Source organism: Microbacterium sp. PF5 (assembly GCF_004794315.1).
GTDB classification, from domain to species: Bacteria; Actinomycetota; Actinomycetes; order Actinomycetales; family Microbacteriaceae; genus Microbacterium; species Microbacterium sufflavum.
On the sequence record NZ_SSDQ01000138.1, the window covers coordinates 1 to 47,266 of the forward strand.

General features: G+C 70.4%; 42 protein-coding genes and 4 tRNA genes. 26 read left to right on the forward strand and 20 right to left on the reverse strand.

What is annotated here, in order from left to right; genetic code table 11:
• The 3 genes from DW297_RS12885 to DW297_RS12895 form a co-directional block, all read right to left on the reverse strand.
• A partial coding sequence (locus DW297_RS12885) for a biotin/lipoyl-containing protein (protein WP_342589028.1) occupies window positions 1-681 on the reverse strand: 681 nt, incomplete at its 3' end.
• Between the two features lie 66 nt (window positions 682-747).
• Entirely contained in the window at window positions 748-2,121 is a 1,374-nt protein-coding gene (lpdA, locus tag DW297_RS12890) for a dihydrolipoyl dehydrogenase (RefSeq protein WP_136033003.1), read from the reverse strand.
• A 5-nt stretch (window positions 2,122-2,126) separates the two neighbouring features.
• Window positions 2,127-3,602 carry a leucyl aminopeptidase gene (locus tag DW297_RS12895; RefSeq protein ID WP_136033005.1) on the reverse strand — a complete coding sequence of 492 codons (1,476 nt, stop codon included), beginning with the start codon at window positions 3,600-3,602 and terminating at the stop codon, window positions 2,127-2,129.
• Between the two features lie 114 nt (window positions 3,603-3,716).
• Between DW297_RS12895 and DW297_RS12900 the strand changes: the two genes are divergently transcribed.
• The 3 genes from DW297_RS12900 to DW297_RS12910 all read left to right on the forward strand — a co-directional run bounded on the left by DW297_RS12900 (window position 3,717) and on the right by DW297_RS12910 (window position 6,757).
• On the forward strand, window positions 3,717-4,658 hold the full coding sequence (locus tag DW297_RS12900) for a proteasome assembly chaperone family protein (RefSeq protein WP_136033007.1): 942 nt from the start codon (window positions 3,717-3,719) through the stop codon (window positions 4,656-4,658).
• Window positions 4,659-4,826: 168 nt separating this feature from the next.
• On the forward strand, window positions 4,827-6,065 hold the full coding sequence (locus tag DW297_RS12905) for an RNA polymerase sigma factor (RefSeq protein ID WP_136033009.1): 1,239 nt from the start codon (window positions 4,827-4,829) through the stop codon (window positions 6,063-6,065).
• Window positions 6,065-6,757 (forward strand): coenzyme F420-0:L-glutamate ligase, encoded by a 693-nt coding sequence (locus DW297_RS12910; RefSeq protein ID WP_205814340.1) that lies wholly within the window; start codon window positions 6,065-6,067, stop codon window positions 6,755-6,757. The genes DW297_RS12905 and DW297_RS12910 overlap by 1 nt, the downstream gene beginning before the upstream one ends.
• 57 nt (window positions 6,758-6,814) lie before the next feature.
• Here the strand turns inward: DW297_RS12910 and DW297_RS12915 are convergent, their stop codons facing one another.
• Window positions 6,815-7,831: a sugar-transfer associated ATP-grasp domain-containing protein gene (locus tag DW297_RS12915; protein ID WP_136033014.1), complete on the reverse strand. Its 1,017-nt coding sequence runs from the start codon at window positions 7,829-7,831 to the stop codon at window positions 6,815-6,817.
• Between the two features lie 82 nt (window positions 7,832-7,913).
• Between DW297_RS12915 and DW297_RS12920 the strand changes: the two genes are divergently transcribed.
• Together DW297_RS12920 and DW297_RS12925 are read left to right on the forward strand one after the other, a co-directional pair.
• Window positions 7,914-8,612, forward strand: coding sequence for an alanine racemase (locus DW297_RS12920; protein WP_240744619.1), 699 nt, complete (start codon window positions 7,914-7,916; stop codon window positions 8,610-8,612).
• Window positions 8,609-9,649 (forward strand): alanine racemase, encoded by a 1,041-nt coding sequence (locus DW297_RS12925; RefSeq protein WP_136033019.1) that lies wholly within the window; start codon window positions 8,609-8,611, stop codon window positions 9,647-9,649. Before DW297_RS12920 ends, DW297_RS12925 begins: the two co-directional genes overlap by 4 nt.
• A 32-nt stretch (window positions 9,650-9,681) precedes the next feature.
• Here the strand turns inward: DW297_RS12925 and DW297_RS12930 are convergent, their stop codons facing one another.
• On the reverse strand, window positions 9,682-9,900 hold the full coding sequence (locus tag DW297_RS12930) for a DUF7455 domain-containing protein (protein WP_136033021.1): 219 nt from the start codon (window positions 9,898-9,900) through the stop codon (window positions 9,682-9,684).
• A 180-nt stretch (window positions 9,901-10,080) separates the two neighbouring features.
• Here DW297_RS12930 and DW297_RS12935 point away from each other — a divergent pair, with 180 nt between their 5' ends.
• The gene (locus DW297_RS12935) at window positions 10,081-12,192 is read left to right on the forward strand and encodes a DNA gyrase/topoisomerase IV subunit B (protein WP_446724373.1); all 2,112 of its coding nucleotides are present in this window, start codon (window positions 10,081-10,083) and stop codon (window positions 12,190-12,192) included.
• 54 nt (window positions 12,193-12,246) lie between these two features.
• Here the strand turns inward: DW297_RS12935 and DW297_RS12940 are convergent, their stop codons facing one another.
• On the reverse strand, window positions 12,247-14,688 hold the full coding sequence (locus tag DW297_RS12940; protein ID WP_136033023.1) for a DNA gyrase/topoisomerase IV subunit A: 2,442 nt from the start codon (window positions 14,686-14,688) through the stop codon (window positions 12,247-12,249).
• Window positions 14,689-14,732: 44 nt separating this feature from the next.
• Between DW297_RS12940 and DW297_RS12945 the strand changes: the two genes are divergently transcribed.
• A complete protein-coding gene (locus tag DW297_RS12945; RefSeq protein ID WP_136033026.1) occupies window positions 14,733-15,854 on the forward strand; it encodes an alkaline phosphatase family protein in 1,122 nt (373 codons plus the stop codon).
• A gap of 27 nt (window positions 15,855-15,881) precedes the next feature.
• Here DW297_RS12945 and sepH read toward each other — a convergent pair whose 3' ends face one another.
• Entirely contained in the window at window positions 15,882-16,925 is a 1,044-nt protein-coding gene (sepH, locus tag DW297_RS12950; RefSeq protein ID WP_136033028.1) for a septation protein SepH, read from the reverse strand.
• 199 nt (window positions 16,926-17,124) lie between these two features.
• Between sepH and DW297_RS12955 the strand changes: the two genes are divergently transcribed.
• Window positions 17,125-17,418 carry a DUF4193 domain-containing protein gene (locus tag DW297_RS12955; protein ID WP_025103572.1) on the forward strand — a complete coding sequence of 98 codons (294 nt, stop codon included), beginning with the start codon at window positions 17,125-17,127 and terminating at the stop codon, window positions 17,416-17,418.
• Window positions 17,419-17,489: 71 nt separating this feature from the next.
• Here DW297_RS12955 and DW297_RS12960 read toward each other — a convergent pair whose 3' ends face one another.
• Window positions 17,490-17,954, reverse strand: a complete 465-nt coding sequence (locus tag DW297_RS12960) for a DUF3093 domain-containing protein (protein WP_136033030.1) — start codon at window positions 17,952-17,954, stop codon at window positions 17,490-17,492.
• Between the two features lie 12 nt (window positions 17,955-17,966).
• On the opposite strand from DW297_RS12960, the gene dut reads away from it, so the two are divergent.
• From dut to dxs, 5 genes are all read left to right on the forward strand, one after another.
• Window positions 17,967-18,437, forward strand: a complete 471-nt coding sequence (gene dut / locus DW297_RS12965) for a dUTP diphosphatase (RefSeq protein WP_136033032.1) — start codon at window positions 17,967-17,969, stop codon at window positions 18,435-18,437.
• A complete protein-coding gene (locus DW297_RS12970) occupies window positions 18,434-19,021 on the forward strand; it encodes a DUF3710 domain-containing protein (RefSeq protein WP_136033035.1) in 588 nt (195 codons plus the stop codon). The genes dut and DW297_RS12970 overlap by 4 nt, the downstream gene beginning before the upstream one ends.
• A complete protein-coding gene (locus DW297_RS12975; protein ID WP_136033037.1) occupies window positions 19,018-19,755 on the forward strand; it encodes a DUF3159 domain-containing protein in 738 nt (245 codons plus the stop codon). Before DW297_RS12970 ends, DW297_RS12975 begins: the two co-directional genes overlap by 4 nt.
• Before the next feature lie 153 nt (window positions 19,756-19,908).
• A complete protein-coding gene (locus tag DW297_RS12980; protein ID WP_136033039.1) occupies window positions 19,909-22,743 on the forward strand; it encodes an aconitate hydratase in 2,835 nt (944 codons plus the stop codon).
• A gap of 156 nt (window positions 22,744-22,899) precedes the next feature.
• Window positions 22,900-24,840, forward strand: coding sequence for a 1-deoxy-D-xylulose-5-phosphate synthase (dxs, locus tag DW297_RS12985; protein ID WP_136033042.1), 1,941 nt, complete (start codon window positions 22,900-22,902; stop codon window positions 24,838-24,840).
• Between the two features lie 19 nt (window positions 24,841-24,859).
• On the opposite strand, the gene DW297_RS12990 is transcribed toward dxs, so the two are convergent.
• Together DW297_RS12990 and DW297_RS12995 are read right to left on the reverse strand one after the other, a co-directional pair.
• Window positions 24,860-26,317 carry a glycerol-3-phosphate dehydrogenase/oxidase gene (locus DW297_RS12990; RefSeq protein ID WP_136033044.1) on the reverse strand — a complete coding sequence of 486 codons (1,458 nt, stop codon included), beginning with the start codon at window positions 26,315-26,317 and terminating at the stop codon, window positions 24,860-24,862.
• Window positions 26,314-26,874: a TetR/AcrR family transcriptional regulator gene (locus DW297_RS12995; protein ID WP_206251198.1), complete on the reverse strand. Its 561-nt coding sequence runs from the start codon at window positions 26,872-26,874 to the stop codon at window positions 26,314-26,316. Before DW297_RS12995 ends, DW297_RS12990 begins: the two co-directional genes overlap by 4 nt.
• A 53-nt stretch (window positions 26,875-26,927) precedes the next feature.
• Between DW297_RS12995 and DW297_RS13000 the strand changes: the two genes are divergently transcribed.
• From DW297_RS13000 to DW297_RS13010, 3 genes are read left to right on the forward strand one after another with little or no spacing between them, the layout of a single operon-like run.
• Window positions 26,928-28,556 carry an FAD-binding oxidoreductase gene (locus tag DW297_RS13000; RefSeq protein WP_240744620.1) on the forward strand — a complete coding sequence of 543 codons (1,629 nt, stop codon included), beginning with the start codon at window positions 26,928-26,930 and terminating at the stop codon, window positions 28,554-28,556.
• Between the two features lies 1 nt (window position 28,557).
• Window positions 28,558-29,472 carry a YegS/Rv2252/BmrU family lipid kinase gene (locus DW297_RS13005; RefSeq protein ID WP_136033049.1) on the forward strand — a complete coding sequence of 305 codons (915 nt, stop codon included), beginning with the start codon at window positions 28,558-28,560 and terminating at the stop codon, window positions 29,470-29,472.
• A complete protein-coding gene (locus tag DW297_RS13010) occupies window positions 29,462-31,126 on the forward strand; it encodes a GMC oxidoreductase (RefSeq protein WP_136033052.1) in 1,665 nt (554 codons plus the stop codon). Before DW297_RS13005 ends, DW297_RS13010 begins: the two co-directional genes overlap by 11 nt.
• Here the strand turns inward: DW297_RS13010 and DW297_RS13015 are convergent, their stop codons facing one another.
• From DW297_RS13015 to DW297_RS13030, 4 genes are all read right to left on the reverse strand, one after another.
• Entirely contained in the window at window positions 31,127-33,268 is a 2,142-nt protein-coding gene (locus tag DW297_RS13015) for a 3-hydroxyacyl-CoA dehydrogenase NAD-binding domain-containing protein (RefSeq protein ID WP_136033054.1), read from the reverse strand.
• The gene (locus tag DW297_RS13020) at window positions 33,265-34,470 is read right to left on the reverse strand and encodes a thiolase family protein (RefSeq protein WP_136033056.1); all 1,206 of its coding nucleotides are present in this window, start codon (window positions 34,468-34,470) and stop codon (window positions 33,265-33,267) included. Before DW297_RS13020 ends, DW297_RS13015 begins: the two co-directional genes overlap by 4 nt.
• A gap of 75 nt (window positions 34,471-34,545) precedes the next feature.
• Window positions 34,546-35,739, reverse strand: a complete 1,194-nt coding sequence (locus DW297_RS13025) for a ribonuclease D (RefSeq protein ID WP_136033058.1) — start codon at window positions 35,737-35,739, stop codon at window positions 34,546-34,548.
• Window positions 35,732-36,313: a DUF3000 domain-containing protein gene (locus DW297_RS13030; protein WP_136033060.1), complete on the reverse strand. Its 582-nt coding sequence runs from the start codon at window positions 36,311-36,313 to the stop codon at window positions 35,732-35,734. The genes DW297_RS13025 and DW297_RS13030 overlap by 8 nt, the downstream gene beginning before the upstream one ends.
• Before the next feature lie 25 nt (window positions 36,314-36,338).
• Here DW297_RS13030 and DW297_RS13035 point away from each other — a divergent pair, with 25 nt between their 5' ends.
• Entirely contained in the window at window positions 36,339-37,493 is a 1,155-nt protein-coding gene (locus DW297_RS13035; RefSeq protein WP_136033062.1) for an alpha/beta hydrolase family protein, read from the forward strand.
• On the opposite strand, the gene DW297_RS13040 is transcribed toward DW297_RS13035, so the two are convergent.
• Together DW297_RS13040 and DW297_RS13045 are read right to left on the reverse strand one after the other, a co-directional pair.
• Entirely contained in the window at window positions 37,477-37,908 is a 432-nt protein-coding gene (locus DW297_RS13040; protein ID WP_136033064.1) for a SufE family protein, read from the reverse strand. The genes DW297_RS13035 and DW297_RS13040 overlap by 17 nt on opposite strands.
• A gap of 19 nt (window positions 37,909-37,927) precedes the next feature.
• Complete coding sequence (locus tag DW297_RS13045) at window positions 37,928-38,821, reverse strand: sulfurtransferase (protein ID WP_136033066.1); 894 nt, start codon at window positions 38,819-38,821, stop codon at window positions 37,928-37,930.
• 146 nt (window positions 38,822-38,967) lie between these two features.
• On the opposite strand from DW297_RS13045, the gene zapE reads away from it, so the two are divergent.
• The 4 genes from zapE to DW297_RS13065 all read left to right on the forward strand — a co-directional run bounded on the left by zapE (window position 38,968) and on the right by DW297_RS13065 (window position 42,473).
• Window positions 38,968-40,017: a cell division protein ZapE gene (gene zapE, locus DW297_RS13050; RefSeq protein WP_136033069.1), complete on the forward strand. Its 1,050-nt coding sequence runs from the start codon at window positions 38,968-38,970 to the stop codon at window positions 40,015-40,017.
• A gap of 117 nt (window positions 40,018-40,134) precedes the next feature.
• Window positions 40,135-41,373, forward strand: coding sequence for an ammonium transporter (locus DW297_RS13055; RefSeq protein WP_136033071.1), 1,239 nt, complete (start codon window positions 40,135-40,137; stop codon window positions 41,371-41,373).
• Window positions 41,374-41,392: 19 nt separating this feature from the next.
• Window positions 41,393-41,992: a type II toxin-antitoxin system PemK/MazF family toxin gene (locus tag DW297_RS13060; RefSeq protein WP_136033073.1), complete on the forward strand. Its 600-nt coding sequence runs from the start codon at window positions 41,393-41,395 to the stop codon at window positions 41,990-41,992.
• A 94-nt stretch (window positions 41,993-42,086) separates the two neighbouring features.
• Complete coding sequence (locus DW297_RS13065) at window positions 42,087-42,473, forward strand: SPW repeat domain-containing protein (RefSeq protein WP_136033075.1); 387 nt, start codon at window positions 42,087-42,089, stop codon at window positions 42,471-42,473.
• A gap of 74 nt (window positions 42,474-42,547) precedes the next feature.
• Here DW297_RS13065 and DW297_RS13070 read toward each other — a convergent pair whose 3' ends face one another.
• The 3 genes from DW297_RS13070 to DW297_RS13075 form a co-directional block, all read right to left on the reverse strand.
• Window positions 42,548-43,105 carry a dihydrofolate reductase family protein gene (locus DW297_RS13070; protein WP_136033077.1) on the reverse strand — a complete coding sequence of 186 codons (558 nt, stop codon included), beginning with the start codon at window positions 43,103-43,105 and terminating at the stop codon, window positions 42,548-42,550.
• Window positions 43,106-43,122: 17 nt separating this feature from the next.
• Window positions 43,123-43,296: a hypothetical protein gene (locus DW297_RS18960; protein ID WP_168387310.1), complete on the reverse strand. Its 174-nt coding sequence runs from the start codon at window positions 43,294-43,296 to the stop codon at window positions 43,123-43,125.
• Window positions 43,297-43,407: 111 nt separating this feature from the next.
• Entirely contained in the window at window positions 43,408-43,833 is a 426-nt protein-coding gene (locus DW297_RS13075) for a GIY-YIG nuclease family protein (protein WP_136033078.1), read from the reverse strand.
• 141 nt (window positions 43,834-43,974) lie between these two features.
• Between DW297_RS13075 and DW297_RS13080 the strand changes: the two genes are divergently transcribed.
• Entirely contained in the window at window positions 43,975-44,940 is a 966-nt protein-coding gene (locus tag DW297_RS13080) for a TIGR03885 family FMN-dependent LLM class oxidoreductase (protein WP_136033080.1), read from the forward strand.
• Window positions 44,937-46,601: an alpha-amylase family protein gene (locus tag DW297_RS13085; RefSeq protein ID WP_136033082.1), complete on the forward strand. Its 1,665-nt coding sequence runs from the start codon at window positions 44,937-44,939 to the stop codon at window positions 46,599-46,601. The genes DW297_RS13080 and DW297_RS13085 overlap by 4 nt, the downstream gene beginning before the upstream one ends.
• A gap of 27 nt (window positions 46,602-46,628) precedes the next feature.
• Here the strand turns inward: DW297_RS13085 and DW297_RS13090 are convergent.
• Window positions 46,629-46,704: transfer RNA gene (locus DW297_RS13090), tRNA-Val, on the reverse strand.
• A gap of 151 nt (window positions 46,705-46,855) precedes the next feature.
• Here DW297_RS13090 and DW297_RS13095 point away from each other — a divergent pair.
• The 3 genes from DW297_RS13095 to DW297_RS13105 all read left to right on the forward strand — a co-directional run bounded on the left by DW297_RS13095 (window position 46,856) and on the right by DW297_RS13105 (window position 47,152).
• Window positions 46,856-46,928, forward strand: a tRNA-Gly gene (locus DW297_RS13095).
• A gap of 52 nt (window positions 46,929-46,980) precedes the next feature.
• Window positions 46,981-47,051 (forward strand) — tRNA-Cys (locus tag DW297_RS13100).
• 26 nt (window positions 47,052-47,077) lie between these two features.
• Window positions 47,078-47,152, forward strand: a tRNA-Val gene (locus DW297_RS13105).
• Window positions 47,153-47,266 lie beyond the last annotated feature (114 nt).

A 47,266-nucleotide genomic window follows, 5' to 3' on the forward strand; every position in this document is an offset into this window, starting at 1 on the left:
GGGCGCGGCCTGCGGCGCGGTGGCGGCAGGCTGGGCAGCGCCGGAACCGACGCGGGCCAGGACGGCGCCGACCGCGATGGTCTCGTCCTCGGCCGCGACGATCTCCTGGAGCACGCCGGCGACGGGCGAGGGGATCTCCGTGTCGACCTTGTCCGTCGAGATCTCCAGAAGAGCCTCGTCGACCTCGACCGAGTCACCGACCTGCTTGAGCCAGCGGGTGACCGTTCCCTCGGTGACGCTCTCGCCGAGCTCGGGAAGCACAATGTCGGTGGCGTCACCGGACGGCGCAGCCTCGGCGGCGGGAGCGGGAGCCTCGGCCGCAGGAGCCTCGGCCGGAGCCGGCGCTTCAGCAGGAGTCTCGGTCGCGGCAGGGGCCTCGGCAGGGGCGGCCTCCGCTTCGGGGGCGGCCGCAGCGGGCGCGTCGCCCGCCGGGGCTGCGGCGCTGCCGTCGCCGATGCGAGCGAGCAGGGCACCGACCTCGACGGTCTCGTCCTCGGCGACGAGGATCTCCTCGATCACGCCGGTGACCGGGGAGGGGATCTCGGTGTCGACCTTGTCGGTCGAGATCTCGAGCAGGCCCTCGTCCGCCTGGACGGTGTCTCCCACCTGCTTGAGCCAGCGGGTGACCGTACCCTCTGTGACGCTCTCACCGAGAGCGGGGAGGACCACGGATGTGCTCATGACTGAGTCTCCTTCAGAAGTTGTATGACGCTTGTCTAGCTTAGTGACTCGGGCACCGGTTGGTGCTCAGAGGGCGTGCAGGGGCTTTCCGGCCAGCGCGAGGAAGGCCTCGCCGAGCGCTTCGCTCTGCGTGGGGTGCGCATGGATGAGCGGAGCGATGTCCTCGGGGTGCGCCTCCCAGGCCACAGCGAGCTGACCCTCGGTGATGAGCTCGCCGACGCGGTCACCGATCAGATGCACGCCGAGCACCGGGCCGTCCTTCTGGCGGACGACCTTGACGAGGCCGCCCGTTCCGATGATCTCGCTCTTGCCGTTGCCGGCGAGGTTGTACTCGTAGGACGACACCGCGTCGGCGCCGTGCGCGGCCACGGCCGCCTCCTCGGTCAGCCCGACCGAGGCGACCTCGGGGCTGGAGTATGTGACCTTCGGGATCTGCACGTCGGGGACCGTCGCGGGGGAGAGGCCGGCGATGCGCTCGGCCACCGCGATGCCCTGCTGGAAGCCCCGGTGGGCGAGCTGGAGCCCTGGGACGATGTCGCCGACGGCCCACACCCCGGGAACCCCGGTGCGCAGTTCCTCGTCGACCGTGACGAATCCGCGGTCGAGGACGACGCCCGCTTCCTCGAAGCCCAGATCGGCCGTGGCGGGACCGCGACCGACTGCGACGAGCAGGTAGTCCGCGGTGAGCTCCGTGCCGTCCTCGAGGGTCACGCTGACGGACGTGTCGTCCTGGGTGGCCTGCTGGAACCGCACTCCGAGCGAGTACTGGATGCCACGGCGCCGGAACGCGCGCTCGAGCCCCTTGCTCATCGCGATGTCCTCGTTCGGCACGAGGTGCGGCAGCGCCTCGACGATCGTGACCTCGACACCGAAGGAGCGCCAGACGCTCGCGAACTCCACGCCGATCACACCGCCGCCGAGCACGATGACACGCTCGGGGATCACATCGAGCGCGAGTGCCTGCTCGCTGGTCAGGATGCGGCCGCCGATGTCGAGCCCGGGAAGCGTGCGGCTGTACGAGCCGGTGGCGAGCACGACGTCCGTCCCGACGTACACGTCGTCGTCGACGCTGACGCTCCGGTCTGCGTTGAGCCGTCCCGTCCCGGTGACCGTGGTGATGCCACGCGCCTTGACGAGGCCCTCGAGCCCCTTGTACTTCTTCGCGACGATGCCCTCGCGGTATGCCCGCACGCCCGCCGCGTCGATGCCGTCGAGGGTGGCCGAGATCCCCACCGCTGCGGCGTCGCGCACATGCTCCGCCACCTCCGCCGCGTGCAGCAGCGCTTTGGTCGGGATGCAGCCGCGGTGCAGACAGGTGCCTCCGACCTTGTCCTTCTCGATCAGCGCGACCGACTTGCCGAGTTCGCTGGCGCGCAGCGCGGCCGCGTAGCCGCCGCTGCCACCGCCGAGCACGACGATGTCGAAGGTGTGGGTTGTCATCGGTGTTATGCCTCCGTGTGGGATGCTGCTTCGGCGAAAGCGACGATCGATCGGACCATCGCCCCCGTTGGACCCTTCTCCGTGAAGCCGTACGGCGCACCGGCGTGTTCGCCGGAGCCCGCGATGTCGAGGTGCACCCAGGGGATGCGGGCGGCGTCCTCGGCGTCCGAGACCGGTCCGACGAAGCGTCGCAGGAACAGACCGGCGAACGAGGCGCCGCCCATCCGGTCGCCCATGTTCGCGTTCTGCAGGTCGGCGATCGGCGACTCGAGGGACTCCTCCATGTACGAGGGCAGCGGCATGTGCCAGGCGGGCTCTCCGGTCTGCTCCGCCGCGGCGAGGAACCGCGTCACCGTCTCGTCGTCGCCGAACACGCCCGTGTGCCGGTGTCCGAGGGCGGCGACGATCGCACCGGTCAGCGTCGCGACGTCGATGATGACGTCGGGGTGCTCTCGGCTGGCGGCGACCAGGCCGTCGGCGAGGACCAGGCGCCCTTCGGCGTCGGTGTTCTGCACCTCGACCGTCGTGCCGTCGAGGATGCGGATGACATCACCGGGGCGCAGGGCCCGGCCGGACGGCATGTTGTCGGTGATGCAGAGCCAGGCGGTGACGCGCACCGGGAGCCCGAGTCGGGCGATGGCGCGAAGGGCGGCCAGGGACGTCGCGGCCCCGGCCATGTCGAACTTCATGCCCACCATCGAGGCGGCCGGCTTGAGGGAGAGGCCACCGGTGTCGAACGTGATGCCCTTGCCGACCAGGGCGAGGTGCCGCACGGCGTCTGCGGGGGAGTAGTCGAGGCGGACCAGACGCGGCGGCCGGTCGGACCCCTGCCCGACCCCGAGGATTCCGCCGAAGCCCTGCTCCGCCAGCGCGGCCTCGTCGAAGATGTCGACGGTGACATCGAGCTCGGCGACGCTGTCGGCCGCGCTCTGCGCGAGCTGCGCGGGGCTCTGCCACTCCGCGGGGACGTTCACCAGATCCTTGATCAGCGCGACGGCTTCGCCCAGGGTCTGCGCTCGGGTGATCGTCTCGTCGTCGAGGTCCGCGTGGACGGTGATCCGCTCGGCGCGCGCCTTGCCCTTCTCGGTGCGGTAGCCGTCGAAGCGGTGACCGCCGAGCACGGCCCCCTCGGCGGCGGCGGCGGCGTGGCCGTCGAGGCCGGAGGCGAGCCCGAGCGCGACGTGCGGGAACCCGGTCAGCGAGCGGAGGGCGACACCGGCGGCGCTGCGGACCGCGGCATCGTCGATGCTCTTCCCTGCACCGACGACGGCGAACGGCAGGGTGGAGACGTCGGGCGCGTACACGCGGGCGAACGATCCGGCGGCACCGGTGAACCCGATGCCTTCGAGGACCTCGGCGAGGCCGGGGTAGGCCCCCAGCGACTCGGCCGAATCCGAGAGATCGGGAACGACGAGCACTGCGGCATCAGCAGCGCTTCCGGGGAACTGATCGGTGGTGTGCGAGAGCACGGGAAGCGTCATGCTCTCCATCCTAGGAGGACCTCTGCGACCGGGCGGCCCCGCGTGCCCCCGCGTGTTCGCTCTCAGCGAGACGGCCCGGCGCCCCTCGTCGGGACCTGCTCGTAGCATGGAGTCATGCCCTTCTCCGGAGAGATCCACGAACGCGTCGCGAACGCGCCGACGGTGCCGCACGGACTGCCCCTCGTCGTGCTCCTGACCGGCTTCACGGATGCCGGGAGCGCGGTGTCCGGACTGATCGACCACCTCCGCGAGTCCACATCTCCGCAGCCGCTCGTGATCTTCGACAACGATGTGCTCCTCGACTACCGGGCCCGCCGTCCGGTGATCTCCTTCGATCAGGACCACCTCACCGAGTTCCGGCCGCCTCGGCTGGAGCTCTCGCTCGCGACGGACGCCCTCGGTCGCCCGTTCCTCCTCCTCGCGGGCTACGAACCGGACTTCGCCTGGAACGCCTTCGCCGAGACCGTGCTCGACCTCGCCGCGGAGTACGAGGCATCCGGACTGCACTGGGTGCATTCGATCGCCATGCCCGTGCCGCATACCCGCCCCATCGGCACGACGGTGAGCGGCAACCGCCGTGACCTCGTGGTCTCGCACTCGGTGTGGCGCCCGCGGACGCAGGTGCCGGCGACCGCGGGGCATCTGCTGGAGTTCCGTTTCGCCGAGCGCGGCGAACGAGTGGTGGGCTTCGTGCTGCTCGTGCCGCACTACCTCGCCGAGACGGAGAACCCCGACGCGGTCAGCGCCGCGGCCGAGAAGCTCATGGCATCCACGGGACTGGTGCTCATGCTCGACGCCGTGCGCGAGCGCCGGGAGGACTACATCGCCAGGGTGGACGAGCAGGTCGCGGCGAACGACGAGCTGCAGCAGATGGTCCACAACCTGGAGCGCCGCTACGACGCCTACATGGCAGGCCGCGACCCCGAGGACGACAGCTACGACGAGGGCGGGTTCAGCGAGCGCGACCTGCCGAGCGCGGACGAGCTGGCGGCGGAGCTCGAGCGCTACCTGGCCACGCGACCGTCGGGCGACGAGGACAAGCCCGGCCGCGGCTGAGCCGGATAGACGCGAACTTCGCCGGATTGCATCCGGAGCGCCACACGTGTGCGATACTAGGAGTCCGACCCGTTGTCAATCGGCGTTTTCGAACTCCGGACTTGACAAGGGTCTTACTAGTGTCCGAAATGTCCCGGGGCCCGTGATCGGCTCCGTGAAAGGCGAAACGTGACTCCTGCCACGACGAAGAACACACGGACGAAGAAGGCCGCCGAAGAACCCACGCCCGACGAGGAGATCGAGGTCGAGAACCTCGACGAGGCAGCGCCCGCCAAGCGCGGTGCCGCCAAGCGCGGCGCGGCGAAGAAGAAGAAGTCGGAGGACGTCGTCGAGGAAGACGACGCCGCGACCGATTCCGCCGAGGAGAGCGCGGGGGACGACGAGGAGGAGGACGCCAAGCCGGCGTTCACCGAGCCGCTGCCCACTGGCGCGATCGTCATCTCGTCGAACGACGACGAGGACGTCCCCGTCTACTCGACGCAGATCACCGGCGCCACGGCCGACCCCGTCAAGGACTACCTGAAGCAGATCGGAAAGGTCGCGCTGCTGAACGCGGCCGAAGAGGTCGAGCTCGCGATGCGCATCGAGGCGGGTCTGTTCGCCGAGGAGAAGCTGTCCGCGATGACCCCGGCCGAGAAGTCGAGTCAGCTGGGTCTCGACCTCCAGTGGGTCGCCCGCGACGGCCAGCGAGCCAAGAGCCACCTGCTCGGCGCGAACCTGCGGCTCGTCGTCTCGCTCGCCAAGCGGTACACCGGTCGCGGCATGCAGTTCCTCGACCTGATCCAGGAGGGAAACCTCGGTCTGATCCGCGCCGTCGAGAAGTTCGACTACACCAAGGGCTTCAAGTTCTCGACCTATGCGACCTGGTGGATCCGTCAGGCGATCACGCGCGCCATGGCCGACCAGGCCCGCACGATCCGCATCCCCGTGCACATGGTCGAGGTCATCAACAAGCTCGCCCGCGTGCAGCGGCAGATGCTGCAGGACCTGGGTCGTGAGCCCACCCCGGAGGAGCTGAGCCGCGAGCTCGACATGACCCCGGAGAAGGTCGTGGAGGTGCAGAAGTACGGCCGTGAGCCCATCTCCCTGCACACTCCGCTCGGTGAAGACGGCGACAGCGAGTTCGGTGACCTGATCGAGGACACCGAGGCGGTCGTCCCCGCCGATGCCGTGGGCTTCACGATGCTGCAGCGCCAGCTCGAGCAGCTGCTCGACTCGCTCTCGGAGCGGGAGGCGGGCGTGATCCGCATGCGCTTCGGCCTCGGCGACGGTCAGCCCAAGACGCTCGACCAGATCGGTGACACGTTCGGCGTGACGCGTGAGCGGATCCGTCAGATCGAGTCGAAGACGATGGCCAAGCTGCGCCACCCGAGCCGCTCGCAGTCGCTGCGGGACTACCTCGAGTGATGCAGGCGAACGAGGGCAAGGCGCTCGAGACCAGCGTCGACGGCACGAGCTACGCGCGCATCCCGTTGCGCACCCGCGTGGTGATGCCGGACGACGACCTCGACGCGGTCATCACCGAATACGCGAAGGAGGTCGTGCAGCCGGGAGACCTGCTGTTCGTCACGGAGAAGATCGTGGCGATCACGCAGGGTCGGTCGTACCGACTGGACGAGATCACTCCGCGCAAACTCGCGCTGTTCCTCTCGAAGTACGTCACGCGCACGCCCTACGGCATCGGGCTCGGCATGCCCGAGACCATGGAGATGGCCCTGCGGGAGTGCGGCACGCCGCGTATCCTGTTCGCCGCCGCCGTCTCCGCGGTCACCAAGGCGTTCGGACGAAAGGGTGACTTCTATCGCATCGCCGGGGACAAGGCGCGCGCGATCGATGGCCCCACCAAGCACACGATCCCGCCGTACAACCAGGCCGTGGTGCTCGGCCCGAAGGACCCGGACGGCGTCGCAGCACGGCTCAAGGGCCTGCTCGGTGGGCAGGTGGAGGTCGCGGTGGTGGACATCAACGACCTCGGCGGCAACATCCTCGGATCGACGCTCGACAAGGCCGGCGAAGCCCGGCTGGTGAAGATCCTCGGCGACAATCCGCTCGGCCAGGGACTGGAGTCCACGCCGCTCGGCATCGTCCGCGCGGTCTGATCTGCTGGTTCGACGAGAACGCCCCCGGAGGAATCCGGGGGCGTTCTGTCGTGGTGGTCAGAACCCGATGACCTCGCGGTAGCGCGGCTTGTGGCCGGTGCGGATCCCGGTGACGCTGGGCTTGTTCTCGTACACGCCGGCGCCCCAGTTGCCCTCGACGAGCACGGGACCGTCCGGCGTGACGACGACGTCCCAGCCGACGTACTGCACCTCGGGCACGACCCTGGCCACGCGGTCGATGAAGGCTCGCACCTCGTCCATGAAGGGCAGCTGGAAGTCCGCGATGCGGAAGCCCGAGTCCGGGTGCGTCTCGTGCACGTGGCCGTGCGAGTCGTACCCCGCGCCGACCGCGTGTCCGTTCTCGTCGAGCATCGTGTAGAAGCCCCCGAAAGTCATCTGATCACTCACGGCGCCCCGCCCGAACTTCTGAGCCATCGCGAGGATGTGCGCCTTCTCGCCGTCGAAGAACGCGGTGATGCGGGTCGTGTTCACGGTGCCAGGGCAGACGGCGGCGAGGTCGTCGTGCTGTCGGATGACCTCTTCGATGAGGAGCTCGCCGCGACTCAGCAGCCCGCGGTGGAAGGCATCCCAGTCGTCGATATCGGCCGCGTGGTACCGGTGCACACCGGTGCCCGCCTGGCCGACCGGCTCCTTGGTGACGATGGTCCCCAGGCGTTCCGTGAGCGCGCGCACCTCGGCGGCGTTGCCCTCTTCGACCACCAGCCACTCGCGATGGAGGTGCTCGGAGAACTTCCGGTTGAACTCGATCTTGTCCTGGAAGATCCACCGGAAGTCCGGGTGGTCGTACTTCTGGGAGAGCTGGTTCGACACGGGGTGCGTCATGTAGGTGTCGCGCTCGGCACGGGTGAGCATCGCGAAGTCGTAGTCGATGTAGTCCTGGAACCCCACGTTGTGCCGCGCGGCGGACCACAGCATGTCCACGACGATCGTCGGGACGGGCTTGTGGTGCTGTGCAGAGGCCTCCTTCGCTCGCTCGACAACGGAGCCGACGTCGATGCGACGGGCGCGGCCGAGGAGGTAGCGGATGCGGGGCGCGAGAGAAAGACGAGTCATGGAGCTCCGGGGGTTGGGGATGCCGTCCAGTCTACGGGGGAGTCACACCGGGATCCCGGAACACGAAGCTAGGCTGGATCACGTGTGTGACACGACCTCGAGTGCGCTTCCGCGGGCGCTGATCTCCCGCTCCGCCCTCACCGCCGCAGCGGTTGCGGCCGTCCGCGAGGGGGGAGAGCGAGCAGACCTGCGCCGCGACGCCTGGGGTCACGGGCTGCTCGCCGTGGCCCACGCCGTGACGGTGGCCGGTGCCCGCGAGGTGCGCGTGGACAGCGAGGGCGAGGTGGAGATGCTGCGGCTGGAGGGCATCGCCGGGGTCACCACGGGGGAACCGGACATCGACCCGTCGATCCTCTACGGCCTCCCCGGCAGCAATCATGACGCGACACCGGTCCTGCGGCTGACGGGACGCGTGATGTCGACCAAGCCGCTGCGCGCGGGCGACGCCGTCTCCTACGGCTACACGTTCCGCGCGTCGGGCGACACCACGGTCGCGCTCGTGACCGGAGGGTACGCCCAGGGCATCGTGCGCGCGCTCGGCAACGTCGCCCTGGTCGAGGTGGACGGCATCCTCCGCCCGATCGTCGGCCGCGTGGCCATGGACGTCTGCGTCGTCGATCTGGAGGGCACGGAGGCCCCGGTCGGCGCCGAGGTGACGTACTTCGGTGGCACCGGACCCGCCCGAGACGAGATCGTCCGATGGTCCTCGGCGACGGACATGTCCGCCGCGGAGCTGGTCGCGGTCGCCGGTTCGCATGCCGTGCGGGGGTGGGAGGCATGAGCCGCCCCGAGCTGCGGCTGAGCGCGCGGACGCTCCGCGACAACATCGCGGCGGTCACCTCCCGCCTCGACGGATGCGAGCTCATGCTCGTGCTCAAGGACGACGCCTACGGCCACGGCCTCACCTGGACCGTGGAGACGGCCGTACAGGCGGGGGTGGCGTCGTTCGGAAGCTACGACGTGCGGGGCGGCCTCGACGTGCGAAGGATCGTTGGCCCTGAGGCGAGGGTGTTCGCGTGGGCCACCTCGACGGATGCGGAGATCGACGAGGCGCTGCTCCAGGGGATCGACCTCGGCGTGGGCACTGTGGAGTACCTGCACCGCATCATCGCGCGCGCCGAGGCGCTCGGGGCTGTTGCGCGCGTGCACCTGAAGATCGACACGGGCCTGCACCGCAACGGCGTGCTCCCGGAGGACTGGCCGGGGGCGATCGCGCAGGCTCGGGCTGCAGAGGCTGCCGGACAGCTGTCCCTGGAGGGGATCTGGAGCCACATCGCGGAGGCGAGCGATCGCGAGGACGATGACGCGCAGGCCGTGTTCCTCGATGCGGTCCGCGCCGCCGGGGGGACGGGCCCGACACCGGCCGCCCTTCACCTCACCGCGTCCGCCGCGTCGTGGTGGCGTCCCGAGCTGCGGGGCACCGTCGCCCGCATCGGTGCGTTCTGCTACGGGATCCGCTCCGCGGACGGGCCCGAGCTGGAGGGTGTGCGCCCGGTCGCGCGACTGGTGGCGCCGGTCGCACGCGTGGAGGAGGGCCGCGCGGTGATCGAGGTCGGCGCCTTCGACGGATTGCCATCGACGCTCGTCGGGGCCCGGGTCGGCACGCCGGCCGGAGCACGCGTGCTCGAAAGGATCGAACCGTTCTTCGCGCAGATCGAGGGATGGGCGGGACTGTCCGTCGGGGACGAGGTGACGATTTTCGGTCCCGGAGAGGCGGGCGAGTCCTCGGCCACGACGCTCGCGGAACGGATCGACACGGTCGGAGAGGAGATCCTCACGCGGCTGAGTCCGCGGATCCGTCGCGTGCCGGTGGACTGAGCCGGCGGGTCCGGCTCACTCCACCCGCGCGATCAGACCGTCTCGACGAGGCGAGCGGTCTCGTCGTGCCAGCTGGTGGCGACGCTGCGGAGCTTCTCCTCGTACTTGCGGCCGTGGTGGGCGCAGAACAGGAGCTCCGAGCCGTTGACCTCGGCGGCGATGTAGGCCTGCGCACCGCAGGAGTCGCACCGGTCCATCGCGGTCAGCCGGAACTCGACAGCGGAGGTCTCACGTTCGGTCGTTGCATTCATCTCGGGGCCTCCTCGGGTGTCGGCGTCCTTGTTGGTCGTGCTCAATACAACCACGCCCCGCCTGTGGGCATGCCCGGTTGTCGGCGTGTTTCGCTCAGCGCGTACGGGCCCGCGCCGACTGCCGACGCGTGGGGAGTGTCGGCCGAGTCCACGGCGCCCGCGCGAATAGACTCGGAGATTGTGAATGCCGAGTACTCCGCCCATCATCTCCAGGTGCTCGAAGGACTCGAGGCGGTCCGCAAACGACCGGGCATGTACATCGGCTCGAACGGTTCGCCCGGGCTCATGCACTGCCTGTGGGAGATCATCGACAACTCCGTCGACGAGGCCGTCGCCGGCAACGGGTCGCGCATCGACATCATCCTGCACGAGGACGGCAGCGTCGAGGTGCACGACCGAGGCCGCGGCATCCCGGTCGACGTCGAACCGCGCACCGGGCTGTCCGGCGTCGAGGTCGTCTACACCAAGCTGCACGCCGGCGGGAAGTTCGGCGGCGGCTCGTACGCCGCGTCCGGTGGACTGCACGGCGTCGGTGCCTCGGTGGTCAACGCCCTCTCCGAGCGTCTCGACGTCGAGGTCGATCGCGGCGGCAAGACCTATGCGATGTCGTTCCACCGCGGCGAGCCTGGCGTGTTCCGCGACTCCGGCGAGAAGCGGCCCGACGCGCCGTTCACGCCGTTCGAGGAGAAGAGCGAGCTGCGGGTCATCGGCAAGGCGCCGCGCGGCGTCACCGGCACGCGCGTGCGCTACTGGGCCGACCGGCAGATCTTCACGAAGGACGCCGCGTTCCAGCTGGCGGAGCTGGAGACGCGTGCGCGACAGACGGCGTTCCTGGTCCCGGGCCTCGAGATCGTGGTGCGCGACGAGCGCGCCGGTACGGCGCCCGTCGGCGACGACGGCGCTCCCGCCGGGCCGATCGAGACGTCGTACCTGTACGAGGGCGGCATCTCCGAGTTCGTCGACTACCTCGCCATCGATCCGCCGGTGACGGACACGTGGCGCATCCAGGGCGAGGGCACGTTCCGCGAGACGGTGCCCGTGCTGCAGGCGGACGGCCACATGGTCGCGACCGAGGTGGAGCGCGTCTGCGAAGTGGATGTCGCGCTGCGCTGGGGCACGGGCTACGACACCCGCATCCGCTCGTTCGTCAACATCATCTCCACGCCCAAGGGCGGCACGCACCAGCAGGGCTTCGAGCAGGAGCTGCTGAAGGTTCTCCGCGCGCAGGTCGAGCAGAACGCCCGCCGGCTGAAGGTCGGCAACGACAAGCTGGAGAAGGACGACGTGCTGGCCGGGCTCACGGCCGTGCTCACCGTCAACGTGCCCGAACCGCAGTTCGAGGGCCAGACCAAGGAGGTGCTCGGCACGCCGGCGGTGCGGCAGATCGTCGCCCACGTCATGCGCAAGGAGCTCCTGCAGCGCTTCACGTCGACGAAGCGCGACGACAAGAGCCAGGCCACGCAGCTCCTCGACAAGATCGTGTCCGAGATGAAGGCCAGGGTGTCCGCGCGGGCGCACAAGGAGACACAGCGCCGCAAGAACGCGCTGGAGTCGTCCACGCTCCCCACGAAGCTCGTCGACTGCCGCACCAACGACGTCGAACGCAGCGAGCTGTTCATCGTGGAGGGCGACTCCGCTCTCGGCACGGCGAAGAACGCGCGCAACAGCGAGTTCCAGGCACTCCTGCCCATCCGCGGCAAGATCCTCAACGTGCAGAAGGCCTCGGTCGGGGACATGCTCTCCAATGCGGAGTGCGCGTCGATTATCCAGGTGATCGGAGCGGGCTCGGGTCGCACGTTCGACATCGAGGCGGCGCGCTACGGGAAGATCATCCTGATGAGCGACGCCGACGTCGACGGCGCCCACATCCGCACCCTGCTGCTCACGCTGTTCTTCCGGTACATGCGACCACTGATCGAGCACGGCCGCGTGTTCGCCGCCGTTCCTCCGCTGCACCGCATCATCGTGATCAACCCGGGGTCCAAGCCGAACGAGACGATCTACACGTACACCGAGCAGGAGATGCACGCGCTGCTGGCGAAGCTCCGCAAGGCGGGCAAGCGGTGGCACGAGCCGATCCAGCGCTACAAGGGTCTCGGGGAGATGGACGCCGAGCAGCTGGCGAACACGACCATGGACCGCTCCGGGCGTCTGCTCCGTCGCGTCCGTATGGAGGACGCGGAGGCCGCCGGTCGCGTGTTCGAACTGCTGATGGGCAACGAGGTCGCTCCGCGGCGCGAGTTCATCATCGACTCGGCCGACCGGCTGTCGCGCGAGTCCATCGACGCCTGACACGCAGCGGGGAGCCCGAAGCCCGGGCACCCCGCTCGACGGCTCTTCGCGCGCTCAGACGATCGTGCGCCCGATGCTGCCGATCACGCCGTCGATGGGCTGACCGGAGGCATCGCGTCGGGCGCCGGACTCCGGGAGCTTGCGGACGGCACCCGTCGGGTCGACCGCGAGCGGCGGGTTGGGACCGACCCACGCGACCGTCAGCCGGTCCTCGCCCTTCAGGAAGGCGTGGGCGCGCACCCCGCCGGTCGCTCGTCCCTTGGCGGGGTACTCCGCGAACGACGAGACCTTCGCGCGTCCTGGATCGGTTCCGGGCAGGATGCTCTCGGCACCCGACACGGTCGCCACGACCGCGTCGACCCCCGGTGCGACCGCCCCGAAGAACAGCACCGTGGCGCCGGCCCCGAGCTTGATGCCGGCCATCCCTCCGGCGGCAGCGCCCTGCGGTCGCACGCTCGCGGCAGCGAAGCGGAGCAGCTGCGCATCGGAGGTGAGGAACACGAGCTCGGCGTCGTCGGGGGACTCCGCCGCACCCACGACCGTGTCGCCGGGCTTGAGGCCGATCACCTCGAGCTCCGGGCGGACGGGGAGTGCCGACGGCACGATGCGCTTCACGACGCCCTGCGCGGTGCCCAGGGCGATCGGCGCGTCGCTGTCGAAGCGGACGAACCCGAGGATGCGCTCGCCCTTCGTGATGATGCCGAGGTAGTCGCGCAGCGGGGCGCCGGCCGCCAGCTGGACCGAGCTCGCCGGAACCGACGGAAGGTCGACGGGGGAGAAGCGCACGACCCGTCCGCTGCTCGTGAGCGCACCGAGCTCGGCGCGCACCGTGGTCTCGACCGTGGCGAGGATGGCGTCGTGTTTGCTCCGGCGGGTGGGGGCCGTAAGTTCCTGGCCGTCGCCCAGGTCGACCCGGACGGCACGACCGGTGGTGGACAGCACGAGCGTGGTCGGCGCGTCGGCGATCTGCAGGTCGGCGGCCCCCTTGGCGGCGCGGGGCTTCGGCGGAGCCGCGTTGAGCAGCAGCGTGCGTCGCGGGGTCCCGTATGCGTCGGCCACGGCGTCGAGCTCGCGGGCGACGGCGGCGCGGAGCAGCGCGGGGCTGCCGAGCAGCTCTCGCAGGTCCGCGATCTCGGCGAGCAGCGCGTCGCGCTCGGTCTCCAGCTCGATGCGGGAGAACTTGGTCAGGCGCCGTAGCCGCAGCTCGAGGATGTACTCGGCCTGCGGCTCGCTGAGATCGAAGACCGAGCGCAGGCGGGTGCGCGCCTGTTCCGAGTCGTCGGAGGAGCGGATGACCTGGATGACCTCGTCGATGTCGAGGATCGCGATGAGGAGGCCCTCGACGAGGTGGAGACGTTCCTCGCGCCGGGCGAGGCGGTAGCGGCTGCGGCGGGTGATGACCTCGATGCGATGCCCGACGTAGACGCTCAGCATCTCCTTGAGGCCGAGGGTTCGCGGCTGCCCGTCCACCAGGGCGACGTTGTTGATGCTGAACGAGTCTTCCAGCGGTGTCAGCCGATACAGCTGTTCCAGGACCGCGTTCGGATCGAACCCGGTCTTCACGCCGATGGCCACGCGCAGTCCGTGGTTGCGGTCGGTGAGGTCGGTGACGTCGCTGATGCCCTGCAGCTTCTTGGCCTGGACGGCGTCCCGGATCTTCTCGATCAGTCGCTCGGGGCCGACCATATAGGGCAGCTCGGAGACGATGATGCCCGTGCGGCGGGGGCCGAGCGGCTCGATCGATGTCTTGCCGCGGACCTTCAGGGCGCCGCGGCCGGTGGTGTACGCGTCCTTCACGCCCTCGAGGCCCATCAGGATGCCGCCCGAGGGGAAGTCGGGGCCGGGCACGTACTCCATCAGCTCGTCCGTCGTGGCGTCCGGGTGCTCGAGGAGATGCACGGCTGCGGCCACGACCTCGATGAGGTTGTGCGGGGCCATGTTCGTCGCCATGCCGACGGCGATGCCGCTGGCGCCGTTGACCAGCAGGTTCGGGAAGGCCGCGGGCAGCACGGCGGGCTGCTGGAATTGGCCGTCGTAGTTGGGGATGAAGTCGACGACGTCCTCGTCGAGGTTCTCCGTGAGGGAGAGTGCGGCGGCCGCGAGTCGCGCCTCGGTGTACCGGGCGGCCGCCGGGCCGTCGTCGAGTGAGCCGAAGTTGCCATGCCCGTCGACGAGCGGCACGCGCAGCGCCCACTCCTGGGCGAGCCGCACGAGCGCGTCGTAGATGGCGGAGTCGCCGTGGGGGTGCAGCTTTCCCATCACCTCGCCGACGACGCGCGCGCTCTTCACGTGACCGCGGTCGGGGCGCAGACCCATCTCGGCCATCTGGAACAGGATGCGGCGCTGCACCGGCTTGAGCCCGTCCCGCGCATCCGGAAGGGCGCGCGAGTAGATGACGGAGTACGCGTATTCGAGGAAGGAGCCCTGCATCTCGTGAGAGAGATCGATGTCCTGGATGCGTTCGTCGACGGGCTCGGACGGCGGGGTTTTCGGCATGGACTTCCTGGGGGCGTACGGGAGCCTGTGTCAGACTGGCTCGGATGTCCCTCATGCTACCGTCCGCCTCGCCCAGCGCCCGGAGCGTCGTCGGGGTGGCGGGCGACCTGAGCGCCGCTCTCCGCGGCGAGTCGGAGCTGCTCCCGCGCGCGGAGTCGGTCGTGCTGGTGGTGGTCGACGGCCTGGGCGCGCTCGGTCTCCGCGGCCACTCCGGTCACGCGCGTACGCTCAGTGGGGCGATGACGAAGCGGGATGTCGCGCACAGCGTGTTCCCGTCGACGACGGCTGCCGCGCTGACCAGCATCGTGACGGGTGTCTGGCCCGGAGAGCACGGGCTGGTGGGGTACCGCGTCCTCGACCGCGAGCGTGACGTGCTCGTGAACCAGCTCAGCGGGTGGGAGAGCGACGGGCTCGACCCGCTCGCGTGGCAGCCGGTGCCGACCGTCTTCGAGCGGGAGGCCGCCGCGGGCCGAGACACGTTCGCCGTGGGACTCGCCGCGTACGCCACGAGCGGGTTCACGCGTGCGACGCTGCGCGGCGCGACCTTCGTCCCCGCGCTGACCCCGGAGGATCGGGTCGAGGCGGCCTTCGCTCTCGCCCACGACCACCCGGGCTCCTTCGTCTACTGCTATCTGCCCGAGGTCGACAAGGCGGGGCACCGCTACGGGATCGCCTCCGCGGAGTGGGTCGCGGCGCTGGAGCGCATCGATGCCGCCCTGAGCGTTCGTGTGCCTCCGGGCGTCGGCGTCCTGGTGACCTCCGACCACGGCATGGTCGATGTCCCCGTCCATCGGCAGGCGGTCCTCGACGAATCGCACTTGCGCGGGGTGCGGCACCTGGGCGGCGAGCCGCGCATGCTGCACGTGTACCTGGAGCCGGCCGCCGACGAGAGCGCGGTGCTCTCCCGGCTGCGCGCCGACCTGGAGGGCGCCGCCGATGTCGTGACGCGCGACGACGCCATCAGGGCCGGCCTGTTCGGTCCCGCGGTGACGGAGGCCGCGGCTGCCCGGGTGGGGGACGTGCTCGTGATCGCGCGCGCGTCCTGGGCGGTGTACGACGGCACCGCAGCGGATCAGCGCAATCGCGGCATGATCGGACAGCACGGTGCCATGACCGATGAGGAGACGCGGGTGCCGCTCATCCGTCTCGGTGCCTTCGCACGGTGACGCCGACGCCACCGCGGAGAGCGCGACTCACTCGTCGGTGCGCGCCCCGAAGACGATCTCGTCCCACGACGGCATGGCGTTGCGCCGACGACGACGGCCGCCGCTCTCCGCCGGTTCGGCGGGGCTGCGCGGCGACTCCGGTTCCGTCGTCTCCGGCTCGCTGACATCGTCGAAGGCCTCGAAGAGGGAGATCGGGCTCGACTCCTCGCGGCTCTCCTCGTGCTCCTCGAGCAGCGGTGACGTCTCGCGCTGACCCCGACGCCGTCGCAGGGCTTCCAGCAGGTCGGCGGTCTCGGCGCTCGGGGCGCTGGAGTCGGGGGCGCGGTTGATCGCCGCGTCCTGGACGGCGGGGGCGGAGCGCTCCGGCAGCGACGGCTCTTCGACCTCCCCCTCCGGGGTGGGCACGAGGCGCGGTCCGAAGGCACCGGAGTCGAAACGGCTGTCGTCCTTGTACGGCGACGTCGTCCGGTCGGCTTCCACCGCGCGGAGCCGGGGGATCAGTCCCTCGGGGAGCGAGCCCTGGCGGGAGAGCTGAGTGGCGTCGGCGTTGAGGGGCGAGAGCGCGCTGCGCCGGGGGTCGAAGCTCCACCGGGCGTCGTGATCGACGTCGTTGGCTGTGAACTCGAGCTTCACGATCCAGCCGGTGTCCTCCTTCCAGCTCGCCCAGCGCTCGGATGTCGCCGCGACCTCTGCGAGCTTGGCGCGCACGGCCGCGCCGAACGTCGGCTGGGCGTCCGGTTCGACCTCGCTGCCGATGAGCACGGGCACGGCGAGAGCCTGGCCGATGATGTGCTCGCGCTCGGCGAGCACCGGCCCCTCGAAGCGGACCACGTCGTCGACCGCGATACCGAGCAGCTCGGCGACCTCGGGTGCGGTGAGACCGGCGCGGATCTGCGCCTGGATGTCGCGCGGGCTCGCGGCGAGCTTCTGGGCGGTCGGTTCGGCCTGTCGGGTGGCGCGGCGGATCTCCCGCTGCAGCACGTCGTCGATGGGCAGCGCGAAGCGTTCGCCCGACTCGGTCGCGAGCACGAGGACTCCTGCTTCAGTGCCGACGATGGTGACGTTTTCCATGCGAATGCCCCTCTGATGGGTGTGCGTTCATGGTGTCACGGGGGAGGGGGCGGAACAGGGAATATCGCGGGCGTGCCGTGAGTTTGCCCTGTCGCATGCGGAGGCATTTGCGAAATGCCCCACCGTCATGCAAACTATGGCCGCCGATTACCCGACGGCACACCCGCCCACTCGCACCATGAAAGTGGAGATTCACCGCATGGCAACCGATTACGACGCTCCCCGAAAGAGTGAAGACGACTCCGAGTCGATCGAAGCCCTGAAGGAGCGTGTGCCGGACAAGCTGTCCGGCACGACGGGGGACGAGGACTCCGACAACCCCTCGAACTTCGACCTGCCGGGCGCGGACCTCTCCGACCTCGAGCTCGACGTCGTCGTGCTGCCCGCGCAGCAGGACGAGTTCACGTGCATGAGCTGCTTCCTCGTGAAGCACCGTTCGCAGCTCGACCACGAGGGACCCGACGGCCCCATCTGCAAGGAGTGCGCTGCCTGAGCAGTCCTCCGAGCGACGCATGACGCGCCCCCGACCATCCGGTCAGGGGCGCGCTGTCGTTGGCGGGTGACTCAGCCTTTCGCGGCGCGGATCGCCGCAGCGAGGCGGTCGGGGGTGCGGGTCGAGATGGTCCACGCCACGACCGGATCCGCGTCGTCGAGGTTGGGCACCACGACCAGGCCGTCGATGCCGCCGCGGATGAGGTGCCACCCGCGGGCGGGGAGTCCGGGTCCTCTGGCGTGACGTGCGTCTGCTCCATCGAGCGCGAGCGGTTCGCCGAGGTGGGTCACGTCGATGTGCGCGCGACCGGCGCGGAGCACGCCGTCCTCGACCGAGACGACCGGGGCAAGACCGATGGCCGCGAGGACGAGCGCGGCGGAGACCAGCGCGCCGAGGACGAGCGCGACCGTCGATCCGACCGGGACGAAGATGAGCGAGACCATCGGTCCGGCGAGAGCGACGGTGACGAGGAGCCAGAGGCTCGGTGCGAGCCGCTCCCGGTAGCGGGGACGTGCGGCGGTGGCGGGGTTCTGCATTAGCCTCATGGGGTGACCGATTCCGTTGATGTCCCCATTATCGCCGCAGTGGTCCCCGGCTATGCGCACCCGGGTGACGCGGGCGCCGATCTGGTCGCCGCGGAGGCCGTGCACCTGGAGCCGGGGGAGCGGGCTCTCGTCCCGACCGGCGTGCGCATCGCCCTCCCGGACGGCTACGCGGCCTTCGTCGTTCCGCGCAGTGGTCTCGCGGCGAAGCACGGGATCTCCATCGTCAATGCACCGGGCACCGTCGACGCCGGCTACCGGGGTGAGATCAAGGTGAGCCTGATCAACACGGACATCCACAGCGCGTACGATGTGGCCGTCGGCGATCGCATCGCCCAGCTCATCGTGATGCCCGTGACCCGCGCCCGGTTCCTGCCGGTCGAGGAGCTCCCGGACAGCGTCAGGGGCGACGGGGGATTCGGATCGACCGGCTACCAGGCACAGGCCACCGCGAACGAAGCAGGACAGGCGAGATGAGCGACAACAACGCGACCCCCTCCAAGTCGGCGCCGGAGAACCGCGCCACGGAGGGTCCTTTCGACGACTCCGAGGCGAACCCGGTCCGCCCCTACATCGACCTCGGCGGGATCAAGATCCTTCCGCGCGAGGGTCTGAACCTGCGCCTCGAGGTCGAGGAGCAGTCCAAGCGCATCGTCGCCGTCGGCCTCGACTACGCGGAGTCCTCGTTGCAGGTGCAGCCGTTCGCGGCGCCCCGGTCGGGCGGTCTGTGGGACGAGACCCGCGTGCAGCTGCGTGATCAGGTGAAGGCGCAGGGCGGACGGGTCGAGGAGCGGGAGGGCCCGCTGGGCAAGGAGCTGCTCGCCGAGGTCCCGGCCACGGCGGCCGAGGGCTCCGGCCTGCGTCTGGCACGCTTCATCGGCATCGACGGCCCGCGGTGGTTCCTGCGCGGTGTGATCGGCGGGGCGGCGGCGTCCGATCCCGAGGCGGCCGCGAAGGTGGAGGACCTGTTCCGTTCCATCGTCGTGGTGCGTGGCGGCGCCCCCATGCCCCCGCGTGACCTCATCCCCCTGAAGATGCCGGCGACCCCGGGCTCGGCGTGAGCTCCCCGGTTCCCGAGGAGCCGGAGCGCCCGCAGACCGCGTCGGAGATCCTGGGTGCCGCGCTGGCGGGAGCGGCCAGGAAGGCGGGCCTCGATCCCGCGCAGAGCGCGAGCACGCACACGGTCGTGTGGTCGGCGATGGGCGGCTGGCGCGGCATCGTCGAATCGGTGCTCCCGAGCCTCGCGTTCGTCATCCTCTTCACCCTCCGCCCGCAGCCGCTGATTTTTCCGCTCGGCGTCTCCGTCGGGCTTGCCGCGATCTTCACGATCGTGCGCCTGGTGCAGAAGTCGCCACCGTCCGCGGCGCTCGGCGGCCTGATCGCCGCGGTCGCCGCCGCAGGACTGGCGCTCTGGACCGGGCGCGGCGAGGACAACTTCGTCCCCGGGCTCATCACCAACGCCGTGTACGGGTCGGCCATCCTCGTGTCGGCGCTCATCGGGTGGTCGGTCATCGGTCTGGCCGCCGGCTTCCTCATGGGCGAGGGCACCGCGTGGCGGACGGACCGCCGCAAGCGTCGCGCCTTCTTCTGGCTCGGCATCGCGTGGGCGGCCCTCTTCTTCGCGCGACTGGCCGTGCAGTTCCCCCTGTATCTCGCGGGCGACGTGACGGCGCTCGGAACGCTCAAGCTGGTGATGGGGCTGCCGTTGTTCGCGCCGCTCATCGCGGTCACCTGGCTGGTGGTCCGAGCGCTCTATCCCCGCGCGCCTTCGCGCGAGGATGCCGCCGCGGCGTGATAGATTTATCTCGACATCAAGATAAATCGCAGGCTTTCGCCCACGCGTCGCGGGGAGCAGACTGGTTAGGTCCGCCTTCCTAGCCGCCGGGGTGCGCGGGCGAGCAAGATGGAGGCGCCTGTCGCTCCCATCCGAATAGAAGGAGACGGATTCGTGTCCACGGTGAACAGCTTCGGTGCCAAGAGCACCCTGACGGTCGGCAGCACCGACTACGAGATCTTCCGCATCGACACGGTGCCCGGTTTCGACAAGCTTCCCTTCAGCCTCAAGGTCCTGCTGGAGAACCTGCTTCGCACCGAGGATGGCGCGAACGTGACGAAGGCGCAGATCGAGGCGCTCGGCTCGTGGGATGCCACCGCCGAGCCGAACACCGAGATCCAGTTCACGCCGGCGCGCGTGGTCATGCAGGACTTCACCGGCGTGCCCTGCATCGTCGACCTCGCCACGATGCGCGAGGCAGTCACGGCGCTCGGCGGCGACGCCAACAAGATCAACCCGCTCTCGCCCGCCGAGATGGTGATCGACCACTCCGTCATCGCCGACCTCTTCGGGACCGAGAACGCGCTCGAGCGCAACGTCGAGATCGAGTACGAGCGCAACGGCGAGCGGTACCAGTTCCTGCGCTGGGGCCAGACGGCGTTCAGCGACTTCAAGGTCGTCCCGCCCGGCACCGGCATCGTCCACCAGGTGAACATCGAGCACCTGGCCAAGGTCATCTACGACCGCGAGGTCGGCGGCGTGCTGCGCGCGTACCCCGACACCTGCGTCGGCACCGATTCGCACACCACGATGGTGAACGGTCTCGGCGTGCTCGGCTGGGGCGTCGGCGGCATCGAGGCCGAGGCCGCGATGCTCGGCCAGCCCGTGTCGATGCTCATCCCGCGCGTCGTGGGCTTCAAGCTCTCGGGCGAGATCCCCGCCGGTGTGACCGCGACCGACGTCGTGCTCACCATCACCGACATGCTGCGCAAGCACGGCGTGGTCGGCAAGTTCGTCGAGTTCTACGGCGAGGGCGTTGCCTCGGTGCCGCTCGCGAACCGCGCCACGATCGGCAACATGTCGCCGGAGTTCGGCTCCACCGCCGCGATCTTCCCGATCGACGACGTCACGCTCGACTACCTGCGCCTCACCGGGCGCAGCGAGGAAGCCGTCGCGCTCGTCGAGGCGTACGCCAAGGAGCAGCAGCTCTGGCACGACGCGTCGCGCGAGCCCGTGTTCAGCGAGTACCTCGAGCTGGACCTCGGCACGGTCGTCCCGTCGATCGCCGGCCCGAAGCGTCCGCAGGACCGCATCCTGCTGTCCGAGGCCAAGTCGCAGTTCGAGCAGGACATCCTGGCCTACGCCTCGCCCTCGACCAGCGAGGACATCGTCGACCTCGAGTCGAAGCACTCGTTCCCCGCGTCCGACCCCGGGCAGGTCCCCGGCGAGGAGGAGCCGACCACGCGTCCGGTGCACATCAGCAGCGGCGCCCCGGTCAACGCCTCCAACCCGGTGCCGGTCACCACCCCGGACGGCGAGAAGTACATCCTCGACAACGGCGCTGTGACCCTCGCCGCCATCACGTCGTGCACGAACACGTCGAACCCGTCGGTCATGATCGCGGCCGGTCTGCTCGCACGCAAGGCGCGCGAGAAGGGCCTGAAGCAGAAGCCCTGGGTCAAGACGACGCTCGGCCCCGGCTCGAAGGTCGTCACCGACTACTACGAGAAGTCCGGCCTCGACAAGGATCTCGAGGGCCTCGGCTTCTACACCGTCGGCTACGGCTGCACGATCTGCATCGGAAACTCCGGCCCGCTGATCGAGGAGGTGTCGGAGGCGATCAACTCGCACGACCTCGCCGTGACGGCCGTCCTCTCCGGCAACCGCAACTTCGAGGGCCGGATCAGCCCCGACGTGAAGATGAACTACCTGGCCAGCCCGCCGCTGGTCATCGCGTACGCCCTCGCCGGATCGATGCACTTCGACTTCGACACCGACGCGCTGGGTCAGGACGCCGACGGCAACGACGTGTTCCTCAAGGACATCTGGCCGTCGCCGGAAGAGGTGCAGGAGATCGTCGACTCGTCGATCTCGCGCGACCAGTTCATCAAGCAGTACGCCACGGTGTTCGACGGCGACGAGCGCTGGCGCAACCTGCCGACGCCCGACGACGACACGTTCCAGTGGGACGAGAACTCGACCTACGTGCGCAAGGCGCCGTACTTCGACGGCATGACGATGGAGCTCACCCCGGTGCAGGACATCCAGGGCGCGCGCGTCATGGCGACCCTGGGCGACTCGGTCACGACCGACCACATCTCGCCCGCCGGCAACATCAAGCCGGGCACCCCGGCGGCGCAGTACCTCACCGAGCACGGCGTGGACCGCAAGGACTTCAACTCCTTCGGCTCGCGCCGAGGCAACCACGAGGTGATGATCCGCGGCACGTTCGCGAACATCCGTCTGAAGAACCTCATGGTCTCGGCCGTCAACGACGGTCAGGTCGTCGAGGGCGGGTTCACGCGCGACTTCACCCGGCCGGGCGGTCCGCAGTCGTACATCTACGACGCGTGCATGAACTACGCCGAGCAGGGCACCCCGCTCGTCGTGTTCGGCGGCAAGGAGTACGGCTCCGGCTCGTCGCGCGACTGGGCGGCCAAGGGCACGAGCCTGCTGGGCGTCAAGGCCGTGATCACGGAGAGCTTCGAGCGCATCCACCGCTCCAACCTCATCGGCATGGGCGTCGTCCCGCTGCAGTTCCCGGCGGGCGAGAGCTGGGAGTCGCTGGGCCTCGACGGCACCGAGATCGTCTCGATCACGGGCCTCGAGGAGCTCAACAACGGCGTCACCCCGAAGACGGTCAAGGTCACCGCCACCCCGAGCGAGCACTCGCCCGAGGGCAAGCAGCCGATCGAGTTCGATGCGGTCGTCCGCATCGACACCCCCGGTGAGGCGGACTACTACCGCAACGGCGGCATCCTGCAGTACGTGCTGCGCTCGCTCGTCTGACGCGTCTCACGGAGGGGCCCGGGTCTACGGACACGGGCCCCTTCGCCGTGTCAAGGGGGCGTCGTCCTCGGCGGCTTCTCCGACTCCGCGAGGTAGGATCGGTAGGCGCTCGCACCCGTGACGGGCGTCTCTGTCGAAGCCTGTGAGGAGGCGCAGATGCCCATTCTTCCGAGCATCTCTGGACCCCGCGACCTGGACCGCCTGTCGCCAGAGCAACTGGAAGAACTCGCCTCCGAGATCCGCACGTTCCTCGTCGAGAACGTCTCGCGTACCGGGGGCCACCTGGGGCCGAACCTCGGCGTCGTGGAGCTCACCATCGCCCTCCACCGCGTGTTCTCGTCTCCCGACGACCCCTTCATCTTCGACACCGGGCATCAGTCCTACGTGCACAAACTGCTCACAGGGCGCCAGGACTTCTCCGGACTGCGCGTGCGCGGCGGTCTGGCCGGCTACCCGCAGCGCGGCGAGAGCCCCCACGACGTGGTCGAGTCCTCCCACGCCTCGAGCTCGCTGAGCTGGGCAGACGGCGTGTCCCGCGCCCTCACCGCGACCGGACGCGCCGACCGCCATGTGGTCGCGGTCGTGGGCGACGGTGCGCTCACCGGCGGCATGACCTGGGAGGCGCTGAACAACATCTCCGACGACAACGACCGCAACCTGGTGATCGTCGTCAACGACAACGGCCGCTCCTACGCACCCACGATCGGCGGGATGTCGCGGTACCTGAACCGGGTCCGCACGGCGGCCGCGTACAAGGACCTCCACCACAAGTCCGACCGTCTGTTCCGCGCGTTCGGCCCCGTCGGCAGGGCCGTGTTCCGTGGGGTGCGGGGTGGCACGCACGGCTTCCTCTCCCGCTTCACGAACAACGAGGCCCTCTACTCGAACCTCGACATCAAGTACCTCGGCCCGGTGGACGGCCACGACCTCCCGGCCCTGCTGGAGACCCTGGAGCTCGCGAAGTCGTACGGCGCGCCCGTCATCGTGCACGCCATCACCGAGAAGGGGCGCGGGTACCAGCCCGCGCGCGACGACGACGCCGATCAGTTCCACGCGGTCGGGCGCATCGACCCCACGACCGGGGAGACGCTGTCTTCCGGCGGGCGCGGATGGACCGACGTGTTCTCCGACGCGCTGGTCGACGTGGGCGAACGGCGCTCCGACGTGATCGCGATCACCGCGGCGATGCTGCGGCCGACCGGACTGGCCCCCTTCGCAGAGCGCTTCCCGGATCGGGTGTACGACGTGGGCATCGCCGAGCAGCACGCCGTGGCCTCGGCGGCCGGACTCGCCTACGGCGGACTGCACCCGGTGGTCGCGGTGTACGCGACCTTCATGGGCCGCGCCTTCGATCAGGTGCTCATGGACGTCGCGCTGCACCGTGCCGGCGTCACCTTCGTGCTCGACCGGGCCGGGGTCACCGGTCCCGACGGTCCGAGCCATCACGGCATGTGGGACCTCGCGATGCTGCAGATCGTGCCGCACATCCGCATCGCCGCGCCGCGCGACGGCGTGCGACTCACCGAGGCGCTGGACGAGGCGGTCGCCGTCGAGGACGCGCCCACCGTGATCCGGTTCCCGAAGGGGGAGGTCGCGCCCGACCTCCCGGCGATCGAGCGCCTCGCTGACGGCGTCGACGTGCTGGCCAGGGGGGAGAGCGAAGACGTGCTCATCGTCGCGATCGGCCCGTTCGCCGAGCTCGCCCTCGATGTGGCGGACCGCCTCCGCGCGCAGGGCATCGGTGCGACGGTGCTCGACCCGCGCTGGGCGATCCCGGTGCAGCCGTCGGTCGTCGAGCACGCCGCTCGTCATCGCCTGGTCATCACCCTGGAGGACGGCATCCGCGTCGGCGGCATCGGCACGCGCGTGCGCCAGGTGCTGCGCGAGGCCGGGATCGACACGGCCGTGGACGAGCTGGGGCTGCCCGACGAGTTCATCGACCACGCGTCGCGCGACCAGATCCTCGCGGATGCGGGGCTCACCGCGTCGAAGATCGCCCAGGACGTGGTGGCGCAGGTGCTCGGGACGCGCATCCCCAAGGCGCGCCACGCGGGAGAGACCGGTACGATCGACCTCCCGCTGCACGAGCGCCACTGATCCGGGGCCCGCGGCGGGATCAGTCCAGATCGGCGAGGGTCTCCGTGACAATGTGCTCGACGGTCGGTCGTGCGCGCTCCGCGTCGGCGGCGACCAGCGCGAGGCGACTGCGTCGTTCCAGGACGTCGTCCGCGGTGAGCGCGCCCTCGCACCGCACGGCGAACTCGACCGCGGCGCGTGAGAGCGCGGGCGGATCCGACGTGTGGTCCGGTGCACCCCACCGCGCGCCCGTGTCCTCCACGAGCCGCAGAGCCGCGGTGCTGCTGGGCGGTGCGTCGATCCCGCGGTGACGCAGGGCGAGGTCGACCGCGTCCTCGGCCATCCGACGGTAGGTCGTGAGCTTCCCGCCGAGCACCGACACGAACCCGCCGGGGGAGATGTGCACCAGGTGCCGCCGGGACACGTCCGCGGACGACGCGGCGCCATTGTCCACCAGGGGCCGCAGTCCGGCGAACGCCCCGCGGACGTGGTCTCGCGTGAGGGGGGTCGCCAGCAGTCGGTTCAGCGTGGCGAGCAGCGAGGCGATCTCGGGCTCGGTGGGCGCGGCGACGCGCGGGACCGGCCCGGGGGCGTCCTCGTCGGTCAGCCCCACGATCACCCGCCCGTGGCGCTGCGGCAGCGCGAACACGTAGCGGCTGATCGAGCCCTCCCGGGGAACGGTCAACGCCGCGGTCGGGCGGCCCAGGTCGTCCGCGTCGAGCACGAGGTGCGTGCCGCGGCTCGGGCGCACGCGGATGCTGTCGTCGAGCGTTCCCGCCCAGACGCCGGTGGCGTTCACGACGGCCCGGGCGCGCAGCTCGAACCGCTCGCCCGTGAGCGTGTCGACGACGGTCGCTCCACCGTCGTGCAGCTCCTCGGCCCGCACCCGTGTGAGGATGCGCGCGCCCCGCCCCGCCGCCGTCCGTGCGACAGCGACCACGAGCGCGGCGTCATCGACCAGCTGCCCGTCGAAGCCGAGCACGCCGCCGCGCAGGTCACGGCGACGCAGAGCGGGGAACAGCCGCTGGGCCTCGCGCGGCCCCACCAGTCGCGGCGGTGGCAGCACCCGACGCGGCGTCCTGGCGCGCAGTCGCAGCGCGTCGCCCATGGCCATGCCCATCGAACCGGCGGAGCGCTGGCGGAGCGTCACCCCTGCGGCGAACGGCAGCAGCTGCGGCAGCGGACGGATGAGGTGCGGCGCGATCACCGTCATCAGCAGGTGTCGTTCGAGCGCACTCTCGTTCGCGGTGGCGACATCCCCGGTGGCGAGATAGCGCAGTCCGCCGTGTACGAGCTTCGAGCTGAAGCGGCTCGTGCCGAACGCGAGGTCTTCGGCCTCGATCAGTGTGACGCGGAGTCCGCGTGAGGCGGCGTCGAGAGCCGCACCGACGCCGGTGATGCCTCCGCCGACCACCAGCACGTCGCAGGTCTCCTCCGCTCCCGCGGCGAGATCGCGTCGGCGGCGGGCGGCGTGGAGGGCGGTGGCCGGGTCGGTCACGGTCGCAGGTGTCCGTCCACGGCGGCGCGGAGCTCGCGCTCCCACGCGTCCTCGTCGATCAGGTCGGCCACGGTCGCGTGCGACAGCACGGCCGACTGGGCGATCAGGAGCAGCATCACGGCGATCTCCTCGGGCGCTCCGGCCCGCACGGACCCGTGCTTCTGGCCCCGTCCGATGGCTGCGGCGAGCCAGCCGAGGATGAGCCGTTGGCTCGACCCGACGCGCTGCAGCGTGTAGCGCGTGAAGGCCTCCGGCTCCTCGTCGAGCAGCCGGGCGTAGACGTCGTCGGCGCGGAACAGGGCCGTGAACGTCAGGATGTCGTCGACCAGGGCGGCTCGGGTGTCCGCGACCGCGGAGAAGCGTCCGATGAGGGTTCCGACGCGCCGCAGCAGAGCGGCGCGCACCACGTCGTCGGCATCGCTCCAGGTGCGGTAGATCGTCGGACGGCTGAGTCCGGAGCGGCGCGCAAGCGCGGCGATCGTGACCCCGTGGATGCCGGTGCGCACGATGAGCTCGTCGGCCGCGTCGAGGACCCGCGTCTGCGTCGGTTCCCACACGGGTGGGACTCCGACAGGTTGACGTTCTTCCATGATGTGTCACACTGTAACGCATGCAGGACGAGATCGGCAGGGCCGCCGAACAGGAGCCCATGCGGTGGAACGGCTGGGGTGATCCGGCGAAGGCGAAGGAGCTTCCGCGCTCCGTGCGAGCCCTGATCCCGCTGCTGCTGGGGCGAGTGCGCCGCCCTGCGCCGCCGCCGTCGCTCGCGGAGGTGCGCGTCCGACCGAGCGCGCTCACCGACGACGACCGGGCGGCGTTCGCGGCCGTCGTCGGCGTCGACGGGGTGGACCACGCGGACGAGGCGAGGATCCGTCACGCCGGCGGGCGCTCCACCCCGGACCTGCTGCGGCGCCGCGAGCGCGATCAACGCGTGCCGGACGGGGTCGTGCTCCCCGCCGACCACGCTCAGGTCATGGCATGCCTCGCCGTGGCCGGGGAGCGCGACATCGCGGTGATCCCCTACGGCGGGGGCACGAGCGTGGTCGGCGCGCTCGATCCGGAGCGCGGACCCCACCGCGCCGTGATCAGCCTGGATCTGCGCCGCCTGCGCGGCCTGCTGCGCGTCGATGCGCTCAGCGGCGAGGCGGTGTTCGCGGCCGGGACCACCGGCCCCGACGCCGAGGCGCAGCTGGCAGCGCACGGGCTCGAGCTGGGACACTACCCGCAGAGCTTCCGCTATGCGACCATCGGCGGCTTCGCGGCCGCGCGTTCGTCGGGCCAGAACTCCGCAGGGTACGGACGCTTCGACACCATGGTCACCGGGCTCCGGGTCGCGACACCGACGGGCGACCTCGAGCTCGGCCGGGCTCCCGGATCCGCCGCGGGACCCGACCTGATCCGGCTGTTCCTGGGGTCGGAGGGCATCTTCGGCGTCATCACCGAGGTCCGCGTGCGCGTGCACCCCGTGCCGGCCGAGCGGGTGTTCGAGTCATGGTCGTTCCCCGACTTCGCGCACGGGGTCGACGGACTCCGCCGCGTCGCGCAGCACGGCGCGGGTCCCACCGTGATCCGTCTGTCCGACGAGGCCGAGACCGCCGTCGGTCTCGCGCAGGTCGGCCGGATCGGGAAGGCGATCGCGCGCGGCGCCAGCGTCGTGACGGTGTACGAGGGCGATGACATCGACGCGCGGCGCGCCCGGACGACCGCGCTGCTGCGCGCGGCGGGCGGGACGTCGTCGGGCGCAGGGGATGCGGAGGAGTGGGCGGCCGGCCGATTCGACGGGCCCTACCTGCGCGACTCCCTGCTCGACGCCGGTGTGTTCTGCGAGACCCTCGAGACCGCCACCACCTGGACGGGGCTCGCGACGCTGAAGGCCGCGGTCGAGACCGCCCTGCGCGAGGGCTTCCGCGACGCGGGGGCCCGGTCGACCGTGATGTGCCACGTCTCGCACGTGTACCCCACGGGGGCGTCGCTGTACTTCACCGTCCTGGCCGGGATCCGCAGCGATCCGCTCCCGGTGTGGACGACCGTCAAGGCACGCGTGAACGACGCGATCCTCGCGCACGGGGGCACCATCAGCCACCATCACGCGGTCGGACGGGATCACGCGCCCTGGCTGGCGCAGGAGCTCGGGCCGGCCGGGATGCGGATCCTCGCAGCGATCAAGCGCGAGCTCGACCCGCAGGCGCTCCTGAACCCGGGCGCCGTGATCCCCGCTGCCCTCCCGGCGGGGGACTGACGTGGGCCACATCGCGGTGCTGTCGAACCCCCGCGCGGGCAAGGGGCGCGGCCGCCGTCTGACCGAGCTCGCAGTGGCACACCTTCGACAGCGCGGCGCGAGCGTCAGACTCTACGCCGGGGACTCGGCGGCGGACACGACGGCGCTGGCGTCTGAAGCCCTCGTGGGCGGGCCGGACGGGCTCGTGGTGGTCGGCGGGGACGGCACGCTGTCGGGCATCCTCGATGTCGTGTGCGCCGCCGCCGTCCCGATCACCCTGGTGCCCGCCGGGACGGGCAACGACCTCGCCCGCGCGCTCGGCCTGCCGCGACACGACGCCGCCGCAGCCGTCGAACTCGCCCTCACCGGCACGCCCCGGGCGATCGACGTGGGTGAGGTCGAGACGCGCGCGGGTCGTGCCGCCTTCCTCACGGTCGTGGCGTTGGGCTTCGACGCGAGGGTGAGCGACCGCACCAACCGTCTGCGCTGGCCCTCCGGCGCCCTCCGGTACTACCTGGCCCTGCTCATCGAGCTCGTCCGGCTGCGGCCGCTCGACTTCACCGTCACGGTCGACGACGAACGGCCGATCACCGCCCGGGGGACTCTGGTGGCCATCGGGAACACGGCCAGCTACGGCGGAGGTATGCCGGTGTGCGTCGGCGCCCTGCCCGACGACGGGCGGCTCGACGTCGTCCGCGTCGCACCGCTCGGCCGCACCCGACTCGTGCGGCTGTTCCCCCTCCTGCTGCGCGGCGCCCACCTGGCCCGTCCCGAGGTGCAGCACACGGCAGCGCGCCGCGTCACGGTCGCCGCGCCCGGACTCGTGGTGTACGCCGACGGCGAGCGCCGGGGCGAGGACGTCTGCACCATCTCCGTGCGGACGGGTGCGCTGACGATGATGACCCCACCGAGCGAGGGAGACGCCCGTGTTCGATGAGGACGTCGTGGTCGTGGGGTCGGGTTTCGGCGGCTCGGTCGCGGCGCTGCGGCTGAGCGAGAAGGGCTACCGTGTCCGCGTGTTCGAGGCCGGGCGGCGCTTCGCCGACGACGACTTCGCGAAGACGAGCTGGAACGTGCGCCGGTACCTGTGGGCGCCCGCGCTCGGGTGCTTCGGCGTGCAGCGCATCCACCGCCTCCCGCACGTCATGATCCTCGCGGGAGCCGGTGTGGGCGGAGGCTCGCTCAACTACGCCAACACGCTCTACGAGCCGGGCCCCGCGTTCTTCGCCGACCCGCAGTGGGGCTCGATCCGTGACTGGCGGGCGGCGCTCGCTCCGCACTACGCCACGGCGAAGCGCATGCTCGGCGTGGTCGATGCGTATCCGCACAGCGGGCCGGTCGAACGGATCATGGCGGGCGCCGCGGACGACCTCGGCGTGGGGGAGAGCTTCCGCCGGGCACCCGTCGGGGTGTGGTTCGGCGAGCCGGGGCGCCGCGTGCCCGATCCGTACTTCGGCGGGGAGGGTCCCGACCGCACGGGGTGCACGCTCTGCGGCAACTGCATGGTGGGGTGCCGCGTCGGCGCGAAGAACACCCTGGTGAAGAACTACCTCGCGCTGGCGGAGCGACGCGGAGTCGCGATCGAGCCCCTCCGCACGGTCACCGAGGTGCGGGAGCTGGCGACGGGCGGCTTCGCGATCACGACCGTGCGCAGCGGGGCCTGGCTGCGGCGCCGGGCCCGCACCGTGACGGCGCGGGAGGTCGTGCTCGCCGCCGGCACCTGGGGCACGCAGCAGCTGCTGCACCGGATGAAGCACACCGGCGCGCTCCCTCGGATACCCGACGCCGTGGGGCGCCTGACCCGCACGAACTCCGAGGCGCTCGACGGCGCCGTGGCCGTGCGCGTTCCGGAGCAGCTTCACCTCGCGCGGGGTGTGGCGATCACGACGTCCTTCCACGTGGACGAGCGCACCCACGTCGAGAACGTCCGCTACGGTCCGGGGTCGAACCTGATGGGAGCTCTGGCCACCGTGCTCGTGCCGGGGGAGAGGTCGCTGCCCGGACGCCTGGCAGCGCTCGTGCGGGGAATCCTCCGCGCACCGGTCACCGCGGCCCGGCTCGGGTCGCTCCGGCGGTGGAGCGAGCGCGGGATCATCGCCCTCGTCATGCAGACCGCCGACAACTCCCTCACGCTGTCGCTGCGGCGGCGGTTCGGGCGCTGGCGTCTGACCAGCGCGCAGGGGCACGGTGCGCCGAACCCGAGTCACCTGCCGGAGGCACACCGTGCGGCGCAGGCGATCGCGGCGCGGCTCGAGCAGGAGAGCGGGATCCGTGCCGAGGCGCGCGGGTCGTGGCCGGAGGTGTTCGGGATCCCGCTGACGGCGCACTTCCTCGGCGGGGCGGTCATCTCCTCGGCCCCGGAGACCGGCGTCGTGGACGAGTACCACCGCGTCTGGGGTCATCCCGGGCTGCACGTCGTGGACGGTGCTGCGGTCCCCGCGAACCCCGGTGTCAACCCGTCGCTCACCATCACCGCCCTGGCGGAACGGGCGATGTCGCACTGGCCGCGCCACGGGGAGCCCGACGAGCGCCCTGCCCAGGACGCGACGACGGGGGCCGCGCGCTCGGCACGGCCCCCGTCGTCGGACTGATCAGCGGTTCTCGATGCCGCGGATCTGCGGCGTGTGGAACGAGCCGCCGAAGGCGCGTTCCGAAGCGCCCTCGCGGTCGAGGTAGGGCGAGGCGCCGCCGTCGATGAACGGCCAGCCTGCGCCGAGGATGAGGCACAGGTCGATGTCCTCCACCTCGGGCACGACGCCCTCGTCCAGCATCAGCTTGATCTCCGTCGCCAGGCCGTCCTGCACGCGCTGCAGGATGGTCGCCGCAGAGGCCGGACTCTTGCCGAGTGCGGGCTTGATGACCTTCTCGGCCTGCTTGCTCCAGCCGACCACCCGGCCGCCCTTGTCCTTCTCCACGACCTGGTCGAGCGCGGCGAGGGCGTGGAAATTCTCGTTCGCGTAGAACCGGTCGGGGAAGGCGTGCACCATCGTGTCCTGCACGTGGGCGGCGACCTTCCATCCGACCAGGTCGATCAGCTGGAACGGCCCCATCGGCAGGCCGAGCGGCGCGAACGCCTTCTCCACCTCGGCGATCGGGGTGCCCTCGTAGACCGCGCGCGCAGCCTCGCCCATGACCTTGGCCAGCAGACGGTTCACCACGAAGCCGGGTGCGTCGGCGGTCAGGACCGCGTTCTTGCCCAGGTTCTTCGCGACCACGAAAGCCGTGGACAGCGCGGCCTCGGAGGTGCTCGGCGTCTTGACGATCTCGATCAGCGGCATGACGGCGACCGGGTTGAAGAAGTGGAACCCGACCAGGCGCTCCGGGTGAGCGAGCGTCGCGCCGATCTCCTCGACCGAGAGCGAGGAGGTGTTCGTGGCGAGGATGGTGTCCTCCGCCACGATCTTCTCGATCTCGCCGAAGACCTGCTGCTTGACGCCGACCTCTTCGAAGACCGCCTCGATCACGAAGTCGCAGTCGGCGTACAGGCTCTTGTCGGTCGTGCCCGTGACCAGCGCGCGCAGCTTGTTGGCGGTGTCGGCGTCGAGGCGCCCCTTGCCCTCCAGCTTCCCGATCTCGTCGTGGATGTACGCCACGCCCTTGTCGACCCGCGCCTGATCGAGGTCGGTGATGAGGACGGGGACCTGGAGCTTGCGCACGAAGAGCAGCGCGAACTGGCTCGCCATGAGTCCGGCGCCGATGATGCCGACCTTGGTGACCTTCTTCGCGAGCGCCTTGTCGGGCGCGCCGACCGGGCGCTTGGCCCGCTTCTGCACGAGATCGAAGGCGTACATCGAGGCGGCGAACTGATCGCCGGTCACGAGCTCGGCCAGTGCCTCGTCCTCGCGGGCGAAGCCCTCGGCCTTGGTGCCGCTCTTGGCCTTGTCGAGCAGGTCGAGCGCCGCGTACGGCGACTTCGGCACGGTGCCGATCTTCGACTCGAGCATGCCGCGCGCCATCTTGATCGCGATCGGCCACTTGGTGAGCCGCTCGATCTTGCCCGGCTCGTTCTTGCGCTCCACCTTCTTGCCGCCGAGGACCGCGTCGGCCCAGGTCAGCGAGTTCTCGAGGTAGTTCGCGGCGGGGAAGATCGCGTCGAAGATGCCCAGGTCGAACGCCTGCTGCGGCTTCAGCATGCGGTTCTGCTTGAGCGGGTTCGAGATGACGACCTCGAGCGCGTTCTCGATGCCGATGAGGTTCGGCAGCAGGTAGGCGCCGCCCCAGCCGGGGATGATGCCGAGGAACACCTCGGGGAGCGCCACGGCAGCGGCCGAGGCGTCGACGGTGCGGTAGCTGGAGTTCAGCGCGATCTCCAGCCCTCCACCGAGCGCCAGACCGTTCACGAACGCGAACGACGGCACGCCGAGCTCACCGAGCTTGCCGAGCACCCGGTGCCCGAGCTGCGCGATGAGGCGGGCGTTGTCGCGCGAGCCGACCTTGCTGATGTCGGACAGGTCGGCGCCGGCGGCCAGGATGTACTGCTTGCCCGTGATGCCGACGGCCTGGATCTCCCCGGACGCCGCCCGTGCCTTCAGCGCGTCCAGCGTCTCGCCGAGTTCGGTGAGCGTGGCCGGCCCGAGCGTGTTCGGGCGCGTGTGGTCGCGGCCGTTGTCGAGGGTGATGAGGGCGAGGACCTTGCCGGAGGGGAGGCGGATGTCGCGCACGGGGGAGTGCGTGATCACCTCGCCCTCCGTCAGCGCCTGGATGGGCGAGAAGTCGACGTCGTCGTAGCTCACTTCTTCTTCTTTCCGTCGTAGTGCGGGTTCTCCCAGATGACCGAGCCGCCCTGACCGAGGCCGACGCACATCGCGGTCAGGCCGTAGCGGACGTCGGGACGCTCGGCGAACTGTGCGGCGAGCTGGATCATCAGTCGGACGCCGGAGGCCGCGAGGGGGTGTCCGAGCGCGATCGCCCCGCCCCACTGGTTGACGCGGGGGTCGTCGTCGGCGATGCCGAAGTGGTCGAGGAGCGAGATCACCTGGATCGCGAACGCCTCATTCAGCTCGAACAGCCCGATGTCGGAGATGTCGAGTCCGGCCTTCTTGAGCGCCTTCTCCGTGGACGGGATCGGTCCGATGCCCATGATCTCCGGCTGCACGCCCGCGAAGGCGAACGACACCATGCGCATCTTCGGCGCGAGACCGAGCTCCTTCACCGCACGCCCACCGGCGAGCAGCGACATGGTCGCGCCGTCGGTCAGCGGCGAGGACGTGCCCGCCGTGACGCGTCCGTGCGGACGGAACGGCGTCTTGAGTCCGGCGAGGTCCTCCATCGTGGTCTGCGGGCGACGGCCCTCGTCCTCGGTGGCCAGACCCCACGCGCCGTCGGCGCCCTTGATCGCGACGGGAACCAGGTCGGGCTGGATCTTGCCGGCGTCGTACGCCGCCTGCACCTTGTGCTGGCTCAGCATGCCGAAGCGGTCGGAGCGCTCCTTGGTGAGGTGCGGGAACCGGTCGAAGATGCGCTCCGCCGTGACACCCATGTTGAGCGCGCCAGGGTCGACCATCTTCTCGGCGACGAAGCGCGGGTTGGGGTCGGCGTTGGAGCCGATCGGGTGGTGGCCCATGTGCTCGACGCCACCCGCGAGGGCGAGGTCGTACATGCCGACGCCGATCGACGCGCCCATCGTGGTGACGCTGGTCATCGCGCCCGCGCACATGCGCTCCACCGCGAGTCCGGGCACCGTCTGGGGGAGACCGGCCAGGATCGCGACGGACCGGCCGAGCGTGAGCCCCTGGTCACCGGTCTGGCTGGTCGCCGCGATGGCGACATCGTCGATGCGGTCGGCCGGCACGGCGGCGTTGCGCTCCATCAGCCCGATGGTCGCCTTGACGGCGAGGTCATCCGCGCGGGTGTTCCAGTACATGCCTTTTTCGCCGGCGCGCCCGAACGGGGTGCGCACGCCATCGACGAAGAAGACGTCCGAGATCTCGGCCACTCTGCCTCCAGGTTTCTTGGGGTTGACCTCAGTCTAGGAAGCCGTGAAAACCGGGAGGAATCGGTTGGATCGAACCTACGAAGCGGTCGGGGAGGTGGTGTCGGGCGCTTGCGCCGCCTCTACAAAGGCGTCCGCGATCTTCTGTGCGGTCTGTTCAATCTGCCAGGGACGCGCACCGAGCGCGGCGAGGGCGTCGCCGATCTCCGCCGCAGTGGTGCCGGGGGAGTCCCAGCACACGCGGCGCAGGTAGTCGGGCGTGAGGAGATTCTCGGTGGGCATGCCCAGCTCCTCCGCCACCGCCTCGACCGCGGGGCGTGCGGCCTTCAACCGTGCGTCCGCCTCGGGGTTCCGATCGGACCAGGCGCGCGGCGGGGGAAGGGTGTCGCTGGGGACGCGCTCGCGCGGCAGCTGCTCGGCCGCGCGACCGTCGACGATGGCCTGCCACCAGCGGTCGAGCTGGGTGCGGCTCGCGCGACCCTGGAACTCCTTGATGCCGGCCAGCGCCTGCTTCGACGCGGGGTTGGCGAGCACGGCCGCCACGAGCGAGCGGTCGGGGACGAGCCGGCCGGGGGAGATGTCCTGCTGCTGCGCGTACATCTCCCGCGCCTCCCACAGGGCGCGGGCGACGGCGAGGTTACGGGCGCCGCGCACCTGGTGCAACCCGCTGAGGCGCCGCCACGGATCTTCGCGCGGGGCCTTGGGCGTGCGCGCCAGCGTGGCCGCGAACTCCTGGGCGGCGAAGTCGGTCTTGCCCTGCTCCTCGAGCTCGGCGACCAGGGCGTCGCGCACGTCCACCAGGTGCAGCACGTCGAGCGCGGCGTACTCGAGCCAGGCGGCGGGGAGCGGACGGGTCGACCAGTCAGCCGCCGAGTGCTCCTTCTTCAGCGTGATGCCCAGTGTGTCCTCCACCACCGCCGCGAGCCCGACGCGGTCGTGACCGAGCAGCCGCGCCGCCAGCTCCGTGTCGAAGATCGTGCGCGGCTCGAGGTGCAGCTCCCGCAGCGACGGCAGGTCCTGACTCGCGGCGTGCAGCACCCACTCCACATCGCCGATCGCGGTCTGCAGTGCGCCCATGTCACCGATCGCCGGAGGATCGAACAGGAAGACGCCGCTGTCGCGACGGAACACCTGCACCAGGTAGGCCCGCTGCGAGTAGCGGAAACCGGACGCCCGCTCGACGTCGACCGCCACGGGGCCTGAGCCCGCCACGAGCGCCGCGCACGCCGCCAGGAACTCCTCGGTGTCGGAGATCACGGAGTATTCAGTCACGTACAGCCTTTCGCGCGCCGATCACGGCGATGCCCTCGGAGCCCGGCGGAAGTCCCGCCAGCATGCCGACCAGCTCGGCCCACGCTTCGACGTGCGGTCGGAAGGGGCCATCCGGTGTCCAGGACGCCCGCAATTCTATCTGTGCCCCGTCGCCCTCGTCGGCCAGGCCGCCGAAACCCTTGGACAGCGTCTTGGTCGAGGTGCCCGACGGCGCGCGATAGACCGCGCCGCGCGAGTCGAGCGCGTCCACCAGCCACGACCACGTCACGTCGGCCAGCAGCGGGTCGGTGCCGATCTCCGTCTCCAGCGGCGCCTGCGCGAAGATCACGATGCGCCAGGCGCCGCCCCAGGCATCCGGCTCGTCGGGATCGTGGAGCAGGATGAACCGGCCGGTGCCGTACACGGAGTCGCCGTCCTCGCCGGGCCGCACATCGGCGGAGAGCGCGATCGCGAACGGGGCGAGGCCCTGCGGCGTCGGGATCTCGCGCACCGTGATGTCATCGCGGAACGCGGTCTCACGCAGTTCGGCGACGGCGCTGTCGAAGGGCGTCCCGGCCTCGGGATGTGCGGTCACGGCAACAGGCTAGAGTCGGAAGGCGATGAAGAGTCTCAGGCACGCCGCCCAGTTCATTGTCCCCGCACTCCTCGCGCTGGGAGCCGCCGCCGGATTCCTGGTGCTCGCCGTCGCGCGACGCGTGGTCACCCCGATGCGCAAGGTGCCAGACACGGAGATCCTCGCGATCGACACCGGTGCGCAGACCATCGAGCTCGGTCGCACTCTCGACACCGAGCTGCCGGGGCGCTACGGGCTCTTCACCACGGGGACCTACGGCTACGTGAAGCTGGGGGCCGTGCTGAGCGCGGACAGCACGACGGTGCGTCGCAAGCTGCTCACCAAGATCGAGCCGGGCGCCAGCGTCGACCGCGGCGCCTCCTTCAGCGGTTCCTACTACACCTCTCCCAGCGAGCTGCACCTGCGGTGGGAGAACGTGCTGATCGGCTCGCCCGCCGGGCCGTGCCCCGCCTGGTTCTTCCCGGCGTCGTCCTCCACCTGGGTGATCCAGGTGCACGGCCGCGGCACGACCAGGTCGGAGTGCCTCCGCGCGGTGCCCGTGCTGCACGCCGCCGGGCTGCCGAACCTCGTGGTGTCGTACCGCAACGACGGCGAGGCACCGCGCACGCGGGCCGGCGCCTACGCCCTCGGGGCGTCCGAGTGGCGCGACGTCGACGCCGCCATCGCCTACGCGCTGCGCCACGGCGCCGAGCGTGTCGTGCTGATGGGCTGGTCCATGGGCGGCGCGGTGTCGCTGCAGGCCTCCGTGAGCTCGGGCAACCGGCACCGGATCGCCGGCGTCATCCTCGAGTCCCCGGTGGTCGACTGGCGCACGGTGCTGCGCTTCCAGGCGAAGCTCCTCCGCGTCCGGCCCCCGCTGCCCGACCTGGCGATGAGCGCCCTGCAACTGCCGCTCACGGCGCGGTTGAGCGGCGCCGACGAGCCGATCCTGTTCGACCGGCTCGACATGGTCGCGCGCGCCGACGAGCTCGCCGCACCGATCCTGATCCTGCACAGCGACGACGACGGCTTCGTGCCCGTCGACGCGTCACGGGCGTTGCAGGAGGCGCGACCCGATCTGGTCACCATGCCGCGGTTCACCGTCGCCCGCCACACGAAGCTGTGGAACTACGACGAGCGGGGCTGGGCCACCGCGATCACGTCGTGGCTGGCGGACCAGGGTCTCAGCGCTTCTGCCTGACCTGGTTCTTGGCGCGCATGAGCATTCCCGTCATCCCGCCGATGCGCAGCGGCGACACCGCTCTCGTGAGCCCGATCGACTGCGGGTAGTCCTCGGGGATCGCCAGCACCTGGTCGGACGTGAGGCCCGTGATGCCCTGCACGAGGATGCTCGCGAAGCCGCGCGTGGTCGGCGCCTCCTCCGGTGCGGTCGCGTGCATCGTCACGATGTCGTCGTTCACCTCGACGTAGATGTACACGGGCGACTGGCACTCGGCGACGCGCTCGCACATCTCGGGGTGGTTCGCGACCTCCTCAGACACCGGAGGCAGCTCGTCGGCGAACTCGAGGAGGAGCAGGAGGCGGTCGGCCTCGGGAGTCTCCAGGAACCCGTCGCGGATCTCGGCGAGGGTGTCGGGCAGGTCGGTGGCGCTCATCCCCGCCATTGTCCCACGGTCAGACCGTGCCGGGCTCGGCTCCCGTGACGATCGGAACGCGCACCGCGCTGCCCCACTCGGTCCAGGATCCGTCGTAGTTGCGCACGTTCTCGAAGCCGAGGAGGTGCTTCAGCACGAACCACGTGTGGCTCGACCGCTCGCCGATCCGGCAGTAGGCCACCACGTCGTCGCCGTCCTTCAGCCCGGCGCCGTCGCGGTAGATCGCGTCGAGCTCTGCACGGCTCTTGAAGCCGCCGTCCTCCGCGACCGCCTTGGCCCACGGCACGCTCTGGGCGGTCGGGATGTGGCCGGCGCGCAGCGTGCCCTCCTCCGGGTAGGCGGGGGCGGTGGTCCGCTCGCCGCTGTACTCCTCGGGGGAGCGGACGTCGATGAGCGGGTTGCCGAGGTGGGCGAGGACGTCCTCCTTGTAGGCGCGGATCACGGAGTCGTCGCGCTCCACCACCGGGTACTCGGTGGTCGGGCGCTCGGTGACCTCGCGGGTCAGCTCGCGACCCTCCGCGATCCAGCGGTCACGGCCTCCGTCGAGCAGTCGCACGTCCTCGTGCCCGAAGAGCGAGAACACCCACAGCGCGTACGCCGCCCACCAGTTGTTCTTGTCGCCGTAGATCACGACCGTGTCGTCGCGGGCGATGCCCTTGCGGCTCAGCAGCGCCGCGAAGCCCTCGCCGTCGACGTAGTCCCTGACCACGGGGTCGTTCAGCTCCGTGTGCCAGTCGACCTTCACGGCACCGGGGATGTGGCCGGTCTCGTAGAGCAGCACATCCTCGTCCGACTCCACCACGACGAGCCCGGGAGTGCCGAGCCGCTCTGCCAGCCACTGCGTCGTCACGAGCCGTCCGGGCTCGGCATACTCGGCGAACTTGGAGGAGGAGGAGTCGAACTCGATGGCCATGGGGTCTCCGTAGCGGGTGAGCGGGCGAGCGGTCGGGCAAGACGGCGTAGTGTTGATCCGTCTCTTCCGACGATAGATGCTCCCCGTGCCCCCGGCACCGGATCCGTAAGACTTCGACACAGGCCGCCGCCTGATTCAGGACCGTGATGACCGACCCGACCACCCGCACCGGCACCGTGCACCTCACCGACCGCACGCCCACCGTCACCGGGCCCGAGATGCTCGCGAGCCTGGTGCCGCCGCCCCAGTTCGACGAGGCCACGTTCGACAGCTACCGCGCCGACCCCGCGTATCCCTCGCAGGAGGAGGCGAAGCAGACGCTGCTGCGCTTCTCGGGCCGCGGCGCCCCGGTCAAGCGCGGGGGACTGTTCAGCAGGGCGAAGAAGGAGCCGGAGCTCAAGCCGGGCGTCTACCTCGACGGTGGCTTCGGCGTCGGCAAGACGCACCTGCTCGCGTCGATCTACCACGCGATGCCCGCCCGCCGGAAGTACTTCGGGTCGTTCATCGAGTACACGGCGCTCGTCGGGGCCCTCGGCTACAAGAACACGGTCGACCTGCTCAAGGGCGCCGATCTGCTGTGCATCGACGAGTTCGAGCTCGACGACCCGGGCGACACCATGGTCATGACGCGGCTGCTGGGCGAGCTGGTGCCCACCGGGACCAAGCTCGCCGCGACGTCGAACACGCCGCCGAACGCGCTGGGGGAGGGGCGCTTCGCCGCGCAGGACTTCCTGCGCGAGATCCACGCGATGTCCGACAGCTTCCAGACGCTGCGCATCGACGGCGTGGACTTCCGTCAGCGGGCGATCGACGGCCACGCGGTCGTCCGGGATGATGCGGCCTACGCGGCAGCGATCGACGGGGCCGAGGGGCCCGCGTCCGACGACGCGTTCGACGACCTGATCCGGCACCTCGCCCAGGTGCACCCCTCGCGGTACATCCGCCTCATCGACGGCCTCGCGCTGGTGGGCCTCCGCGGCGTGCGCCAGCTGACGGATCAGTCCGAGGCGCTGCGCTTCGTGGCGTTCGTCGACCGGGTGTACGACGCGCAGCTCCCCATCGTCGCGACCGGCCTGGGTCTGGACGCGGTGTTCTCCGACGAGATGCTCGCCGGCGGATATCGCAAGAAGTACCTGCGCGCCATCTCCCGCCTCAACGCCCTCACGCATTCTGCGCAAGCCCGAAGGGCCGCGTAACGCGATGTTCACACCGGAGCGCACGCTGTAACAGCGGGGAAACAAACCTCACGCATGGGCGAAACCGTGCGTGGTCACACTGAAGCTCTCAATTACTTCGGATGTGAGGTTTTCCTTATGGATGCTCCCGGCAACATCTCGTGGGCGATCACCGCGACGGCGCTCGTTCTGCTCATGACGCCCGGCGTCGCCTTCTTCTACGGCGGTCTCGTCAAGGCGAAGAGCGTCGTCAGCATGATGATGATGAGCTTCGGCTCCATCGGACTCGTCGCCGTGCTGTGGATTCTCTTCGGCTTCTCGATGAGCGCCGTCGACAGCCCGACCGCGTTCGCGGGCAACCCGTTCGCCGACTTCGGCCTGTCCAACCTGGCATCGGGCGAGGGATCGAACGTCGCGCTCCTGGGCGTCGCCTACGGTGCCACGTTCGCGATCATCACCGTCGCCCTGATCTCCGGCGCCATCGCCGACCGCGCCAAGTTCGGCAGCTGGCTGATCTTCGCTGGCGTGTTCGCCACGGTCGGCTACTTCCCGGTGGCGGCGTGGGTCTGGGGCGGCGGCTGGATCATGAACCTCGGCACGACGCTGTTCGGGGAGGACAGCGGCATCGGCGTGATCGACTACGCCGGTGGGACCGCGGTGCACATCAACGCCGGTGCGGCGGCTCTGGCGCTCGCGCTCGTGCTCGGCAAGCGGATCGGCTTCCAGAAGGGCATCCTCAAGCCGCACAACGTGCCGCTGACGCTGCTGGGCGCCGCGCTGCTGTGGTTCGGGTGGTTCGGCTTCAACGCCGGTGCCGAGTGGCTCGCGGAGGACATGGGCGGCGTCGGGCTCATCGGCCTGAACACGCTCGGTGCGACGGCGGCGGCGATCCTCGGCTGGATCCTGATCGAGCGCATCAAGGACGGCAAGGCGACCTCGGTCGGCGCCGCCTCGGGTGCCGTGGCGGGTCTGGTCGCGATCACCCCGGCCTGCGCCAACCTCACGCCCGGCTGGTCGCTGCTGCTGGGCGCGGTCGCCGGTGTGGTGTGCGCCCTGGCCGTCGAGCTGAAGTTCCGCCTGGGCTTCGACGACTCGCTCGACGTCGTGGGCATCCACCTCGTCGGCGGCCTCATCGGCACCGTGTACCTCGGCTTCTTCGCCACCGGCACCGGCCTGTTCGTGGGCGGCGACGCCCGTCAGCTCGCGGTCCAGGTGATCGCCGCGCTCGGTGTGCTGATCTACTCCTTCGTGGTGGCCTTCGTGATCGGCTTCGCGATCCAGAAGACGATCGGCTTCCGTATCACGAGCGAGGACGAGATCGCCGGCGTCGACCAGGTCGTCCACGGCGAGGAGGGCTACGCGCTCGCGGACGCGTGATCGCGGTTAGGGTGACCGTGTGGGCAAGACCAACGGCATCCTGACGACACTCGCGGAGATCCTGCTCAAGGCGGTGAACTCCGGTCGGGCGTCTCGGACCACCTCCGGTCCGAGGCGCCCGACCGCGCGTCTGCGCACACCTGAGGAGCAGGCCGCCCGCCACGGCTCACCGCGACAGGCGGACACGCTCGATGCCGGGCGGACCGCCGGGACCGAGACGATCAGGATCGACCCCGCGCGGATCCGCGCGCTCCGCGTCGCCTACGCCCCGGCACGGGACGGGGCCCCCGACGCCGGCGAGGTCGTGTGGACGTGGGTGCCGTACGAGGAGGGGGACGGGCGGGGGAAGGACCGGCCGGTGCTCGTGATCGGGCGGCAGTCCGACGACCGTGTGTACGCCGTGCGGATGACCAGCCGTCCGCATGACGGCGACCGCGACTACCTCTCGATCGGCTCCGGCGCCTGGGACGCCCAGGGTCGCGAGTCGTGGGTGGACATCGAGCAGTTGTACAGCGTGCACGAGCGCGGGTTGCGGAGGGAGGCGGCTGCGCTCGACCGCCAGCGCTACGCCAGGGTCGCCTCGGCCCTGGCCGCCCGCTACGGGTGGGCGCGGGCCTGACGCGCGCGCACCGATCCGCGGCATCCAATCCGATCGGGCGATGGCTGCGAACCCTTGGTGAGTCGCGCACAGCGGCGCCACACAAGGAGGAATCATGCGTTTCATCCCCACCAAGGTCCACGGAATCCTCGACTACGTCGTCGGGATCGCCCTGATCGCCGCGCCCTGGCTGTTCGGCTTCGCGAGTGTCGGCGGTGCCGCCGTCGTCATCCCGATCGTCCTCGGCGTCGGGCTCATCGTCTACAGCCTGTTCACGAAGTACGAATGGGGTCCGTTCGGGCTCATCCCGATGCCCGTGCACCTGGTGTTCGACATCGTCGCGAGCCTGTTCCTGGCGCTCTCGCCGTGGCTGTTCGGTTTCGCCGACCAGCCCCTGAACGTCTGGCTTCCGCACGTGGTCGTGGGCGCGGCCGTGATCGTGGTCGTGCTGTTCTCGCAGCCGCAGCCGCAGACCACCCGGGGGCGCGCAGCGACCGCGTGACATCCCCGCGGAACGGCGGCGGGTGGTCAGCCAGACAGCGGCCGCCCGCCGTCTCCGTGCGCGCGGGACGCCGGTCAGCTCGCCGGCCGGTACCGGGTGACGACGGCGCCCGAGCGCAGCTCCCGGCGGTCCACGAGCTCGAGGCGCAGCTGCCCCGTGAGCCCGCCGAGCAGCGGGGGCCCGTGTCCGGCGACGACCGGGTGCACCAGGAACTCGTACTCGTCGATGAGGCCGTGCTGGGCGAGGGCGACGGGAAGAGTCACGCCGCCCACGGACAAGCGTGCGTGCTCGGTCTTGAGCCGTGCGACCTGCCGGACGAGGTCGCCGCGGAGCAGTTCGGCGTTCCAGTCGACCGCGTCGAGGCCGCTCGAGACCACGTACTTTCGGGCGCGGTCGATGGCCGTGGCGAACGGCACCTCCCACGGGCGCATCCACTCCGGCCACGTGCCGGAGGCGGGGCGGCGCCACGCGGACTCCATGAGCTCGTACGTCACCCGGCCGAACAGCATGGCGTCGGCCTCACGCACCTGCGCGGTCCAGTAGCGCATCGACTCCTCGTCGGGCGGCAGCCCGGCCTCGTGGTGGCACGAGCCGTCGAGCGTCACGTTGATCGAGTAGCGCAGCGTCCCCATGGCTTCTCCGTCCGCGGTCAGGCGTCTTCGTCGTCGTCCGCGGCGTGCTCGGCGACCTGCTCGGTGTCGACCTGCGCGGGCGGCAGATCCTGCAGGAACTCCCGGTCGGTGTTCGGGTCGCCGCTGCCGTCGCCCGCGAGGGGGTCCTGAGCGCTCAGGTCGTCGGCGGGGGTGTTCTCTCGTCCGGTCATGTCGGCTCCTCTCGTGCACGGGTCGCCGGTCGCGTCCCGCTGTCGGCATGCTCTCGCGATCGCCGCCCGGCGACCAGGCCCTGGTGCGGGAGCCGAGGCGGTGGTACGGGATCAGGCGCGGAGTGCCGTGCTCAGCCAGCGTGCGTAGAGCAGCCACGGCTCGCCCGCGTCGCGCAGCCCGGCGATGTGTGCGCGCACGCGAGGGGTGAGCGTGAACCACTCTCCGCCCTCGCGTTCCGCGGCGAACTCGCGGTGGCGCTGCTGCTCGAGGGCACGCCCGCCCTGCTCGAAGGCCAGCAGCTCGTGGTGCCGGATGCTCGCCAGGCGCTGCCGTGGCCGGCGGCTGGTGCCGATCTTGACCCGCTCGTCGAAGCGGAGGTAGTAGACGACGTCGATGCGGGGGAACGGGAGGTCGGGGTCAGGCGCATCACCGTAGCGCCATCCGCAGGCCGCGCAATGCAGGGCCCCGTCGATGCGGACTCCCGTGGGGTGACCGCAGAGGCCGCACGGGGAGGGGAGGGGACCGGGGGTGGGCACAGCGGCATCCTACGGAGGGTGGCCGACACGCGGTCCACGGTCGCCCTCGCGCGCACCGACCGAGAACGAACGCTCCTGCCATCACCGAGCGTTCATGTCAAGCACGGCGCCCGGCGCGGCCGGAGTTGCCACACTCGCGATATGGCCTTCATCGGATTCCACGCGTCACACGAGCAGATCCCCCCGAGCGCGCTTCTCGACGCCGTCGTCGCCGCGGAAGCCGCAGGGTTCGACGGCGCGATGTGCTCCGACCATCTCGCGCCGTGGCTGCCGGAGCAGGGCGAGTCGGGATTCGCACTGAGCTGGATCGCGGCGGCGCTGGCACGCACGAGCTTCTCGATCGGGATGGTGAACGCGCCGGGACAGCGGTATCACCCGGTGGTGATGGCGCAGGCGTTCGCGACGCTGGAGGAGATGTTCCCCTGGCGGTTCTGGGCGGCGCTGGGCAGCGGGGAGGCGATGAACGAGCACGTCACGGGCGACCCGTGGCCGAGCAAGGAGGTCCGCAACCGGCGGCTGCGGGAGAGCGTCGACGTGATCCGCCGGCTGCTGGACGGCGAGGAGGTCACGCACGACGGGCTCGTGCGCGTCCATCGGGCGCGGGTGTGGAGCCGTCCCACGCAGCCGCCGCCCCTGCTTGCAACCGCGGTGAGCGCGGAGACGGCGCGGTGGGCGGCATCGTGGGCTCAGGGCCTGGCGACCGTGGCGCAGGAGCCCGCCGCGCTCGCCCGCGTGGTGGACGCGTACCGGTCGGCGGGCGGAGAGGGGCCGTGCATCCTGCAGGTGCACGTCAGCTGGGCCGATACCGACGCCGAGGCGCTCGACCTCGCCCGCACGCAGTGGCGACAGGGCGTGCTGACGCCGCCGCTCGCGTGGAACATCGAGCAGCCGGAGGACTTCGACGCCGCGGTGGGCGCGGTCGACGAGAAGGCGCTGCGGTCGGCGGTACTGGTCGAGCACGATCCCGTGGCGCTCGCGGAGCGGGTCGCCGCACTCGCCCGGATCGGCTTCGACCGCGTGTACCTCCACCACGTCGGACAGGAGCAGTCCGGCTTTCTGGCAGTCGCGGCCGATGCGGTGCTGCCCCGGATGAAGGAGCTGCTGTGAAGATCACCGACACGAGCGACCTCTGGTGGAAGACCGCCGTCGTCTACTGCCTCGACGTGGAGACGTTCCTCGACACGAGCGGCGACGGCGTGGGCGACCTCCGGGGCCTCGCGCAGCGCATCGACTACCTCGCGCAGTTGGGGGTGACGTGCCTGTGGCTCATGCCGTTCTATCCCACCCCCGACCGCGACGACGGCTACGACGTGAGCGACTTCTACGGCGTCGATCCGCGCCTGGGCACCCACGGCGACCTCGTGGAGGTGATCCGCACGGCGCGCGACCGCGGCATGCGCGTGATCGTCGACCTGGTCATCAACCACACCTCCGATCGGCATCCGTGGTTCCGCGCCGCGATCCGCAGTGTGGACTCGCCGTACCGCGACTACTACGTGTGGCGAGACGACGCACCGCCGAAGGGCCAGAAGAACGCGGTGTTTCCCGGACAGGCCGACGGGATCTGGACGAAGGACGAGAAGTCGGGGCAGTGGTACCAGCACAGCTTCTACGAGCATCAGCCGGATCTGAACGTGGCCAATCCCCGCGTGCGGGACGAGATCGCGAAGGTGATCGGCTTCTGGTTGCAGCTCGGCATCTCCGGGTTCCGGGTCGACGCGGTGCCCTTCTTCCTGGAGATCCCGGCCGGAGCCGACATCCCCGACCCGCACGAACTCCTGCGGGATATGCGCCGCTTCCTCCAGCGGCGTTCGAGCGAGGCGATCCTCCTCGGCGAGGTGAACCTGCCCTACGACCAGCAGGTCGAGTACTTCGGCGGCACGGACGGCGACGAGCTCACGATGCAGTTCGACTTCGTGGCGATGCAGGCGCTGTACCTGTCGTTGGCGCGGCGCGATCCGGCGCCGCTCATCGAGGCGCTCTCCTCGCGGCCGGCGTTGGGTCCCGAGGTGCAGTGGGCGAACTTCCTGCGCAACCACGACGAGCTCACGCTCGACAAGCTCAGCGACGCCGAGCGCCAGGAGGTGTTCGAGGCGTTCGCCCCGGACGAGCGACAGCGGGTGTTCGGGCGTGGCATCACCCGCCGTCTGCCCCCGATGCTCGAGGGCGATCCCCGCCGGATCCGCATGGCGTACAGCCTGCTGTTCACGCTCCCCGGGACCCCCGTGCTGTTCTACGGGGAGGAGATCGGGATGGGGGAGAACATCGACATCGCCGGGCGGGAGTCCGTGCGCACCCCCATGCAGTGGTCGGCGGACCGGAACGGCGGGTTCTCGGACGCCGCCCCGTCCCGACTGGTGTCGAAGCCACCCGCAGACGGCTACGCGCCCGAGCACGTGAACGTCGCCGCGCAGCTGGAGGACCGCGGTTCGCTGCTGCACTTCCTCCGCGAGCTCACCTCGCGGTACCGGGTGTCTCCGGAGCTGGGCTGGGGGGAGTTCGCCGTGGTCGAGCAGCCGGTGGATGCGCTCCTGGTGCACTCGCTGCGGGCCGACGTCGGCCGGATGATCGCGGTTCACAACTTCGCCGAGCGTCCAGCCACGACGCGGTTCCGCCTCACGGATGAGCCCGCGGGGACGGCGCTCGTCGACCTGTTGGAGGCGGAGCGCATCACCCTCGACGACGATGGAGCCGTGGAGCTCGAGGTGCCGGCTTACGGCTACCGCTGGCTGCGCGTATCGCGACCGGGAGACGGACGAATCCTCTGAGGGGCAGTGAGCCTGCGAAGGAGAATGTGGTGGGCGATACCGGACTCGAACCGATGACCTCTTCCGTGTGAAGGAAGCGCGCTACCAACTGCGCCAATCGCCCATACCCGCGGGGTACGTCAACCGATACTACCGGACGCTCGGAGCCTCCGATGACCACTCCGCGAGACACGCGCGAGATTCGGTCCGGGTTTGGCAGGCGGGGATTCATCGGCTAATGTTTCATGAGTGCCCGGGACAACCGGGAACGAAATGCGGATGTAGCGCAGTTGGTAGCGCACAACCTTGCCAAGGTTGGGGTCGCGAGTTCGAGTCTCGTCATCCGCTCGAGTGCAGTAGGTCTTTTCGAAGATCGGCAGCACGTGGGGTCAATCCACACGGTGGCGTGGCCGAGCGGCTAGGCACCGGCCTGCAAAGCCGTTTACACGGGTTCGAATCCCGTCGCCACCTCACCTGAAACTGAATAGCCCCAACGGGCGCGATTGGCGCAGCGGTAGCGCGCTTCCCTGACACGGAAGAGGTCACTGGTTCGATCCCAGTATCGCGCACCACCAAAAACCCCCGGGATCCCCGGGGGTTTTTCGCGTCGAGAGGACAGTCGCGACCGTCAGCCGCGGCGGAACACCTTGCGCACGAGTGACACCGTCATGACGACGGCGACCACC

Bases quoted from the DNA above. Each gene is read 5' to 3' on its own strand.
- DW297_RS12955 (WP_025103572.1), top strand. From the start codon at position 17,125: ATGGCAACCGATTACGACGCTCCCCGAAAGAGTGAAGACGACTCCGAG.
- DW297_RS13035 (WP_136033062.1), top strand. From the start codon at position 36,339: ATGAAGAGTCTCAGGCACGCCGCCCAGTTCATTGTCCCCGCACTCCTC.
- DW297_RS13040 (WP_136033064.1), bottom strand. From the start codon at position 37,908: ATGAGCGCCACCGACCTGCCCGACACCCTCGCCGAGATCCGCGACGGG.
- DW297_RS12910 (WP_205814340.1), top strand. From the start codon at position 6,065: ATGCAGGCGAACGAGGGCAAGGCGCTCGAGACCAGCGTCGACGGCACG.
- DW297_RS12925 (WP_136033019.1), top strand. From the start codon at position 8,609: ATGAGCCGCCCCGAGCTGCGGCTGAGCGCGCGGACGCTCCGCGACAAC.
- DW297_RS12940 (WP_136033023.1), bottom strand. From the start codon at position 14,688: ATGCCGAAAACCCCGCCGTCCGAGCCCGTCGACGAACGCATCCAGGAC.
- DW297_RS12960 (WP_136033030.1), bottom strand. From the start codon at position 17,954: ATGCAGAACCCCGCCACCGCCGCACGTCCCCGCTACCGGGAGCGGCTC.
- DW297_RS12895 (WP_136033005.1), bottom strand. From the start codon at position 3,602: ATGACGCTTCCCGTGCTCTCGCACACCACCGATCAGTTCCCCGGAAGC.
- DW297_RS13055 (WP_136033071.1), top strand. From the start codon at position 40,135: ATGGATGCTCCCGGCAACATCTCGTGGGCGATCACCGCGACGGCGCTC.
- DW297_RS13080 (WP_136033080.1), top strand. From the start codon at position 43,975: ATGGCCTTCATCGGATTCCACGCGTCACACGAGCAGATCCCCCCGAGC.
- zapE (WP_136033069.1), top strand. From the start codon at position 38,968: ATGACCGACCCGACCACCCGCACCGGCACCGTGCACCTCACCGACCGC.
- DW297_RS13070 (WP_136033077.1), bottom strand. From the start codon at position 43,105: ATGGGGACGCTGCGCTACTCGATCAACGTGACGCTCGACGGCTCGTGC.
- DW297_RS18960 (WP_168387310.1), bottom strand. From the start codon at position 43,296: ATGACCGGACGAGAGAACACCCCCGCCGACGACCTGAGCGCTCAGGAC.
- DW297_RS13045 (WP_136033066.1), bottom strand. From the start codon at position 38,821: ATGGCCATCGAGTTCGACTCCTCCTCCTCCAAGTTCGCCGAGTATGCC.
- DW297_RS12915 (WP_136033014.1), bottom strand. From the start codon at position 7,831: ATGACTCGTCTTTCTCTCGCGCCCCGCATCCGCTACCTCCTCGGCCGC.
- lpdA (WP_136033003.1), bottom strand. From the start codon at position 2,121: ATGACAACCCACACCTTCGACATCGTCGTGCTCGGCGGTGGCAGCGGC.
- sepH (WP_136033028.1), bottom strand. From the start codon at position 16,925: ATGGAAAACGTCACCATCGTCGGCACTGAAGCAGGAGTCCTCGTGCTC.
- dxs (WP_136033042.1), top strand. From the start codon at position 22,900: ATGCCCATTCTTCCGAGCATCTCTGGACCCCGCGACCTGGACCGCCTG.
- DW297_RS13000 (WP_240744620.1), top strand. From the start codon at position 26,928: ATGCAGGACGAGATCGGCAGGGCCGCCGAACAGGAGCCCATGCGGTGG.
- DW297_RS12930 (WP_136033021.1), bottom strand. From the start codon at position 9,900: ATGAATGCAACGACCGAACGTGAGACCTCCGCTGTCGAGTTCCGGCTG.
- DW297_RS12970 (WP_136033035.1), top strand. From the start codon at position 18,434: ATGAGCGACAACAACGCGACCCCCTCCAAGTCGGCGCCGGAGAACCGC.
- DW297_RS13065 (WP_136033075.1), top strand. From the start codon at position 42,087: ATGCGTTTCATCCCCACCAAGGTCCACGGAATCCTCGACTACGTCGTC.
- DW297_RS12900 (WP_136033007.1), top strand. From the start codon at position 3,717: ATGCCCTTCTCCGGAGAGATCCACGAACGCGTCGCGAACGCGCCGACG.
- DW297_RS12945 (WP_136033026.1), top strand. From the start codon at position 14,733: ATGTCCCTCATGCTACCGTCCGCCTCGCCCAGCGCCCGGAGCGTCGTC.